52 protein-coding genes, 2 tRNA genes and 2 pseudogenes (2 of these 56 running past the window's edge) are annotated in these 57195 nt (G+C 55.7%); 33 read left to right on the forward strand and 23 right to left on the reverse strand.

The features are described from left to right. The 3 genes from AC0V61_RS15330 to lpdA form a co-directional block, all read left to right on the forward strand. Positions 1–102: the end of a hypothetical protein gene (locus AC0V61_RS15330; RefSeq protein WP_486158944.1), read on the forward strand. 405 nt of this gene lie to the left of the window's left edge; only the last 102 of its 507 coding nucleotides appear in the window; its start codon lies beyond the left edge, outside the window; its stop codon occupies positions 100–102. Between the two features lie 3 nt (positions 103–105). Then, complete coding sequence (locus AC0V61_RS15335) at positions 106–525, forward strand: hypothetical protein (protein ID WP_486158946.1); 420 nt, start codon at positions 106–108, stop codon at positions 523–525. Between the two features lie 173 nt (positions 526–698). Beyond that, entirely contained in the window at positions 699–2111 is a 1413-nt protein-coding gene (lpdA, locus tag AC0V61_RS15340) for a dihydrolipoyl dehydrogenase (RefSeq protein ID WP_486158948.1), read from the forward strand. A gap of 12 nt (positions 2112–2123) precedes the next feature. Here lpdA and AC0V61_RS15345 read toward each other — a convergent pair. Beyond that, a tRNA-Ser gene (locus AC0V61_RS15345) sits at positions 2124–2213 on the reverse strand. Positions 2214–2282: 69 nt separating this feature from the next. Between AC0V61_RS15345 and AC0V61_RS15350 the strand changes: the two genes are divergently transcribed. The 11 genes and pseudogenes from AC0V61_RS15350 to mazG all read left to right on the forward strand — a co-directional run bounded on the left by AC0V61_RS15350 (position 2283) and on the right by mazG (position 12051). Then, on the forward strand, positions 2283–3197 hold the full coding sequence (locus tag AC0V61_RS15350; RefSeq protein ID WP_486158950.1) for an aminotransferase class IV: 915 nt from the start codon (positions 2283–2285) through the stop codon (positions 3195–3197). Continuing rightward, the gene (locus AC0V61_RS15355) at positions 3194–3937 is read left to right on the forward strand and encodes a sulfotransferase-like domain-containing protein (protein WP_486158952.1); all 744 of its coding nucleotides are present in this window, start codon (positions 3194–3196) and stop codon (positions 3935–3937) included. Before AC0V61_RS15350 ends, AC0V61_RS15355 begins: the two co-directional genes overlap by 4 nt. Before the next feature lie 55 nt (positions 3938–3992). After that, positions 3993–5051, forward strand: coding sequence for a lytic murein transglycosylase (locus tag AC0V61_RS15360; protein ID WP_486159596.1), 1059 nt, complete (start codon positions 3993–3995; stop codon positions 5049–5051). Between the two features lie 38 nt (positions 5052–5089). Then, positions 5090–6280, forward strand: a complete 1191-nt coding sequence (locus AC0V61_RS15365) for a D-alanyl-D-alanine carboxypeptidase family protein (RefSeq protein ID WP_486158954.1) — start codon at positions 5090–5092, stop codon at positions 6278–6280. Continuing rightward, a complete protein-coding gene (gene tmk / locus AC0V61_RS15370) occupies positions 6277–6933 on the forward strand; it encodes a dTMP kinase (protein WP_486158955.1) in 657 nt (218 codons plus the stop codon). The genes AC0V61_RS15365 and tmk overlap by 4 nt, the downstream gene beginning before the upstream one ends. Further along, on the forward strand, positions 6930–7904 hold the full coding sequence (locus AC0V61_RS15375; protein WP_486158956.1) for a DNA polymerase III subunit delta': 975 nt from the start codon (positions 6930–6932) through the stop codon (positions 7902–7904). Before tmk ends, AC0V61_RS15375 begins: the two co-directional genes overlap by 4 nt. Then, positions 7897–9467 (forward strand): annotated as a pseudogene (gene metG, locus AC0V61_RS15380) (methionine--tRNA ligase). Before AC0V61_RS15375 ends, metG begins: the two are co-directional and overlap by 8 nt. Further along, positions 9467–10243 (forward strand): TatD family hydrolase, encoded by a 777-nt coding sequence (locus AC0V61_RS15385; protein WP_486158957.1) that lies wholly within the window; start codon positions 9467–9469, stop codon positions 10241–10243. Before metG ends, AC0V61_RS15385 begins: the two are co-directional and overlap by 1 nt. Next, entirely contained in the window at positions 10240–11022 is a 783-nt protein-coding gene (locus AC0V61_RS15390) for an MBL fold metallo-hydrolase (RefSeq protein WP_486158959.1), read from the forward strand. Before AC0V61_RS15385 ends, AC0V61_RS15390 begins: the two co-directional genes overlap by 4 nt. Beyond that, positions 11019–11201 (forward strand): hypothetical protein, encoded by a 183-nt coding sequence (locus AC0V61_RS15395; RefSeq protein WP_486158961.1) that lies wholly within the window; start codon positions 11019–11021, stop codon positions 11199–11201. Before AC0V61_RS15390 ends, AC0V61_RS15395 begins: the two co-directional genes overlap by 4 nt. A gap of 100 nt (positions 11202–11301) precedes the next feature. Beyond that, positions 11302–12051 carry a nucleoside triphosphate pyrophosphohydrolase gene (mazG, locus tag AC0V61_RS15400; protein WP_486159598.1) on the forward strand — a complete coding sequence of 250 codons (750 nt, stop codon included), beginning with the start codon at positions 11302–11304 and terminating at the stop codon, positions 12049–12051. 12 nt (positions 12052–12063) lie between these two features. On the opposite strand, the gene hflX is transcribed toward mazG, so the two are convergent. From hflX to dusB, 7 genes are all read right to left on the reverse strand, one after another. Further along, complete coding sequence (gene hflX, locus AC0V61_RS15405; protein WP_486158962.1) at positions 12064–13362, reverse strand: GTPase HflX; 1299 nt, start codon at positions 13360–13362, stop codon at positions 12064–12066. Positions 13363–13379: 17 nt separating this feature from the next. Then, positions 13380–13973 (reverse strand): RNA chaperone Hfq, encoded by a 594-nt coding sequence (hfq, locus tag AC0V61_RS15410; RefSeq protein WP_486158964.1) that lies wholly within the window; start codon positions 13971–13973, stop codon positions 13380–13382. 165 nt (positions 13974–14138) lie between these two features. Then, entirely contained in the window at positions 14139–15524 is a 1386-nt protein-coding gene (ntrX, locus tag AC0V61_RS15415) for a nitrogen assimilation response regulator NtrX (protein WP_486158966.1), read from the reverse strand. A gap of 69 nt (positions 15525–15593) precedes the next feature. Beyond that, a complete protein-coding gene (locus AC0V61_RS15420) occupies positions 15594–17756 on the reverse strand; it encodes a sensor histidine kinase (RefSeq protein WP_486159600.1) in 2163 nt (720 codons plus the stop codon). Positions 17757–17940: 184 nt separating this feature from the next. Beyond that, positions 17941–19374 (reverse strand): sigma-54-dependent transcriptional regulator, encoded by a 1434-nt coding sequence (locus tag AC0V61_RS15425; RefSeq protein WP_486158968.1) that lies wholly within the window; start codon positions 19372–19374, stop codon positions 17941–17943. Between the two features lie 36 nt (positions 19375–19410). After that, the gene (locus AC0V61_RS15430) at positions 19411–20514 is read right to left on the reverse strand and encodes a two-component system sensor histidine kinase NtrB (protein WP_486158970.1); all 1104 of its coding nucleotides are present in this window, start codon (positions 20512–20514) and stop codon (positions 19411–19413) included. Positions 20515–20531: 17 nt separating this feature from the next. Then, a complete protein-coding gene (gene dusB / locus AC0V61_RS15435; RefSeq protein ID WP_486158972.1) occupies positions 20532–21554 on the reverse strand; it encodes a tRNA dihydrouridine synthase DusB in 1023 nt (340 codons plus the stop codon). A 54-nt stretch (positions 21555–21608) separates the two neighbouring features. Here dusB and AC0V61_RS15440 point away from each other — a divergent pair, with 54 nt between their 5' ends. The 3 genes from AC0V61_RS15440 to AC0V61_RS15450 are packed head-to-tail and all read left to right on the forward strand — an operon-like array spanning position 21609 to position 23915. After that, positions 21609–22829, forward strand: coding sequence for a bifunctional 2-C-methyl-D-erythritol 4-phosphate cytidylyltransferase/2-C-methyl-D-erythritol 2,4-cyclodiphosphate synthase (locus tag AC0V61_RS15440; RefSeq protein WP_486158974.1), 1221 nt, complete (start codon positions 21609–21611; stop codon positions 22827–22829). Continuing rightward, positions 22826–23395 carry a hypothetical protein gene (locus tag AC0V61_RS15445; RefSeq protein ID WP_486158976.1) on the forward strand — a complete coding sequence of 190 codons (570 nt, stop codon included), beginning with the start codon at positions 22826–22828 and terminating at the stop codon, positions 23393–23395. The genes AC0V61_RS15440 and AC0V61_RS15445 overlap by 4 nt, the downstream gene beginning before the upstream one ends. A 7-nt stretch (positions 23396–23402) precedes the next feature. Further along, on the forward strand, positions 23403–23915 hold the full coding sequence (locus AC0V61_RS15450; protein WP_486158978.1) for a CinA family protein: 513 nt from the start codon (positions 23403–23405) through the stop codon (positions 23913–23915). Here the strand turns inward: AC0V61_RS15450 and AC0V61_RS15455 are convergent. After that, positions 23876–24337, reverse strand: coding sequence for a type II toxin-antitoxin system RatA family toxin (locus AC0V61_RS15455; RefSeq protein ID WP_486158980.1), 462 nt, complete (start codon positions 24335–24337; stop codon positions 23876–23878). The genes AC0V61_RS15450 and AC0V61_RS15455 overlap by 40 nt on opposite strands. Continuing rightward, a complete protein-coding gene (lipA, locus tag AC0V61_RS15460) occupies positions 24337–25281 on the reverse strand; it encodes a lipoyl synthase (RefSeq protein ID WP_486158982.1) in 945 nt (314 codons plus the stop codon). The genes AC0V61_RS15455 and lipA overlap by 1 nt, the downstream gene beginning before the upstream one ends. Positions 25282–25420: 139 nt before the next feature. Between lipA and AC0V61_RS15465 the strand changes: the two genes are divergently transcribed. Genes AC0V61_RS15465 through AC0V61_RS15475 form a run of 3 tightly spaced genes read left to right on the forward strand, consistent with a single transcriptional unit; the run spans position 25421 to position 27401 of the window. Next, a complete protein-coding gene (locus AC0V61_RS15465) occupies positions 25421–26416 on the forward strand; it encodes a sodium-dependent bicarbonate transport family permease (RefSeq protein ID WP_486158984.1) in 996 nt (331 codons plus the stop codon). Continuing rightward, positions 26413–26724, forward strand: a complete 312-nt coding sequence (locus AC0V61_RS15470; RefSeq protein WP_486158986.1) for a P-II family nitrogen regulator — start codon at positions 26413–26415, stop codon at positions 26722–26724. Before AC0V61_RS15465 ends, AC0V61_RS15470 begins: the two co-directional genes overlap by 4 nt. A 35-nt stretch (positions 26725–26759) precedes the next feature. Beyond that, on the forward strand, positions 26760–27401 hold the full coding sequence (locus tag AC0V61_RS15475) for a carbonic anhydrase (RefSeq protein ID WP_486158988.1): 642 nt from the start codon (positions 26760–26762) through the stop codon (positions 27399–27401). A 61-nt stretch (positions 27402–27462) separates the two neighbouring features. Here the strand turns inward: AC0V61_RS15475 and AC0V61_RS15480 are convergent, their stop codons facing one another. Continuing rightward, a complete protein-coding gene (locus AC0V61_RS15480; protein WP_486158990.1) occupies positions 27463–28830 on the reverse strand; it encodes a hypothetical protein in 1368 nt (455 codons plus the stop codon). Positions 28831–29182: 352 nt separating this feature from the next. On the opposite strand from AC0V61_RS15480, the gene gyrA reads away from it, so the two are divergent. After that, positions 29183–31969, forward strand: a complete 2787-nt coding sequence (gyrA, locus tag AC0V61_RS15485; protein ID WP_486158992.1) for a DNA gyrase subunit A — start codon at positions 29183–29185, stop codon at positions 31967–31969. Positions 31970–32020: 51 nt separating this feature from the next. After that, complete coding sequence (locus AC0V61_RS15490; RefSeq protein WP_486158994.1) at positions 32021–32848, forward strand: TauD/TfdA dioxygenase family protein; 828 nt, start codon at positions 32021–32023, stop codon at positions 32846–32848. Here AC0V61_RS15490 and AC0V61_RS15495 read toward each other — a convergent pair. Then, entirely contained in the window at positions 32845–33495 is a 651-nt protein-coding gene (locus AC0V61_RS15495; protein ID WP_486158996.1) for a lysoplasmalogenase family protein, read from the reverse strand. The two genes, AC0V61_RS15490 and AC0V61_RS15495, sit on opposite strands and share 4 nt — an antisense overlap. A gap of 61 nt (positions 33496–33556) precedes the next feature. Here AC0V61_RS15495 and trmFO point away from each other — a divergent pair, with 61 nt between their 5' ends. Beyond that, positions 33557–34942, forward strand: a complete 1386-nt coding sequence (gene trmFO, locus AC0V61_RS15500; RefSeq protein WP_486158998.1) for a methylenetetrahydrofolate--tRNA-(uracil(54)-C(5))-methyltransferase (FADH(2)-oxidizing) TrmFO — start codon at positions 33557–33559, stop codon at positions 34940–34942. Here the strand turns inward: trmFO and AC0V61_RS15505 are convergent. Next, the gene (locus AC0V61_RS15505; RefSeq protein ID WP_486159000.1) at positions 34939–35403 is read right to left on the reverse strand and encodes an EF-hand domain-containing protein; all 465 of its coding nucleotides are present in this window, start codon (positions 35401–35403) and stop codon (positions 34939–34941) included. The two genes, trmFO and AC0V61_RS15505, sit on opposite strands and share 4 nt — an antisense overlap. A 43-nt stretch (positions 35404–35446) precedes the next feature. After that, positions 35447–36130 (reverse strand): hypothetical protein, encoded by a 684-nt coding sequence (locus AC0V61_RS15510; RefSeq protein ID WP_486159002.1) that lies wholly within the window; start codon positions 36128–36130, stop codon positions 35447–35449. A gap of 194 nt (positions 36131–36324) precedes the next feature. Here AC0V61_RS15510 and AC0V61_RS15515 point away from each other — a divergent pair, with 194 nt between their 5' ends. The 3 genes from AC0V61_RS15515 to AC0V61_RS15525 are packed head-to-tail and all read left to right on the forward strand — an operon-like array spanning position 36325 to position 39571. Then, positions 36325–38277 (forward strand): pilus assembly protein TadG-related protein, encoded by a 1953-nt coding sequence (locus AC0V61_RS15515; protein ID WP_486159004.1) that lies wholly within the window; start codon positions 36325–36327, stop codon positions 38275–38277. Continuing rightward, a complete protein-coding gene (locus AC0V61_RS15520; protein WP_486159006.1) occupies positions 38277–38873 on the forward strand; it encodes a TadE/TadG family type IV pilus assembly protein in 597 nt (198 codons plus the stop codon). The genes AC0V61_RS15515 and AC0V61_RS15520 overlap by 1 nt, the downstream gene beginning before the upstream one ends. Then, on the forward strand, positions 38870–39571 hold the full coding sequence (locus AC0V61_RS15525; protein WP_486159008.1) for a TadE/TadG family type IV pilus assembly protein: 702 nt from the start codon (positions 38870–38872) through the stop codon (positions 39569–39571). The genes AC0V61_RS15520 and AC0V61_RS15525 overlap by 4 nt, the downstream gene beginning before the upstream one ends. 96 nt (positions 39572–39667) lie before the next feature. Here AC0V61_RS15525 and AC0V61_RS15530 read toward each other — a convergent pair whose 3' ends face one another. From AC0V61_RS15530 to AC0V61_RS15540, 3 genes are all read right to left on the reverse strand, one after another. Further along, positions 39668–41029, reverse strand: a complete 1362-nt coding sequence (locus tag AC0V61_RS15530) for a pyruvate dehydrogenase complex E1 component subunit beta (protein ID WP_486159010.1) — start codon at positions 41027–41029, stop codon at positions 39668–39670. Between the two features lie 3 nt (positions 41030–41032). Next, positions 41033–42124, reverse strand: coding sequence for a pyruvate dehydrogenase (acetyl-transferring) E1 component subunit alpha (gene pdhA / locus AC0V61_RS15535; protein ID WP_486159012.1), 1092 nt, complete (start codon positions 42122–42124; stop codon positions 41033–41035). Between the two features lie 171 nt (positions 42125–42295). Beyond that, positions 42296–42595, reverse strand: a complete 300-nt coding sequence (locus AC0V61_RS15540) for an FtsB family cell division protein (RefSeq protein ID WP_486159013.1) — start codon at positions 42593–42595, stop codon at positions 42296–42298. A gap of 247 nt (positions 42596–42842) precedes the next feature. On the opposite strand from AC0V61_RS15540, the gene AC0V61_RS15545 reads away from it, so the two are divergent. The 6 genes from AC0V61_RS15545 to ggt all read left to right on the forward strand — a co-directional run bounded on the left by AC0V61_RS15545 (position 42843) and on the right by ggt (position 52185). Continuing rightward, complete coding sequence (locus AC0V61_RS15545; RefSeq protein ID WP_486159015.1) at positions 42843–43706, forward strand: mechanosensitive ion channel family protein; 864 nt, start codon at positions 42843–42845, stop codon at positions 43704–43706. A gap of 49 nt (positions 43707–43755) precedes the next feature. Next, positions 43756–44667 (forward strand): haloalkane dehalogenase, encoded by a 912-nt coding sequence (locus AC0V61_RS15550; protein ID WP_486159017.1) that lies wholly within the window; start codon positions 43756–43758, stop codon positions 44665–44667. A 29-nt stretch (positions 44668–44696) separates the two neighbouring features. Beyond that, on the forward strand, positions 44697–45908 hold the full coding sequence (locus AC0V61_RS15555; RefSeq protein WP_486159602.1) for an MFS transporter: 1212 nt from the start codon (positions 44697–44699) through the stop codon (positions 45906–45908). A 553-nt stretch (positions 45909–46461) separates the two neighbouring features. Continuing rightward, entirely contained in the window at positions 46462–49743 is a 3282-nt protein-coding gene (locus AC0V61_RS15560) for a VPS10 domain-containing protein (RefSeq protein WP_486159018.1), read from the forward strand. A gap of 71 nt (positions 49744–49814) precedes the next feature. Continuing rightward, positions 49815–50384, forward strand: a complete 570-nt coding sequence (locus tag AC0V61_RS15565) for a PepSY domain-containing protein (protein ID WP_486159020.1) — start codon at positions 49815–49817, stop codon at positions 50382–50384. 10 nt (positions 50385–50394) lie between these two features. Beyond that, positions 50395–52185, forward strand: coding sequence for a gamma-glutamyltransferase (gene ggt / locus AC0V61_RS15570; protein WP_486159022.1), 1791 nt, complete (start codon positions 50395–50397; stop codon positions 52183–52185). A gap of 115 nt (positions 52186–52300) precedes the next feature. On the opposite strand, the gene AC0V61_RS15575 is transcribed toward ggt, so the two are convergent. The 4 genes from AC0V61_RS15575 to grxC form a co-directional block, all read right to left on the reverse strand. Beyond that, positions 52301–52377: transfer RNA gene (locus AC0V61_RS15575), tRNA-Arg, on the reverse strand. 35 nt (positions 52378–52412) lie between these two features. Then, complete coding sequence (locus AC0V61_RS15580) at positions 52413–52907, reverse strand: DUF1178 family protein (protein ID WP_486159024.1); 495 nt, start codon at positions 52905–52907, stop codon at positions 52413–52415. A 9-nt stretch (positions 52908–52916) separates the two neighbouring features. After that, positions 52917–53732, reverse strand: a complete 816-nt coding sequence (locus AC0V61_RS15585) for a carbon-nitrogen hydrolase family protein (protein WP_486159026.1) — start codon at positions 53730–53732, stop codon at positions 52917–52919. An 11-nt stretch (positions 53733–53743) separates the two neighbouring features. Beyond that, positions 53744–54007 carry a glutaredoxin 3 gene (grxC, locus tag AC0V61_RS15590; protein ID WP_486159028.1) on the reverse strand — a complete coding sequence of 88 codons (264 nt, stop codon included), beginning with the start codon at positions 54005–54007 and terminating at the stop codon, positions 53744–53746. Between the two features lie 173 nt (positions 54008–54180). On the opposite strand from grxC, the pseudogene AC0V61_RS15595 reads away from it, so the two are divergent. After that, positions 54181–54668 (forward strand): annotated as a pseudogene (locus AC0V61_RS15595) (Hsp20 family protein). Between the two features lie 401 nt (positions 54669–55069). On the opposite strand, the gene pyrG reads toward AC0V61_RS15595, so the two are convergent. Both pyrG and secG read right to left on the reverse strand, forming a co-directional pair. Then, on the reverse strand, positions 55070–56707 hold the full coding sequence (gene pyrG / locus AC0V61_RS15600; RefSeq protein ID WP_486159030.1) for a CTP synthase: 1638 nt from the start codon (positions 56705–56707) through the stop codon (positions 55070–55072). Between the two features lie 108 nt (positions 56708–56815). After that, positions 56816–57195 carry the 3' portion of a preprotein translocase subunit SecG gene (gene secG, locus AC0V61_RS15605; RefSeq protein WP_486159032.1) on the reverse strand. Its footprint extends 16 nt past the window's final position, so only the last 380 of its 396 coding nucleotides appear in the window; its start codon lies off the right edge, out of view — the gene reads right to left on this strand; the stop codon is at positions 56816–56818.

Genomic DNA, 57195 nt, shown 5'->3' on the forward strand with positions numbered 1-57195 from the left:
GATTGCGAAACGGGCTCCCCTGCACCCACAGTGGCCGACTACGCCGGGCCGTGTCGCTCTGGTTGGGTCAGCGAACGCTTCGTTGAACTGATCGCGGGGTAGGGGGTGCAAGCGGTCAATTGGCCCGGCATTGTGCTGAAATCGGTCGTTGTTGCCGTTTGTGCAGGGCTAGTGGCTTGGGGCTATGCTCTGACCTATGCGATTGTGCTTTTCGACGGTTGGAGTGGACACACTTTTCCGATCACCGCGCTTTCAGCATGTTTGATTGGCAGTTTCACAATAGGATTGCCGGTGGCACTTTTGACCTTGTGGCTATCCAAGGACCACCTAGTCCAATCGCCCACCACGCTTTGTCTGATTGTGGTCTTGTCAGGTGTCATGATGACCCTCGCGAGCTACGCGATTGGGGCCAGGGACGCAGCCATCGGATGGGGTATCCCTGCATTTCTGGCCGCGATCACTTATGGCGTGCTTGGCTGGTTTTGGATTTTGAAGCCTATGCAGGGGAAAGGTGATCGAGCATGACCGGGCCCTTTCCTACGCATGCCAAAAAATGCTTTGAGGGGGCGATGACATCGTGCCTTCTTTTTTCGAAATCACACGCAAAATGGCAAGCTGATGGGAGCGCAGATTTTCTGCCCCAGGACAGTGTGCCAAGTGTGCCAAACTACGAGACAAACAAGAAGGTTATCTAAGCAATGTCAGCAAGTTATGACGTAATCGTGTTGGGTTCAGGACCTGGTGGCTATGTGGCTGCGATCCGGTGCGCACAGCTTGGCCTTAAAACTGCCATCGTGGAGCGTGAGCTGCTTGGCGGGATCTGTCTCAACTGGGGCTGTATCCCCACCAAAGCGATGCTGCGTTCAGCCGAAGTCTTCCACCAGATGCAGCATGCTAGCGATTACGGACTGACGGTCGCAGGCGAGATTGAAGCTGACTTGGCGGCGATTGTGAAGCGGTCACGCGGCGTTGCAAAACAGCTCAATCAGGGCGTCACGCATCTGATGAAGAAGAACAAGATCACCGTTCACATGGGGGAGGGCTCACTGACCGGCCCGACCACTTTGACGGTGACAAGCGATAAGGGCTCAGAAGAGCTGAGCGCCAAACACATCATCGTTGCCACCGGTGCGCGGGCCCGTGACCTTCCCTTTGCGCCAGCAGATGGAAAGCGCGTTTGGACCTACCGCCATGCGATGACGCCGCCTGAAAAGCCAACCAAGCTGCTCGTGATTGGCTCAGGCGCAATTGGGATCGAGTTTGCAAGCTTTTACAATGACATCGGCGTTGATGTGACGGTCGTTGAGATGCTCGACCGGATTGTGCCGGTGGAAGACGCGGATGTCTCGACCTTCCTTGAAAAGAGCCTGTCAAAACAAGGCATCACAATCATGACCGGGGCAGGGGTCGAAGACCTGAAGGTGGGCGACAAAGGCGTAACGGCTACGATCAAAGACAAAGCTGGCATAGCCGAAACCACTGAGTTCAGTCACGTCATCACGGCTATCGGTATCGTACCCAATACAGAAGACATCGGTGTCGACGCATTGGCGGACATGGACCGTGGGTTCATCCAGATCGACCCCTATGGTCGCACGAAATCGGCGGGACTGTGGGCGATTGGCGATTGCACACCGGGCCCATGGCTGGCCCACAAAGCAAGCCACGAGGGCGTCACCGCGGCTGAAGCTATCGCACAGGAGCTTGGCAATACCGAGGTGCATCCGCACGCGCTCGACCGATCAAGCATACCGGGCTGCACCTATTGCCATCCACAAGTCGCCAGCGTCGGCATGACCGAGGCGGCGGCAAAGGATGCTGGTTACGAGCTCAAAGTCGGCAATTTCCCCTTCATCGGCAATGGCAAGGCGATTGCTCTGGGCGAGGCAGAAGGCTTCATCAAAACCGTCTTCGATGCGAAAACCGGGGAGCTATTGGGCGCGCATATGGTGGGGGCTGAAGTCACTGAGCTCATCCAAGGCTACACCGTGGGTAAGACACTCGAGACGACCGAGGCCGAACTGATGCAAACCGTGTTTGCACACCCTACGCTTTCAGAGATGATGCATGAGAGCGTTCTCGATGCCTATGGCAAGGCGCTTCATATTTAGAAGGGAGGTAAGTGGCGGACAGTCAGGGATTCGAACCCTGGAAGGGCTTGCACCCTTGCTGGTTTTCAAGACCAGTGCATTCAACCACTCTGCCAACTGTCCGCGGTCGGGAAGCTCGCTAGCGATGTGCGAGCGGCTTGTCACTACTGTATAGTGCGATAGAGTGAAAAAATGGCAAAAGGCACACATGATTTCGCCCCCGACCCGCGAAATGAAACCATCCTGATCAATGTAAATGGCACTCTGGTACCTCGCGCTGAGGCGAGCGTGTCGGTCTTTGATAGCGGATTTATGCTGGGTGACGGTGTGTGGGAGGGCCTTCGTCTTCATCGCGGCAGGGTCGCCTTCCTCGATGCGCATATGGACCGCCTTTATGAGGGAGCCAAAGCCATTGCGATGGACATCGGCCTTACTCGCGAAGAGCTAGCAGCGCGGATTGATGCGACGATTGATGGCAACACGATGCGGGCAGAGGAGGGCGTGCACATCCGCCTCATGGTCACGCGAGGAATCCGCTCAACGCCTTATCAGGACCCGCGCGTGGTCATCTCGCCTGCGACCATCGTGATCATCCCGGAGTATAAAACACCTCTACCCTCGACGATTGAAACAGGCATTCGTCTCTTCACAGTCCACGTGCGGCGTGGGGACCCTGCGGTGCAGGATCAAAAGCTCAATTCGCACTCTAAACTCAATTGCATTACTGCTTGCATCCAGGCGAGCGAGGCTGGCGCGGATGAGGCCTTGATGCTTGACCCCCATGGCTTTGTCGCGACGTGCAACTCCACTCACTTCTTTATCGTGCGCAAGGGCGAGGTTTGGACGTCCAGCGGGGACTACTGCCTTGGCGGGATCACCCGCAGCAATGTCATCCAAGTGTGCCGCGAGGCCGCAATTCCGGTGTTCGAGAAGAACTTCTCTCTTACCGATGTCTACGGCGCGGAAGAGGCGTTTGTGACGGGAACCTTCGCCGGCGTTGTCCCGGTGACCAATATTGACGGACGTGCAATGACCTCTGCTCGCGGCCCCATGGTTGAACGCCTCCAAGGCCTTTACCGTGAGCTGATGGAGCGGGACGTCGGATGAGCGATACGCCGACCGCAATCAGGATCGCCATGTGGTCCGGCCCCCGCAACATCTCGACCGCAATGATGCGCAGCTTTGGTGCACGGCCCGATTGTGCGGTGAGTGATGAGCCCTTCTATGGGGCGTTTCTCAAAGAGACGGGCGAGCCGCATCCGCTGGCGTCGGAGACCATCGCCGATATGGATTGTGATTGGGCCAGCGTGTTGGATACCCAGTCTGGCGCAGTCCCAGCAGATCGGCCCATCTGGTATCAAAAACACATGCCCCACCATATGGTGGGGCCGGTTTCTATTGCCGATATGCCAAAGCACACCCACGCTTTCCTGATCCGCGCGCCGGAACGTGTGGTCGCCAGCTACCGTGCGAAGAACGAGTTGCGTTCTGCCGAAATGCTAGGTTTTGCTCAGCTGCGACAGTATTTTGAGATTGAGGCTGAGCGCTCGGGAAAAGCCCCGGCGGTCATCGATTCCGATATGATACTGTCCAATCCTGCAAACGCGCTTGAGGCACTATGTGATCGCTTGGCAATTCCATGGGACACCGCCATGTTGTCTTGGGCGAAAGGGCCGCATTCCGACGACGGTATTTGGGGGGCTCACTGGTATGACAAGGTCAATGCCTCGACCGGCTTTGGCTCAGTGCCGGGCCCATTGCCCACGCTTGTCGGAGACTACTTAAAAACTGCGGATGCGTGCCGCGATGACTATGAGTTTATGCTAAACCATGCCATTATGCTGTAACGCATGGCCCTTGGTCATGAACCATTAAACCCCGCCCCAACATGGTATTGCTATGATGTTTCGAAAAGTTGCTTCATTCGCCTTTGTAGCCGCTGCTACTCTCAGTGTGGGAGCGTTCACACAAATTGTTCCTGCAAGCCCTGCAAATGCGCAAGTGGCCGCGCGAGATGGGATCGCTTTTGATGCCTATATTGAGCGTATCAAAGCCAAGGCGAGAGCAGAGGGCGTTTCTGAACGCACTATTCAGCGGATGACCTCAGGCCTGACGCCTAACGCTCGTGTTATCCGTCTCGACCAAGGGCAACCAGGAAGACCAACTCGGCGCGGCTATCCTGATTTAGCGCCGTACATCTCCAAACATGTGAACCCCACTCGCATCAATGGCGGGCGCAATGTGTATCGCAACAACACCGGCATCCTTAGAGCGGTCGAGCGCGACTATGGGGTCCCTGCAGAAATCATCGTTGCGATCTTTGGACATGAGACGAGCTATGGGCGTATCCGTGGCAATTTTGATCTCTCTCGCAGCCTTGCAACGCTTGCGTGGGAAGGGCGCAGGCGGGAGCTTTTTGAGGGGGAATGGATTGCTCTTATGAAAGTCGCTGACCGTGGCTTTGCTCGCTCTGAGCTTGTTGGCAGTTACGCAGGCGCTTTTGGCAATCCGCAGTTTCTGCCTTCTGTATACCTTCGGCTTGCGACAGACGGAGACGGCGATGGCCGCGCCAATATTTTCACTAATCGCGCCGATACATTTGCCTCGATTGCAAACTACTTTCGAGACGCAGGCTGGCGCACGGGCCAACCTTGGGGCGTTCGCGCGTACGTGCCTTCTGGCTTTAATGTGGACGCCTACAAAACCAAACTTGTCTCACCGGTCTGTTCGCGGGTTCATGAACGACACAGCCAATGGAAAACCGTTGCAGAATGGCGTGCGCTTGGGATTCAACCTCAGCGATCACTGCCGGACGATACGCTGACATCGCTTTTTCAGCCCGATGGTCCTGGTAAACCCGCTTGGCTCCTTACCGGCAATTACCGCGTGATCCTCGAGTATAATTGCTCAAACTACTACGCGATGAGTGTTGGGCTTTTGGCTGATGAAATCGTGAACTAAGCAACGCCTAGGTCTCGCTTCATCGCCGCTGAGGCGATATGGCTTCGCATGTGTTTGGCATTGGACCTTTGAACTTGGCGCGGCTTTTGAGCCTTGCAGCGACCACGGCACATCTCGTGACACCAAGCGTGGGCTCTGCCCAAGCAGCACCGCCGATCCCTGATGCAAGCGAAGTGCCCATTGCTTTGTTGGTTGATACCTCCAATGACCAAGTGCTGTTTGCGCGCGATGCGAAACGTCGGTTCGTGCCTGCTTCAATAACGAAAGTTATGACGCTTTATCACGCTTTTGAGTTGATTGATGAAGGACAGTTGGATCCCGCACAACGTTTCCAGATGGCTCCTGAAACTTGGGAAGAGTGGTATCGTCGGGGCTCAACCATGTTCATTGAGGCCGAAGACAATGTGCTGGTGGATGACCTCTTGATGGGCATTGCCAATGTCTCGGCCAATGATGGTTCGATTGCTCTTGCTGAAGGGCAAGCGGGCTCGCTTGAAGCATGGCTGACAGGCATGAATGCCCGTGCACGTGCTCTGGGCATGACCGATAGCCATTTTGGCACGCCCAATGGCTGGCCTGATGAAGGTCGCACATTTACCAATGCCTATGACCTCGTAAAGCTCGCAAGCGCGCTTACAAGCGAGCATCCAGAGCTATACAGGCGTTATGTTGGACAACCAGGCTTTCGCTATAACAACATAGCTCAGGATAACCGTGACCCGATGATCGGCCGGGTTGAGGGGGCGGATGGATTAAAGACAGGCTATACCAATGAGGCAGGTCTTGGATATCTGGGCTCTGCAAAAAGAGGGGCGCGCCGGTTAGTTGTTGTGGTCGCAGGGGCCAATCGGGTTGTCACACGCGCTGAGGCGGCAAAGGGTCTCATCGAATGGGGCTTTGGCGCATTCAGACAGGTCCAGGTGGCGTCCAACGGCCAAAGCGTAGGATATGCAAGGGTTCAGAATGGCAGTGCACGCAAAGTTGCACTGACAACGGCCAAAGCGGCCCTGATAAGTGTTCCAAATGAGCATGTTGGGGCTGTGCAGACCTCGATTGCTTATCAAGGGCCGCTCCATGCACCGATCACCGCCGGAACTGAGGTGGCGACCTTGCTGGTCAAGATACCTGGCGAAGAGCCTGCGCGTATCCCACTTATTGCTTCTGACAGTATCGAAAAGGCCGGGTTTTTCACTCGGATTTGGAACGGCATCGCCGGGTGGTTTTCATGAGTGCTGCAGCTCTCAATGGCATGTTCATCGCGCTTGAAGGCGGGGAGGGGACCGGAAAGTCCACTCAAGGTCGGATGCTCGCCGCGGCTTTACGCGAGGACTATGATTTCAACGTCATCATGACCCGTGAACCCGGAGGGACGCCTGGCGCAGAAGCCATTCGCCAATTGCTACTTGACCCTCCAGGAGAGGGCTGGGGCGCGCAGGCTGAAGCTCTTCTGTTTGCAGCAGCAAGAGCAGATCACGTCGCGCGTTTGATCAAGCCGGAATTGGCGCGCGGGTCATGGGTCATAAGCGATCGTTTTGTGGACTCTAGCCGGGCTTATCAGGGCGCAGCAGGGGGATTGGGCGATGAGGCTATCTGTGCACTGCATGGATTTGGTAGCCTGGGTATGCGTCCTGATTGCAGCGTTTTGCTGGAAGTTGATGAGACCACAAGGCTCCAACGCCTTCGAGAACGCGACGGCGATAGCAGCGATGCCATTGGTGGCCGCAGCGCCGAGTATCACAATGCTGTTGCCGCAAGTTTTCGCCAGCTTGCACAGCGCGATCCCAATGGCTTTGTGCTGATTGATGGCAATGGCTCTGCCCAAGAAGTGCACGCCCGTGTCATGCAAGCTCTTGCTTCGATGATCAAAGGCAGTCGGGCATGAACGCGACTGAGCTCCCCGCGTGGCCCAATCACAGTGAGGCTTGGCATGAGTGGCGCAGCGCATTGCAAAGCGCGCGCATGCACCATGGTTGGATTCTGGCAGGCAAAAAGGGGCTGGGTAAAAATGACTTTGCGCTTGCTGCGGCGCGCGAATTGGTTGCAGAAGATGGGGTGCCCCAACCTAAGGGTGATCACCCCGATATTCTATCCGTCACCTACGGCCCAAAGGACAAGAAGGCGCAATCCGCGCAGGAAGCGGGAAAGTCCTTTGAACTTGCACGAAGTATCCGGATTGCGCAGATTCGTGAAATGCAGCGCCGATTGACCGTCCGGCCAACGTTGGGGTCCCGGCGAGTGGTGATCATCAACCCTGCAGATGACATGGAACGCGCTTCATCCAATGCGCTTCTGAAAAGTCTTGAAGAGCCGCCCCAAGGCACTTTCTTTATTCTGGTCACTCATCGGCCCGCGCGGCTTCTGCCGACAATCCGCTCGCGCTGCCGAGTGCTGCGCTTTCCCCTGATTAATGACACCCAGCTAGAGACGATGCTGTCGGCTAGTGGAGCGGTGGGAAATCTGGACGCGGCAATACAAGCAGCAGATGGATCCTTTGGCGCAGCGCTTCAATTTGCTGAACAGGATTTGGAGCCTGTGGCTGCTCACATTGTGCGGCTGCTCACCCAAGGGGACCGCGATATGGCCGGAAGGGGAGAATTATCGCGCCTTATCGGCCCTCGTGCTGATCGAGAGCGTCTGATTGCCGTGTTCGAGCTGGCACAGTCCATTGTCAGCTCGCAGGCGCGCCAATCCGATAACTCACATCAGCGTGCTGCCCTTATCGATATCCATGGCGAACTCGTCACTCTTGCAAGCCAAGCCCCGAGCTACAATTTCGACAACGGGCTCCTCACACTTGAAATCGGCACCTTGCTCTGCCGCGCTCACGCCGCTAGCGAACGCGGCCATGCCTGAAGCAAACACCACTCCTTACTATATCACCACCGCGATCAACTATCCCAACGGCCGCCCGCACATCGGGCATGCTTATGAAGGGATCGCTGCCGATGTCATTGCCCGATTTCATCGTTTACAGGGCCGTGATGTGCGGTTCCAGACGGGGACTGACGAGCATGGCCTTAAAATGGCACGCAAAGCAGAAGAACAAGGGCGCACTCCGCGCGAGCTTGCTGATGAAATGGCGGGCTATTTCCAAGAGATGGATGCCGCACTTAACATCAGTTTTGATCGATTTATCCGAACCGTTGAACCCGATCATCACCGCGCAAGCCAAGCCATTTGGCAGCGTATGGAAGAAGCAGGTGACCTCTACCTTGACCGATACGAAGGTTGGTACTCGGTACGCGACGAGGCCTATTACGATGAAAGCGAGCTGAAAGAAGGCGAGGGGGTGAAAAGCTATCCCCGCAAGACACTCCAGTTGAATGGACCGTTGAGGAGAGCTGGTTCTTCCGCCTCTCTAAATATCAAGAGCCGCTGTTAGAGCTATTGAAAACGCCGGGCTTTCTCGAACCTGCAAGCCGACGCAACGAAATGATTGCGTTTGTTGAGGGCGGCCTACGCGATCTCTCGGTCAGTCGCACAAGTTTCGACTGGGGGGTAAAGGTTCCTGCATCCGACAATCACGTCATGTATGTGTGGGTCGATGCGCTTACCAACTATCTCACGGGATTAGGCTTTCCGGATGAGACCAAGAACATGGCGAAATTCTGGCCCGCAGACTTGCATTTGATCGGGAAGGACATTGTCCGTTTCCACACGGTCTATTGGCCCGCTTTTCTGATGAGCGCAAAGCTGCCTCTGCCCAAAAAAGTGTTTGGGCACGGGTTCCTGCTTAACAAAGGTCAGAAGGAATCGAAGTCTCTTGGCAATGTCACAGATCCGTTAGATTTAGCCAAACAATACGGCGTCGATACCTTGCGCTATTTCCTCATGCGCGAAGTCGCATTTGGAAAGGATGGTTCGTATTCGGCAGAGGCAATCGTCGAGCGTTCCAATGGCGAACTCGGTAATGCCTTTGGAAATCTGGCTCAGCGCACGCTTGGCTTTATTGCCAAGAACTTGGACGGCCGCTTGCCTGCAATTCATGGCCACGCAGATGCAGATAATGATCTGCTTGCGATTGTGGATAAAGCGATTGCGAAGAATATCCCGCAAGCCTTTGAAGATTTGGCACTTCAACAAGCGGTCGAACAATGGTTACAGGCAGTATTTGCATGCAACGCCTATATCGATGCAGAGGCGCCTTGGGCCCTTCGCAAGACCGATCCTGAGCGGATGGAAACCGTGCTCGCGACGCTTTACATTTGTATTGGGCAATTGGCGGTGGCGATCCAGCCTGTTATACCCGAAAGTGCCGAAAAACTGCTTGATATGCTTGGTGTTTCTGCGCAGCTGCGGACCTATGAGGGCATCCGATCCCACTGGTACTCACCTCTTTGCGAAAGCGGTTTTCAGATTGAGAAGCCCACCCCGCTGTTCCCGCGGCTCGAATTGCCGGATGGGGAGGGGGCATAATGCTGGTCGATAGCCACTGCCACCTCGAGTACAAAGGCCTCGTCGAGGATCAAGCGGGTGTTCTAAGCCGCGCGCGCGAGGCAGGGGTGGGGGCGTTTCTTAACATTTCGACCAAACAATCTGAATGGAAACAGGTTGTCGCCACAGCCAACCGCGAGAATGATGTCTTTGCAAGCGTAGGCATTCATCCGCACGAGGCCGATGGACACGAAGATTTAGGACGCGCAGTATTGCGGGAAGCAACCGAAAACCCGCGGGTAATCGGCATTGGCGAAACCGGCCTCGACTATTTCTACGAATATTCTGACCGCGAGGTTCAGGCAAAGCTCTTTCGCATGCATATCGATGTTGCGCGCGAGACGGGGCTTCCGGTGATTATTCATACGCGCGATGCAGAGGATGACACTTTCGAAATCCTTGCAGAAGAGATGGAAAAGGGAGCGTTTCCGGCGCTGATCCATTGCTTCACAGCTTCGGCAGATTTTGGCCAAAAGGTTCTTGATCTTGGTCTCACTATCTCTCTTTCAGGGATTGTAACTTTCAAGAATGCCAAAGCATTGCAAGCGGTAGCTATGGAAGTGCCTGAAGATCGTCTCTTGGTTGAAACAGACAGCCCGTTTCTCGCGCCAGTGCCGCACCGCGGGAAATCATGCGAGCCGGCATTTGTCGCCGATACGGCACGATTTGTGGCGCAATTGCGCGGCACGGATGCACAGACCTTAGCGGAACAAACCACACGCAATTTCACAAAGCTGTTCTCAAAGGCGGGCTTATGAAGGTCATAATGCTCGGGTCTGGCACGTCGACCGGTGTGCCGCGCGTGGGCGGAGCAGATGGGACGGGTGACTGGGGCGCATGCGACCCCAATGAGCCACGCAACCGGCGCTCGCGCGTTTCGATTGCGATTGAAAGCGATGATGGCTCGCGCATTCTTATTGATACAAGCTCTGACTGTAGAGCGCAGCTCTTAGCCAATAAGATCAATCATTTGGATGCCGTCTTTTGGACGCATGATCACGCCGATCACTGCCATGGTATCGATGACCTTCGCGTTCTTCGATATGGGCGGGGTGGACCTATTCCAAGTTATGCCCATACCGAAACGGTTCGCCGCCTAAGACAGCGGTTTGGTTATGTCTTTGCAGGCCAAGAAGGTTATCCAACCATGTGCACCATAGAGACGCTTGACCGGCTGCGGATGGTTGCCGGTTTTGGGGTAGAATGGTGCCAGATGGAGCATGGTCCCGGTGAAACAACCGGGTATCGCTTTGAAGCAGATGGCAAGTCGATCGCATATACAACTGATTTTTCGGCAATTTCTGATGAGATGATCGACCTTTGTGAAGACGTCGATATTCTTGTGAGTGATTGCCTCCGGCGCGATCCTCATCCAACGCATGCGCATTTGGCAATGGCAATCGAGCTTGCTGAACGATCTAATGCCAAGAGATTGGTTCTCAGCCATCTCGACAAAAGCATGGATTATCGGACATTATGCGATGAAGTTCCGGATTTTGTGACGGTTGGCTACGACGGATTGGAAATGGTGGCATGAACGAGGGCGCGATTATCTCGATCGTTGCGATGGTGGGTTGGCTCATTTTGATGGGCAGCGCTATGGCGAGCTTTAAGCTTGGCTGGGGAAAGATGGTGCAATTGGCGCTGATCTGGTTGGCCATTTTTGTCGGGCTTTTCCTAATCGCAGATTTGTTGGGGGCGAGCCTGCCGACATAAGTGGCCTCGCATCGGCCTATATTTAACATAATATATATTATCATTCTCAAGATACTGGCGCAAGGCAACCAAAGTGGCAACTTCTAAAAGCCCCTCTCAGATGGAGCGCTTACTCAAAATCATGGCTCGTTTGCGCGACCCTGAGCATGGCTGTGAATGGGACACCGCGCAAACCTTCAAAACAATCGCGCCATATACCATCGAAGAAGCATATGAGGTCGCCGACGCAATTGATCGCGGCGACATGGCAGACCTGCGATCAGAGCTTGGTGACCTTCTCTTCCAAGTCGTGTTTCACTCTCAAATGGCGGATGAAGAAGGACATTTCACGTTCGAGGATGTCGTGCGCTCGATCAGTGACAAGATGGAAAGCCGCCACCCGCATATCTTTGGCGACGAAGGTGGCTCTATGACGCCTGCACGTTGGGAAGACATGAAGGCGGCGGAACGCCAGAAATCTGGTGAGACCAGCGCGCTTGATGGCGTGGCAAAATCATTGCCGGCGCTGATGAGGTCAGAGAAACTTCAAAAACGCGCCGCAAGGGTTGGTTTTGAATGGGATGATCTCAACGGCCCAAAGGCCAAACTTGCCGAAGAACTTCAAGAACTGGACGAGGCAAGCGACGATGAAAGGCTGATGGAGGCCGGAGATGTTTTGTTTGTCGCGGTCAATATTGTGCGACGCTACGGCGTCGATCCCGAAGAAGCGCTTCGCGCATCGAACGCAAAGTTTGAGAAGCGGTTTCACGCAATGGAAGCTTTGGCAAAAAGCGAAGCACACGAGTTCGCTGAGCTTTCCCTCGAAGCTCAGGAGGAATATTGGCAGCGCGTGAAAGCCTCTGAAAAATAGCGATTTTCGGCGTTAAAGCGTTGAGTATTGACCCAATTCCTTCGGGTTCAATCGAACCGTTAAACGTCGCAAGGGGCCCTCATCCCCTTCCCCAGCTTCCTCGTTTGCTATCACCTCGCCATGGGCATGCAGCCACGCAATGCGTTTGCCATCAGAGGCAGGAAGCGTCACTGTCACCTCGCTTGCGCCCTGTGTAAGCATAGCGGCAATCTGGTCTTCGAAAGCATCAAGGCCCAGCCCCTGTGCGGCAGAAACAAGAACCGCATCGTGCCCCGCGGCCGTTTCGCTAAGTTCCGCAATCCGCTCTTTGGGTAAAAGATCGGCCTTGTTCCAAACCTCAAGGATTGGAATGTCGCTGTGACCCGTTTCAGCGTCCACAACGCCAAGGTCTGCCAGCACCTCCATCACCTGTTTCTTTTGTGCAGCATGCGCGGGATTGGCCATGTCGCGGACATGGCAAATGATGTCGGCCGCAGTGACCTCTTCAAGGGTCGCACGAAACGCTGCCACCAGTTGGGTCGGGAGATCCGAGATGAAGCCAACGGTGTCAGACAAGATCGCTTTTTCGACACCTGGCAGGCTGATGGCCCGCATGGTTGGGTCGAGCGTTGCGAACAGTAGGTCTTCGGCCATAACCTGTGCGCCCGTTAGGTGATTGAAGAGAGTGGATTTTCCGGCATTGGTGTATCCCACTAAGGCAATTACCGGCCAGGGCGCCCTTCCCCGCCGCGCACGGTGCAATTGACGCGTTTTTCGAACCTGCTCAAGCTCGCGCCGTAAGCGACCCATCCGTTGACGGATCATGCGGCGGTCAGCCTCGATCTGAGTTTCGCCCGGGCCACCAAGGAAGCCAAATCCACCTCGTTGCCGCTCAAGGTGGGTCCATGAGCGGACAAGACGGCTTTGCTGATAATCGAGGTGAGCCAGTTCCACCTGCAGACGTCCCTCAGCAGTAGCCGCTCGCTCCCCGAAGATTTCCAGGATTAATCCCGTGCGATCAATGACTTTGCGCCCGAGTTTGTCTTCGAGATTACGTTGCTGAATGGGTGTCAGCGCGCCATCGACAATGACGAGCTCGCATTCATACTGCTCGCACCACGTGCTGATATTGGTGACTTGGCCTGAACCAAAAAGCGTGTTTGGTTGCATCTGGCGCACGGGCAAGATGGCTGTGTGCGCGATGATCACGCCAATGGCGAGCGCCAAGCCTTCCGCCTCTGCAAGCCTCTCTTTTGAATCAAGGTCATAAGAGAAGGTCTTGATATCCGGACACAGCACAAGGCAGCGCGCACCGCGCGTTACCTCTTCCATCAAGGTGTCATCGAAACTCAGTACTCGCCCTCATAATCATCGTCGTCCTCATCCTCACCATCATAGTCAGGATCATCAGACAGATCGACAGGGCTCGCAGGCTGGATCGTCGACACAGCGTGCTTATACGCAAGCTGCACAGCGCCATCACGCTCAAGCAACATGCAGAATAGGTCAAATGCAGCAATACGGCCCTGAAGCATGACGCCATTTACCAAGAACATCGTCACTTGCACGCCCGCCTCGCTCACACGGCTGAGGAAAACGTCTTGCAAAAGGCGTTGCTTGCCTGATCCATTGCGACTGCCAAACTGGTCTACATCGACGCTAGCGCCTGGCATAATCGTTGAGATGGCGTGTTTATAGACAAGTTGTGATTGCCCATCACGGCGCAAGAGGATCGAGAAATTGTCGAACCAAGTGACAATTCCCTGAAGCTTCACCCCTTTCACAAGAAACATCGTCACCGGGGTTTTGTTCTTACGAAGTAGGTTGAGAAAGGCATCTTGAAGATTGCCCTGCTGTTTTCCACCACCCCCGGATGAGCGGGAAGGTGCCCCTTCGGTGCTTGCAGGACGAGGGCGTGGAGAGAGAGTTCGCCCACTGGACATAGATTGCTCCTATTTTTGGCAGCCGTCTTTACGGTCCGCATTCTCATCACTCCCTCATGATGAAAAGGAGCAACTCGTCTTTATAATGGGGCTTGCACGCCAAAGCTGCAATGGCTGATTTGATTAATGGTGATTAAGGCTACAACTTGATGATATCATGCAAGATTACTTGCGTTCGACTTCGCGCCGGTCTGCCATCCCCAAAAGCTTTAGCTTTCTATGCAGCGCGGACCTTTCCATCCCGATGAATGTGGCAGTTTTTGAGATATTTCCTGAGAAACGCCGGATTTGAATGGTGAGATATTCCCGCTCGAAGCTTTCGCGCGCTTCGCGTAAAGGGACGCCCATCATCGCGGTCAGTCCGTCACCTGAATTCATCAGCCGGCCGCCGGTGATTTCGCCTGGCAACATGTCGGTCTCAACCGTTGTGAGGCGATCGCGCGGGGTCATAATGATCGTTCGCTCCACCACATTACGCAGTTGGCGGACGTTACCGGGCCAATCATACGCCTGAAGTGCGGCCATCGCCTCTTCGCTGATTTCTGGAGCTGCAATCCCTTGATCGCTTGAATAGCGAGTGAAGAAATGATCGGCGAGCACCGGGATATCGTCACGGCGGTCCGCGAGTGATGGTATGGTCACGGGCACAACATTGAGCCTGTAAAACAAGTCCTCGCGGAAACGTCTTTCTTCCATTTCGAGGGCAAGATCGCGCGAAGTGGAGGAAACCACTCTAACATCGACCCCGATTTGCCGCGTGCCCCCTACCCTTACGAAGCTTTGTTCGGTCAGAACCCGCAATATGCGCGCCTGTGTTGAAAGGGGCATGTCAGCCACTTCATCAAGATACAAAGTACCACCATCTGCCAGCTCCAAGAGCCCTGGCTTGATCTGGCGGCCATCGGCTTCCTCGCCAAACAGCTCTTGTTCAAACCGTTCAGGGGTAATGCGCGCAGAATTCACCAGAACAAAGGCGGCATCGGCGCGGTTGCTCCAAGCGTGCAGCATGCGCGCGGCGACCTCTTTGCCGGCGCCTGCAGGCCCCGTGATCATCACACGGCTTCCTGTGTTGGCAACACGTTTGAGCGTCGCGCGTACAGTGTTTATCGCTGGCGAATTACCGGTGAAGTCGGGATTGCCCCAATTGGATTCGCGCAGTTGCGTATTCTCACGTCGCAGTCGCTCTGTCTCGGTTGCGCGCTCCACCAAAAGCAAAAGACGCTCAGCTTCGAAGGGCTTCTCAATGAAGTCCATCGCGCCCCGCCCCACCGCAGATACTGCCGTGTCAATGTTACCATGCCCAGAGAAGATGATCACTGGCAAATCAGGTTCGCGCGCTTTGATGGCATCGAGCGTTTCCAGGCCATCCATCTCGCTGCCGTGAAGCCACACATCAAGCAACACGAGGCTGGGACGGCGTTCATCGACAGCAGCAAGAGCGCCTGTAGAGTTGGCAGCCGTACGGCATTCGTAGCCCTCGTCTCCGAGGACGCCGGCAACAAGCTCGCGAATATCACGTTCGTCATCAACAATGAGAATATCAAGCGCCATACGCGCCTCCGTCAGAGAAATTGTTTGTGAATTGCATAATGATGATTTGGCTCAAGGGGCGAGATTGGATCATGCGCCAGCCTCTTCGTTGGACGAGCCTGGGGCACGTGCAAACCGCAAGGTGACGCGGGTGCCCCCATCAGCAGCGCTGGCGAAACTCATGTCGCCGCCATGTTCGTCAACAATCTTATTTACGATCGCCAGGCCCAGCCCTGTGCCCTTCTCGCGCGTTGTTACATACGGTTCCACAATACGATCGCGGTCTGTGGGCAGGCCGATCCCATTGTCTTCCACTTGGATGGCAATGCGGTCGGCCTCGTCGGCCACCGTCACTGTCACAGAAGCGCGGTAGTCAGGCTCCGCCTCGCTGGCTTTTGTCTCGACCGCTTCGACGGCATTCTTCAGCACATTGGTCATGGCTTGGCCAAGCTGGTGCCGGTCACAGCGTATCTCGCGCTCTGACAAGCCTGATGCATCAAGATTAAATGACACTTGGGAGTGCGCGACTTCTTGTAAGAAGACGGCCTGCCGAATGAGATCGAGCGAATCCTCTGGACGAAAGACCGGCTTGGGGAGGCGCGCAAAGGATGAGAACTCGTCCACCATTTTGCGCAGATCCCCGACCTGGCGGACGATTGTGCTGGTGAGTTCGTCGAACAGCTCGCCTTCATCCGAGCTCACTTGCTTGCGATATCGGCGTTTCAAACGCTCTGTCGCCAATTGGATGGGGGTCAAAGGGTTCTTGATTTCGTGGGCAATCCGCCGCGCGACATCTGACCAAGCGGCTTGGCGTTGATCAAGCAATTGCCGAGTGATGTCTTCGAAGGTGATTACAAAGCCATTTGATCCCGGAGCCACAGTGACAGCAAGGGTGAAGAGTTCACCCTTATTATCATGGCTGATGATGGAGCGTTCTTTGCCTTCGCTGATCATCTGAGCGATCTCGTTGGAAAGATTGCTCAGGAGTTGGCCTTCCATTTGGGCGTCTGCGTCGCCTGCAAAAAGGTTATGCGCGGTCCCGTTCATAAGAAGGACGCGCATATCCTCATCAACCGAAATCACACCGGCCGTCACTGATTGAAGCACGGCCTCCATAAAGGCGCGCCGATCATCAATTTGTCGGTTGGCACTCACAAGCGCATCTGTTTGCTTTTCAAGCTGGGATGTCATGCGATTGAATGCGCGGTTCAAAAGGCCGATTTCGTCTGCTCCTGTTCGCCCTTCAACCCGCAAAGCAAAATTGCCCTGCCCCACCTTGTTTGCGGCACCAATCAGTTCAGTGAGTGGTTCGACCTGCCGGTCTGCAAAACGAAGTGCAAACCACACAGCGAGGCCTACGAGCAATAGGCTCATAGCCACCAATGCGATATTGAACCGCAATTGGAGCGTCCGCGCTTCGCTGGTCAGAGTTTCATATGCCGTACCAATCGCTTGTGCGCGCTCCCATGAATTGAACATGGTTTCTTCTGTGGTTCGCGCATTGTAGAGGTAAATCCCACTTTGCCGGTCGATAGGCGCGATGGCAGCAATGCGGTCAGCGCTCCCTTCGACAACCACAAGTTCTCCCCCGTCGAGGCGAGAAAGGGCGCTTTCACTAAACGGGATCGGGTCATTGCCCTCTGTTAAATTCATGATCACTGCGCTGCGCAATGTGTCATCCTCAATCCGCTGAAGGATGGCACTTTCAGAAATTTCGCGGGCCTGCGCTTGATAGAGATAAAGGTCTGGGAAATCTGTGTCAGTGATAGGGACCCGGAGGAGGATCTCTCGCATGTCCACCGCCATAATGACGGTGTTTTGTTCAAGATTGCGCTGATTGGAATCGTAGTAATCCTGCGCCAATGCGTTGGCATTTTCCAACAGGCCGCGCGATTCATCAGAGAACCAGAAGGCAACGCCTGTCTGAAACAAGAAGGCGGCAAAACCAGCGACCAGCAATGTCGGCACAGCTGCAACCATCGAGAAAAAGAAAACCAGCCTCACATGCAATCGTGCAGTTGAGCCTGCCGCCCGGCTTAGCGCCATCCTTCTGCCGATCAGGACAAGGATAGCCATCGCAGGCACCAGAACTGCCACCAAAAGAAGCGACACCTGAAGGGATGGAAGCGCGCCTGCATCTTCGGGCGTGTTCATGTAGGCGAGGTAATTTGCGATCACCGCAACTGTAAGCGCGACCACAGAAAGCCACTCAAGGACACGGAACAAGTTGGTTCGTCGGGACGTAACAACCATCTCGCGCCACCAGCGCGGTGACTTATTGGGCTTTTCACGCGAGCCATAAACCGGCGCGCCATCCACCAGCGATCTCTCGCTACCGCCAGTATCTGTCGCTGTTACACCGTCCATAGTGGCGTTCTTACAACGCCGCTGTTGCATTTAAGCAAGTCAAAAGTGACATTTTTGCCGCAATTCTGCGCTAGAGCGGTCTCGAGAAGCGGTCGGGCTCAATCATAAGCTCGGTTACCCTTTTGCGAAGGGTGTTGCGATTGATGCCCAAAAGCTTTGCGGCGCGCAATTGGTTGCCACCTGTTTGTCTCAACGCATATTCGATGAGTGGTTTTTCAAAGGCTGCAAGCGCGCTGCCGTACATCGTGCCATGAGGCGGGTCTTGCCGCATGAGCCATTGTTCAAGCGCCGATCCAATCGCTGCATCAGGATGATCAGAATTATGGTCGGCCGCAAAAACCACTCGCTCGGTGCCCAGAGTATCGGTCAAGACCTCTTCATCGATCTCATCCTTGCGGCTCATCACCGCGAGACGATATATTGCGTTGCGAAGCTCGCGCACGTTCCCGCGCCAGTGCCTGCGTGCAAGACCCTCTGCTGCTTCCGCTGTGAGATGGCGCTGTGGCAATCCTTCTTCAACAGCCTGTGCAAGGAAGTGTTGCGCTAGCACTTCGATATCTTCGCGTCTTTCGCGCAAAGGAGGAAGCTCGATTGGCACGACATTGAGACGATAGAAAAGGTCCTCACGAAATCTGCCTGCCTCGATAAGTGGCATAAGGTCCCGATTGGTGGCGGCGATGATACGAACATCAACGGCAATTTCCTGGCGCCCTCCGACGCGGCGCACTCTGCCTGATTGCAATGCACGCAGAAGCCGCGTCTGTGCCTCGGGCGGCATATCGCCTATCTCATCGAGGAAGAGAGTCCCGCCATTTGCCTGTTCGAATTTACCGATGGCCTGCGCAACAGCGCCCGTAAAAGCGCCCTTTTCATGGCCAAACAGCTCGCTTTCAACCAGGTCATGCGGAATGGCCGCAGTGTTTACTGCTACAAAAGGGCCCGTCCGACGGTCACCCAACTGGTGAATTGCCTCTGCTACAAGTTCTTTGCCGGTCCCACTCTCGCCTGTGACCAGAACCGTCAGATCATTGCGCAAAACCCGCGTGATCATCCTGTAGACGCTCTGCATCGCTTGGCTGCGCCCGACCAAAGGCATGCCGTCGCCCTCGGTATCGATGGGCAGCGCATTGCCACTTTCCTGCCTGCTTTGCGCAGCCTGCTTGACCGCTCGGATCAGCTCATCAAGATCAAAGGGTTTGGGGAAGTATTCAAAGGCGTCGTTATCGCTTGCCCGGACCGCTGTATCGAGCGTGTTTTGCGCAGATAAGACGATAATGGGCATATCAGGCGCTGCGCTGCGAACTTCGGGTAAGCTTACAAGACCGTCCCCATCTTCAAGCATGACATCGGTGAGCATGACGTCAAATTCACCTTCGGACAGGTAATGGTCGCGCATTGCGAGCGTCGAACAGCGCGTGATGTCAAAGCCCTCATCCTCAAGAGCGGCCGTAATCACGATGGCTATCGCGCTGTCGTCTTCAACAAGGAGGATGGATCGCGGCATTGGTTGGTCTCGCTCTTTCTTACTTTACGAGCCGGTTTAAACGCCGGTTTTTGCGTCTTCTTTGGCAATGGGTAAATGAACGCGAAACTTGGTTAGACCTCGTTTCGCGTCGCGCTCGTGGCTAATCGAACCGTTCATATCCCGCACAAGCTTGCGTACGAGAGCAAGGCCAAGACCTTGTCCTGACTGTTTGCTGGAGACGAAAGGTTCAAAGATGTGATCACGCATTCCGATATCGACGCCGGGGCCATTGTCACTCACGGTGATTTCAATCGGCAAGCGAACGGCGCGGCCAAAGCGGATTGCACTAAATGCGAGCCCGCTTACAAAGCGCGTGCGAACAGCAACTTCGCCTTGCCCCGTTGATTTGACTGCATCGCATGCGTTGGAAATAAGGTTGATAAGCACCTGTTCTAACGCGTCTCTATTGGCCCAAACTGGAGGAAGTGACGGGTCAAACTCTTCCCGAATATCAACTTTCCCTTTGCCGGCCGCCCTGACTGTTGCAATCGCCGAGCGCACCGCCTCGTGCGGATTGCATGCCTCAGCGCTTTCCGTGCTGCGTGCACCCAAAGCTTGCATGCGGTCGATGAGCCTGACGATGCGGTCGACTTCATCGGTGATCATGGTCGCCAGCTTCGTGTCTCCGCCTTTAAGCTTGCGCGCGGCAAGTTGAGCTGCGCCGCGGATGGCAGCAAGCGGGTTTTTAATTTCATGCGCGAGGATTGAAGGCGCGCCCATAGAAGAGGCCAATTCCTCGTCGCTGCCGCTCTCTTCATGCCCCATCTCTGACAAGGTCACCACGCGCCAGCCTGGATGGCTGATCAAAGGAGATGCCGTGAGGTTTACTCGTCTTTCCGCCTCGCCAGTCACGATAGTAATCTCGCGCGCGACCAAAGGAGCATCGCTTGACGAGAGGCGGTGTTCAACACGCGGATCAAGCGGGCCAATAACTTCGATCAAGTTTTTGCCTGCCAAACGCTTTGCGCTTCGCCCGAGCATGGTTTCAGCCGCCTGGTTAAGCTCAGCCACCCGAAGGTCAGGATCAATCAGGACAAGCGCAAAAAGAAGTCCTGCAATCTGCTCACCAGCATCGGGCCGACCCGAGAAAAGGTTCGATCGGTCAGACGGAGCGGACATGGGTTGTTTTGGCTTTGTCACGCAGCCTTGGCCGTGCGGCCGAGGAAAGGCTCATAGAACCGCTCGATTTCGCCAAGAACTTCATCGGGGTTATCGATAAAATTTGCCTTGTTCCGAAAGTCGGCTGAGCCGTGCATCCCTTTGGTGTACCAACCAAGGTGCTTGCGAGCGATTTTGGTGCCTACATCGCGCCCGTAATGATCGAGCATACGTTGGTAATGCTCTGTCAGCGTCGCATATTGTTCATCAAAATTGGGGGTCGGGATCGTTTGACCCGTGCGCCACCAATGCATCACTTGGCCAAGAAGCCAGGGCTTACCATAAGCGCCCCTCCCGATCATAAGACCGTCTGCACCCGATTGCTCAAGCGCCTGAGACGCGTCCTCAATCGTACAGATATCGCCATTGACGATCACGGGAATGGACACCGCCTCTTTGACGCGGCGGACAAACGACCAATCGGCGCTGCCCTTGTACATCTGGTTGCGAGTGCGGCCGTGGACAGTGATCATCTTCACGCCCAAATCTTCGGCTATCCGGGCCATTTCAGGTGCATTCAGGCTAAGGTGGTCCCAGCCCATACGCATTTTGACAGTAACCGGCACATCGACCGCCTTGACCGTCGCCTCCATCAACTTTGTGGCAAGCGGCACTTCTTTCATCAATGCTGAGCCTGCGAGCTGGCCTACGACCTTGCGCACCGGACAGCCGAAATTGATGTCGATAATTGCAGCGCCATTGCCTTCCTGCAGCTTGGCCGCTTCACCCATAGAACCCGGATCACACCCGACAAGCTGCATCGACACAGGCTCTTCGGTTTTGTCCCATTCTGCTTTTTGAACCGATTGACGCGTCTCGCGAATGGCTGCCTCGCTTGCAATCATCTCGGTGACATTGAGGCCCGAACCATAACGCCGGACCAATGTGCGAAACGGCATGTCTGTGACGCCCGTCATAGGCGCAAGCAGCACTGGCTCGTCGATTGTGACGGGGCCGATCTGAATCGGCTTTAGGGGAGGAGGCTTTGGAATGTCTGACATGAACTTTTGGGACACTGCTGAATAAGAGAGTGCTTAAAATTTGTGCAGCGCATAGTGGATTGCCAAGTATGCGTCCAGACCTTAAGCGCAAAGCCGCATGTCGGATGCTGCCCCCTCCCCTCATTCGCCGCCCTTATTGTGGCCGCTGGCAAGGGTTTGCGCGTGGGCGGAGAAACCCCAAAACAGTTCCGAGAATATCGAGGAAAACCGGTTATCCGCCATTCGGTTGAGACGCTGCTTGATGCAGGCGCTGACCCCTTGGTTATCGTGATCGCGAAAGGGGCTGAGAGTGATGCTAGGAAGGCACTCTCGGGGCTTTCTGGTTTTGAATTTTCCTTAGGCGGTGCATCTCGGCAGGATTCGGTAAGAGCCGGGCTTGAAGCGATGGAAGAGAATGCGCCTGACCGGGTCCTGATCCACGATGCCGCGCGTCCTGACCTGCCGTTTGACGTTATTGAGGGTTTGATCAATGCTCTGGACGTTCACCCTGGCGCAATTCCTGTGCTCCCGGTGGTAGACAGTCTAGCGATTGCGGGTGATCACAACACGATGGCAGGTTCCGCCAAACGCGAAACCTTGCGGCGCGTTCAGACCCCACAAGCTTTTCGTTATCACGATATCCTTGGCGCTCACCGTGCTTGGAATGGCAGCACAGATGCAGGCGATGATGCGCAAGTCTTGGCAGCGAACGCTAAAGACAGCGCCCGTTCAGTTGCTCTGGTGAAGGGTGATGAAAAGCTGAAGAAGATCACTTTTGCAGAGGATTTTGCTGGCACGATGATGCCCCCATTTCGGATTGGTCAAGGTTATGATGTTCACCGTCTTGAGGCGGGTGAGGAATTGTGGCTTGGCGGGATTAAGATTGAGCACACACACGGGCTTGCAGGGCATTCTGATGCTGATGTTGCTCTTCACGCGATAACTGATGCTGTTCTTGGTGGAATTGGCGATGGCGATATCGGCACTCATTTCCCGCCCAGTGATCCAAAATGGAAAGGCGCGCGCTCCGGTCAGTTTCTTGAGCACGCCGTAAAACTCGCAGCCCAGCAGGGATATCTTGTTGGCAATATTGACCTCACAATTATCTGCGAGGCGCCAAAAATAGGCCCACACCGACCCGCTATGCGTGCTGAAGTGGCCCGGCTCGCTGGCCTCGATGAAGGCGCGGTTAGCATCAAAGCAACCACTACGGAAAAGCTTGGGTTTACCGGCCGCGGCGAAGGTATCGCTGCACAGGCCATTGTATCGCTGTTTGCACAGGAGACATCTGCATGAAGACCAAATTCGCAAGTGCCGCATTGGCTCTCACCGCCCTCACCTGTGCACAAGTCGCCTCTTCACAGGGCGCGGCAGCTCAGCAAGCCTGCGTGTCGGCAGACGACCTTGCTGACACAGTGACTTATGCCATGCCGATGCTTTATGAAACGGTCCAAGGCCCGTGCTCTTCGGTCTTTGCGAAAAGCGCGTTTATGACCAACGAGGCAAGCGCCTTTGTGGACCAGTTTCGCGCACGGCAGGAAGCAAGTTGGCCTGGCACCCTGCGCCTCTTGAAAGTCTTTATGACCGCGCGAAGTGGCGAGGACAATTCGATGGGCGAGGCTCTTGCGCAAATGCCCGATGAAGCGCTGCGTCCTCTTGCTGACGTGGTCATTGGACAAATGCTGGATGACCGGATTGCGCGCGATATCAAGGTGAGCACTTGCAGTGATATCGCAGAAGCGATGGAGCTTCTCGCTCCCCTTCCCCCTGAAAACATCGCAGGCCTTGCCTCTTTCCTTGCACGACAAGCGGATCTTAAAAACCCACCTATCTGCGGCAGCGAGCCTAAGGGCGCGGAGTAAGCGTATTATGAGCGACTATTTGCTGCCGGATGATATCACTGAGCTCGCGCTTCGTGTGATAGAAGAGAATGCAAAACTGGGCCGTAAGGTTGCAACTGCTGAGAGCTGCACGGGCGGTTTGGTGGCTGGTGCGCTTACGGAGATCGCCGGGTCATCATCTGTTCTCGACCGGGGCTTTGTCACCTATTCGAACGAGGCCAAGATGGAATCCCTTGGCGTTGCGCAGGATATTATTGAGACTTTCGGCGCAGTGTCGGTCGCCTGTGTTTGGGCTATGGCACAAGGCGCATTGGACCGCTCTAATGCCGATGTTGCCGTGGCGATCAGCGGTGTGGCAGGCCCGGGCGGTGGGACCCAGTTAAAACCAGTGGGTACGGTGGTCTTTGCCCGCGCCACGCGCAATCAGGAGGGCGAGCCTGAGGGCGAGCTCAAACATTTTGAAGGTGGTGATGGCCCAGGAGGGCGCGCGGCTATCCGGCGTCAGGCGACACTGACTGCGCTTGAGTTGTTGTTGCCGTAAAGCTCGCCTGCGCGGGTCTCGAAAGCTGCAACCATCTTGCGAAAGGCGCGGTCGAAATATTGACCTGCTAAAGCTTGAAAAACGCGGTTTTTGAATTCGAAATCAACAAGGAAGTCTATCTCGCATGTGTTCTCATCGACCGCGCGGAAGGTCCAGACGTTATCAAGGTCTGATAGCGGCCCATCGACATATTTGACCGCTATTTCAAGCGGGCGCGTTTTCAGCACGCGCGAGGTAAAGGTCTCTCGAATGGATTTAAAACCCACAACCATATCCGCGAGCATTTCTGTTTCGCTATCAGAGCGGACCCGCGTGGCAATTACCCAGGGCAAAAACTCACGATACCGTGAGACATCTGCCACAAGGTCAAACATCTGCTCTGCGCTATACGGCAGTCTGCGGGTTTCTCTTATACCAACCATCAGATGCTAAGGCGGTCTTTCTTGCGCAATTTTTCCTCTCGCGCTTTTTTCATCACGGCAAAGTCATCGCCAGCATGATAGCTGGAACGCGTGAGCGGACTAGAGGCGACTTGGAGGAAACCCTTCGCACGGCCAATCGAGCCATAGGCTTTGAATGCCTTGGGTGTCACAAATTCTTCAACCTTCGCGTGCTTTGGCGTTGGCTGAAGATATTGCCCCATTGTGATGAAATCGACTTCGGCAGACCGCATGTCGTCCATCACCTGGTGCACCTCTAAGCGCTCTTCGCCAAGGCCCAGCATAATGCCCGACTTGGTAAAGATCAGCGGATTGTGCGACTTCACCTCTTCGAGCAAACGAAGCGAGGCATAATAACGCGCGCCAGGCCTAATCGTGGGATAAAGACGCGGCACTGTTTCAAGGTTGTGGTTGTAGACATCCGGGCCTGCTTCACAGATCGCTTCGACCGCGGGGCGCATTTTGCCGCGAAAGTCTGGTGTGAGGATCTCAATCGTTGTGTCAGGCGTGTTTCGGCGCAGCGCCTCGATCACTTTGACAAACTGGCCTGCTCCGCCATCGGGCAGGTCGTCCCGGTCAACGCTGGTGATAACGATGTGCTCAAGACCCATTTTGGCAGCGGCAACTGCGGTGTTCTCGGGCTCCATCGGGTCAACTGCCCTTGGCATACCGGTCTTCACGTTGCAAAACGCACACGCCCGCGTACACACATCGCCAAGGATCATGACTGTGGCATGCTTCTTGGACCAGCATTCGCCAATATTGGGACAGGCCGCTTCCTCACACACCGTATTGAGGTTAAGTTCGCGCATCAATTTGCGCGTCTCATGGTAGCCCTTGCTCACTGGCGCGCGGACCCTGATCCAGTCAGGCTTGCGCTGACGCATGGGGCGCTCAGCTTCTGGCGTATTCGAAAGGTCGTTCATGGTCGCCCATTTAGGCGTGATGAGCGCCCGCCGCAAGCGAAGCGATGCATCCGCTGGTTGGCTTAGGCCAAGTTCGGGGAACACTCCGCCGCAAGAATGATTAATGGGATGCAACACATCCACCGATTCGGGACAGTTAATGCTAGAAACTGCAATCCAAACCTTCACATCACCGGTGGTCTTGTTCTTTGTCCTCGGCCTATTTGCAGCCGTCGTTCGATCAGACCTTGCGATCCCTGAACCCATTGCAAAGGCCATGTCTTTATACCTTATGGCGGCAATCGGCCTGAAAGGAGGGGTTGCCGTTTCAAAGTCTGGCATCGATGCAACGGTTGTTTCGGCTCTGGGAGCAGGAATTGTTGCGGGCTTTTTGTTGCCCTTCTTTGCTTTTGGCGTGCTTAAAACCTTTGGCAGGCTCGACAAAATCAACTCTGGCGCTGTTGCAGCTCACTACGGATCTATCAGTGTCGTAACCTTTGTGACCGCCACTGAAATCTTAACCGGACAGGCGCGCGAACCCGCTGGCTATATGGTGGCCGTCATGGCAGCGATGGAAGCGCCTGCAATCTTGAGCGGCCTTGTTCTTGCGCGCGGTCTTGGGAGTAAAGGTGGCACGCAAAGCACAAGCGAAATGCTGCATGAGGTTTTTACCAACTCATCGATCATGCTCCTGTTGGGTGCATTTGTGATTGGAATGGCGGGCGGCGCTCAAGGTTTTGACCCCGTCAGCCCGTTCTTTGAAGCTGGCTTCAAGGGCGTATTGTGCTTTTTCCTTTTGGACATGGGACTTATCGCGGCTCGGCGGATGATCGATGCGCGAGCGGTCACTTGGCGACTTGGTCTAATCGCGATTTTCTTGCCTATCGTAAATGGAGCTGTGGGAACGGCTTTGGGTGTGGGAATTGGCCTTGATGCAGGATCATCAGCAGCGCTGGGGGTTCTGTGTGCAAGCGCCAGTTATATCGCAGTCCCCGCTGCGATGCGGCTTGCCCTGCCCGAAGCAGATCCGGGGATTTATCTGACGATGTCACTCAGCATCACCTTCCCTTTCAACGTGCTTATCAATATCGGTTTGATAAGCGCTTTTGCTGCCTTTTTGACTGGGCTATCTGGCGTTGATGGAGGGATCCCGTGATTGAGACAGTTACCCGCAAACGCATTGAAATCTTGACAGATAAGGCGCTGCAAAAACGCGTGACCGATGCAATTGAAGCAGCTGGGATCGTTGGCTGGACGATTTTGCCTGTGAGCAGCGGAAAGGGCCGCGAGGGCATTTGGCGCGAGGAAAGCGTTATGGGCACCGATAAGGTGTTTGTCCTCACAATTGCCTCGCAAGAAAATGCAGAGGCCCTTGCAGAGGCCCTTGCACCTATGCTTACAAACTTTGGCTTCCTGTACAGTATGTGGGATGTCCAAGTTATCCGGGGTGAGCGGTTCGAGTGAAGGCTGCCTCCCTTTCCTGGGGAGGAATAAACGAAGTGCCCGAATATGCTGAGCTGCTCAAAGGCTATCGCCGTTTTCGCGAGGACACATACCCGCGGCAAAAAGCGCGCTTTGATGAGACAATCGCCGATGGGCAACATCCCAAGCTCTTGATCATCGGGTGTTCGGACAGCCGCGTTGACCCGGCCCAGATTTTTGATGTCGATCCGGGCGATATCTTTGTTGTGCGCAACGTTGCCGCTCTTGTTCCTCCGTTTGAGGTGACCGGCGGTCAGCAAGGCGTTTCAGCAGCGGTCGAATACGCTGTTCAAATGCTCGAAGTGGCCCAAATCGTGGTCATGGGACATGGCCGGTGTGGAGGGTGTCAAGCTGCCCTCACCAAAGCGTTCGAAAGCGCTGACCCTGGCGAGGGTGCGTTCATCGCAAACTGGGTAGGCCTTCTTGATGAGGCCCGCGATAATGTGGCTCGCAAATATGGCACTCAGGGACGCAAGGCTGAGTTGGCGATGGAATTTGCAGCAGTGCGCCAAAGTCTCGACAATTTGAGGACATTTCCATGGCTTGCGCAAAAAGAGGCCTCAGGTACGCTAAAACTGCGCGGCGCACATTTCTCAATCGCGGAAGGGGTCCTGTACTCACTCGACGAAGAAACAGGTGCATTTTTGCCTGAGCTTTGATCTTACAAAAAAGGCGCCAAGGTTACCCCTGGCGCCTTTTTAAAGAGAATATCCGGATCGCTTATCCAGCGGTTGCAGGAGCAGCCGATGGCATGACTGCCGGGGCAGCGTTTGATGCGCCTTCAAGCTGGTTCGCATATGCGGTCCAAAGACGGGCAATTGGCAGACGCTTGCCCGATACTTTGCTCAGAGTGCTGCGCGCAGTAGCGTAGTCACCTGTTCCGATTTGAGAAATGCCGAGGCGGGTCAGAACCTCGTCAGTGTTCACACCTGGCATGCTCAAAGACTTTTCATAGAACCGTGCAGCCTTTGAATAATCATTGTAGCTCAAGAAGGCATCGCCAGCGGCCACAACCGTGCGCATTCTGGCAGTTGGCGCCATTGCGTCTTTCTCAAGTGCGGGCAAATCGGCTCGGTCAGAGGCAATACGATTGTTTGCAATGCCAAGCGCTTCAACCATAAACAGATTGCTTTGAACAAGAGCGCCAGCCGCTTTGCCTTCTTCGATGACTTCAATCACTTCATTTGGAAGCCGGCGTGGGTCTGCCACTTCGACGTAATAGTCATAGTCTGATGCATCGCTAAGCGCGTTTGCGCGGCGTGACAGGCGGAAAAGGTCAAGCAATTCACCACTCTCGAACTCGTTCAGATTTCGAGAGATATTGATCGCATCGCGCCAGTTGGATTCTGTTGGAAAGTCGCTTAGCCACATCGTCACGATGTCGTAAATCGCTGGCGAAAGTTCGTTTTCGTAAGCGACGGTTACACCGCGGCGATACCAGGTTTGATCCACCTGAAGTCCTTGCGATTTCTGCGTGTTGATCGCATCGCGAAGGTAGGTGAAGCCTTGGTCATATTCGCCGCCCGCAAAGAAGCTTTCCATCATTGCAAGCCGCAAGCTTGAGGCCGTGATGTCTGCGGTTGTAAAATTGCTGTCGATCGCACCCTGAAGATAGGTGCGTGCCAGCCCCTGTTTGCCCAATTGGTTGGCAGTTTGATACGCAATGAAGTTAAACCGTCCCACGTTCTCAGCGGGAGCCTGGCCGCTTTCAAGAACCGCCTGCATTCCGCGAAGCTGAAGCTCACGGTCTTGCAATTTGATGCCAGAGTTGAACAACACAAAGCCGCCAGCATACTTCTCATCAGAAGTGTTCAAAAGCCCGCTAAGCGCGTCAATTTGTCCGCGCGCGCTTGCGAGGTCCCCGCCTTCTTGCTTCAACAGCTCATCAAGCGGGGTGTAAAGCTCGCGGAACTCTTTTGAATAGCCGCCGCCATCACTTTCTTGTTCCTTTTCGCGGTCCTTCTTTTTGCTGCGCTGTGCGCTTGCCTCAGTTGGAAAAACGGCTGTGGCAACGACCGCGCTGCCGGTCGCCAAGGCGATTGCGAGTGCGAGCGAAGAGGTGCTCTTGCGAGAGAAAAATGTGATCATCTTGTTATGCCCTCCAGCATGAATTTATTTGGTCCGCACTCTTGTCCATACAGGCGCGGTTTGGGGGTGAATCTGCGCGGCTCAATGAACGAGCGCGAGTGTGATTGCAATTTCGTTCTAGATCAACCGGGCTGAATGGCGTTTGAATGGAGTGATTGTTTGGTTCTCAACCGCGCAACAATCGTGCGCCTTCCCTCTTCGTTCGGCGTCATTCTCGAAGCCATTGTCACTCGACCGTCATCATTGTGGAAAAAGCCCATAATGAACCGGTATCTTAGCCTGTCCGAGTGGCACTAATGGCTCCGAAGCCCTAGATTGGTGTCATCCAAGAATTATAAAAACAGGCTGTCCTTTGAGCGACGACAACGACATTCTCGAACCCACCGCCTCGGCCCCTGTGCCAAGCGAATATGATCGCATCGATATCGTCGATGAGATGAAGACGAGCTATCTCGATTACGCGATGAGCGTGATTGTGAGCCGCGCCCTTCCCGATGTGCGCGATGGGTTGAAACCGGTGCACCGCCGCATTCTCTACGCCTCCAAGCTCGGCAATTTTGTCGCTGGGCGTCCTTACGTGAAGAGCGCGAAGATTGTCGGTGATGTGATGGGTGATTTCCACCCTCACGGTGACAGCGCGATTTATGACGCCCTCGCCCGCTTGACCCAAGATTGGTCGATGCGTGTGCCTCTTATCGATGGTCAGGGCAATTTCGGCTCAATGGACCCCGATCCTCCCGCCTCCATGCGTTACACTGAGGCGCGCCTTGCGCGGGTCACGGATACGCTGCTGGATGATCTGGATAAGGATACGATTGATTTCGTTCCGAACTATGATGGCCGTAAGAAAGAGCCGTCGGTTCTGCCCGCCCGCTTTCCCAATCTGCTCGTCAATGGCGCAGGGGGAATTGCGGTGGGTATGGCGACCAATGTGCCGCCGCATAACCTTGGCGAGGTGATAGACGGCTGCTTTGCCTTTATGGACAACCCTGCGATCACTTCGGAAGAATTGATCGAGTATATTCCGGGGCCCGATTTTCCGACGGCTCCGCTGATCCTCGGCACAAGTGGGGCGAAGTCAGCCTACACCACTGGCCGGGGTTCGATCCTGATGCGTTGCCGCCATGAGATCGAGACGCGTAAGGGCGACCGGGAAAGCATCGTCTTCAAGTCTATCCCTTATCAGGTAGGCAAGGCCGGGTTGGTGGAGAAGATCGCCGATGCCGCGAAGGAAAAGCGGATCGAGGGTATCTCGGACATTCGCGACGAAAGCTCGCGCACCGGTGTTCGGGTTGTCATCGATCTAAAGCGCGATGCGACAGCAGAGGTGGTGCTCAACCAGATCTGGCGTCACACGCCTGCGCAATCCAGCTTCCCTGCAAACATGCTGGCGATCCGCGGCGGGCGTCCTGAAACGCTCATGCTGCGCGACTTTATTCAGGCCTTTATCCAATTTCGCGAAGAAGTCATCACCCGGCGTACCAAGTTTGAACTGAACCGTGCGCGTGAACGTGCGCATATTTTGCTCGGCCTGGTGGTCGCGGTCTCCAATCTTGATGAGATTGTGGCGATCATTCGCGGTGCGCCGAACCCTGCGACCGCGCGCGAACGCTTGCTCGCCAAAGAATGGCCGATTGGCGATATCGCGCAATATATCCGCCTGGTTGAGGCGATTGAGCCGTCCGCTGACCAAGAGGGCGGCACATACAAGCTGTCCGTGCGTCAGGTGAAAGCGATCCTCGATCTGCGCCTCCACCGCCTCACCGCGCTTGGCCGCGATGAGATTGGTGATGAGCTTAAAGAGCTCGCCGATCAGATTGAGGAATATCTCTCAATCCTTGCCGACCGGGTGAAGCTCTATGCCGTGATGCGCGAAGAGCTTGAGGTGATCCGCGCGACTTACGCAACGCCGCGTGTCTCTGAGATTGCGCCTGCTTGGGATGGTCTGGACGATGAAGACCTGATCGAGCGCGATGATATGGTCGTGACGGTGACGTTGGACGGCTACATCAAGCGCACTCCGCTCAGCACGTTCCGCGCGCAAAATCGCGGCGGTAAGGGACGCGCTGGCATGTCGACCAAGGACGAGGATGCCATCGCCGAAATGTTCGTGACTTCCACGCACAATCCGGTGCTGTTCTTCTCAACCGCTGGCAAAGTGTACCGGATCAAAGTGTGGAAGCTGCCCGAAGGCGGCCCAACCACGCGCGGTCGTCCGATCATCAACCTGCTTCCCGCATTGGATGATGGCGAGACGATCCAAACCGTTCTGCCGCTGCCCGAAGATGAGGACACTTGGGGCGCGCTCTCGGTCGTGTTCGCCACCGCAAAGGGCAATGTCCGCCGCAACTCCATGGATGCGTTCAGCAACATTCCATCAAACGGCAAATTCGCCATGCGCTTCGACGAGGACAGCGATGATCATCTGATCGGAGTGCGTTTGGTCGAAGCAGGTGACGACGTCATGCTCGCCTCCAAGACTGGTAAGGCAATCCGGTTCGCCGCAGAGGACGTGCGCGAGTTCACCTCTCGCACCTCAACCGGTGTTCGGGGCATGAAGCTTGCCGATGACAATGAAGTCGTCTCGCTGTCTACGCTCAGCGCCACCGGCACCACTGCCGAGGAGCGCGAGCAGTACCTCAAATTCGCACCATACAAAGCGGACCGCGAAGGCGAGCCCGATATGACGCCGGAGCGCTTTGAAGAGATCACCGGCAAAGAGCAGTTTATCCTCACCGTATGCGCCAATGGATACGGCAAAGTGTCGAGCTCCTACGAATACCGGAAAACCGGGCGCGGCGGACAAGGCGTGGTCAACATCGACAATATCGAGCGCAATGGCCCTGTTGTCGCAAGCTTTGTCGTTGGCACGGGTGATCAGCTGATGCTCGTCACCGATCAGGCAAAGCTTATCCGCATCGGGCTTGAAAGCTTGCGCGTCCTTGGCCGCAACACCGCCGGTGTGCGCCTGTTCAACGTGGGCAAGAACGAGCATGTCGTCTCAGCCGTAAAAATCGACGAAACCGAAGAGCCTGAAAACGAAGGCGAAGAGGCAGTGGTCGAGGAAATGGTGAACCGGCGCGGCGGCGGTGATGAGACGTCTCCTGAGGGGCCAGACGACACGACCGAGACCGAGTGAGCTTGCGCTAAATTCCCCCTCCCCCTAGCCTGACGGTTAAGGGAGAGGGACATGATTATCGAACCTTCGGGGCAAGCGTGCGGCGCGACCGTTCGTGGCGTCGATTTGGCAGGCAATCTTAGCCCTGAGCTCATGACTGCCATCCAAAAGGCTTGGCTTGAACACAAGGTTATCGCTTTTGCGGACCAGCGTATGGACGACGATGCGCTTGAACGCTTCAGCATGGCGATGGGCGAATTTGGCGACGATCCCTTCTTCGACCCCATTGAAGGCCGAAAGAACATCGCCGCTATTCAGCGCGAGGCCGATGAGACCAGCCCGCTTTTCGCCGAGCAATGGCATTCTGACTGGAGCTTTATGGCGCAGCCTCCCAAGGCCACATGCCTGATGGCGGTCGAGATTCCTCCTATCGGCGGTGACACTATGTTCTGCGATCAGGCCGCCGCATTTGCCGCCCTCCCCGATGCTCGCAAAAAGGAACTACGGCAGATTAAAGCGGTGCATTCCGCAAGGCGCGGTTATGCGCCCGATGGTCTTTATGGCGACAAAGACAAAGGCCGAAGCATGGCCATCCGTCCCGGCGAAGCGGCAATGGCGACTTACACCCATCCGCTCATCAAACCGCATCCCGAAACGGGCGAAGAGGTGCTGTTCTTCTCGATCAGCTACACCATCGGTTTCGAAGGATATTCAGACGAAAAGGCGATGGCCTTGACCATGGAGCTCCACCAATGGTGCGAGCAGGAACGGTTTCATTACACCCACAAATGGGAGCCCAATATGTTGGTCATGTGGGACAATCGCTGTCTCAACCACAAGGCAACGGGAGGCTATGAGGGCCACCGGCGTGAATTGCACCGCACGACTATCGCCGCTTAGCGTACGGGCGATTCCCCTCGCAGGGTTTGCACAACGCCCGTTGCGATCATCAATTGGCCTGCGAAATATAGTGGCCAGACCAGCAGGTCCGGCAAGGGTGCGAAATCGTAGGGGCCTAAGCGGCTAAAGATCAACCAATCGCTGACCACAAACAGCAATGCCCCGATACCCACACGGTAACGCGGGAAGCGGCTCGTCCAAGCGGCTGCGGCCATCACGCCAAGGGTAAGCGCATAGGCGGCAATATCCACACGCCCGCTCAGGACATAAGAGAATGCCGGCACCGCGACCAATAATGCAAGTCCAAGCAAGCGCTGGCTAAGCGAGGGGCTTTCCCTGCGATTGCGCAAATAGAGCACCACTGCGACAAGGTGCGAAGCGGCAAAGAGCGCCCCGCCCACTTCGAACCAAAGCTCCAACGCCATGTCAGCAGCCGCTGATAACGCCAGAGCGATTGTGAGGATCATGCCGTCGGTGCCCGGAGCGCGGCGCAGCGCATAAATGGCAAGAAAACCAACGCCTGCGCCTTTGAGCGCAATCTCTATCGGCTCAACTTTGATGCTGTCTTGCAAGACATAATACGCCACCGCCGCGATCACTCCGGCAAGCAACCATGGACGGTGCTCCATAAGCGCGCGATTGGCCATTGCTGCGTCTACCTCTCTTCTTGCCTTGAATGCGGATTAGCACGCGGCTACCTCGCCCACCATGACAACTCCTTCAAACACTCACGATGTCCACATAATCGGCGGCGGGCTCGCCGGTAGTGAAGCCGCTTGGCAGCTTGCAAACCGAGGCGTGAAAGTGCGCCTTTCGGAGATGCGCGGATCGGGAGAGATGACCCCTGCACACCAAACTGATGGGCTCGCTGAGCTGGTCTGCTCAAATAGTTTCCGCTCCGACGATGACACGAAGAACGCGGTCGGCCTGCTCCACCACGAAATGCGCGAGCTGAATTCTATCGTGATGCGCGCTGGCGAAGTTGCACGTGTGCCTGCTGGAAGCGCCATGGCTGTGGACCGCGATGTGTTTTCTGCCGAGGTGGAAAAGGCTCTTCATGACCATTCCAATGTGGAAGTCGTGCGCGAGCGGGTCGATCAGTTGCCCGACTCAGGCCTTACTATCGTTGCGACTGGCCCGCTGACTGCGCAATCGCTCGCTCAGAGCATTATCGGGACCACGGGCCAAGAACGCCTCGCCTTCTTTGACGCCATCGCCCCTATCGTCCACCGTGACAGCATCGATATGTCAAAATGCTGGATCCAATCGCGCTGGAATAAGACCACGGCGGCCTCCAATGAGGATGGCGATTATATCAATTGCCCGATGACTAAGGAGCAATATCTCGCCTTTCATCAAGGGTTGATGGATGGCGAGAAGGGAGAGTTTCAGGATTGGGAAAAAGACACGCCCTATTTTGATGGCTGTATGCCGATTGAGGTGATGGCCGAACGCGGGGTGGAGACGCTGCGTTATGGTCCCATGAAGGGCGTAGGGCTCGACAACCCGTTCGATACCAATGAGGAATTTCCGCAAGGCCGCTGGCCCTATGCTGTGGTGCAGCTGCGCCAAGACAACAAGCTTGGCACGCTATGGAACATGGTGGGTTTTCAGACCAAGCTTAAATACGGCGCACAGGTTGAACTGTTCCGTACCATTCCGGGTCTTGAAAACGCAGAGTTTGCAAGGCTAGGCGGGCTCCACCGCAACACCTTCCTTAATTCCCCCGAAGTGCTCGACCGGCAACTGCGGTTGAAAGCCGCGCCACATATCCGCTTTGCCGGGCAAGTCACGGGGTGTGAGGGTTATGTGGAGAGCTCCTCTATCGGTCTGGTGGCAGGGATGATGGCGGCGTGTGAGCTCGCCGGTGAGGAATGGACACCCCTTCCCGCAACAACCGCGCTTGGCGCTCTGCTCAGCCACATTACGGGCGATGCAGATGCGGCGACGTTCCAACCAATGAATGTGAACTTTGGCCTGTTCCCACCGCTCCACGAGGTGAAGAAAAAACAACGCAAAGAGGCATACACCTCGCGCGCCAAAGCGGATATGGCCGAGTGGATCAGTAGTATGCGCGAGCCAGTCCCGGCTTAACAGCGGCAGGCTGGCTTGCGCGTCCGCTTGGGGGCAGAGGTCGCAAATTCAGCCGCGGTGAGTTCTGCATCGCCATTGCCATCCATCTCGGCAAAGCGATCAGATGTGCGAACCGCCCACTCCTCAAAGGTCAACAGATTGTTGCCGTCCTTATCCAGTTTGCGAAACGCGTCTGCGCGGGTGGAAAGCATTTCGTTGCGCGTAATCTTGCGGTCGCGGTTGCGGTCATAGCGGAAGAAACGCCGCTCTTCGCGCGTTAACTCTGAGGCTTCGGGCGGTGCGGGGCCAACCATTTCGCCCGGATCACCTTCTGGCAAGGCGTTTGGATCGACTTCTACAATTTCTTCGGGCTCTGGCGGAGGCGGAGCATTCTCCTCGACCTGTGCGCGGCCTTGCCACCAAAACACCCCAACACCTGCAAAGATAAGTCCTAAGAACACCCCAAGTACTGTTTGACGCATGGTGATACCCTTTCGTGGTTCCCATGGGTAAGAATACATAGGATCAGCGTCCGAAGAAAGTCGCTCTTAATACTGTCACCGAAGCGCCGCGTCCCTCCATCAGCGGGCGGCCACCTTTCTTCAATGATCTCAATGCCAAAGCGCCGATGACGGCGACACCTTTAAATGGCGAACGCAAAGCTGGCGCAGAAAATTGTTCCTTCGCTAAGCTCACCAACATCTCGCGTTCTTCGCCTGCGGATACATTCGCTGCAAGGTCTGCAAGGGCCCAATACCACGCCATCATGCTCGCGCCTGATTTCTCCCAATTTTGTGCCTCATCAACGAACACGCCCCCCATTGCATCCGCGCGCGCCTTTGCAAAATCACGTGCATGGTGTTCTCCAAGTGGAGGTTCAGCCAAGAGGTTTTCCCACCCATCGACCAGTTTGAGCAGATATTCTTCTCGCCCACTCCAGTGGTGAGAGATGCCATCAAGAATAATGTCACCACTCGGACGCTCTAAAACCGGTTTGGCCAAAATCTCGCGCCACCAAGCGAGGCGCATTTGACCAAGCATGGGCTCATTCGTTGCCGCCAATATGCGGGAAAAACGCAAATCAAGCTCAAAGAAAATCCTTAACGCATCACGGTAATCCAACCTCGTATGGGCCAAAGCCAGCTCCAATTCTGGCGGTAATTTTTCACGGTCAGATAGGGTCATAATCGGGCTTGCATAGGCGGCCAAAGCGCCTCTTTGTCAAGCAGTGAGCCACGTAGGTTTGCAGCTCATCAAAAGAGTTAAGACGCAGTTCCTAAGGAAAGGTCCTGTTAACCACCTTGTTTGGCAATCCGCTTACCCGCTCTGCGCTAAAGCCCGGTCTAATAGAAAAAATAACGCGACAATTCAGGCGTGGATCAAAGACTGAGGACAAGGGCACTATGAGCCAGGACATGACAATAGGCATGGGTTTCTTTCGCAAACTCGCAAAGGATTCCACCGCAAATACTCTAGCTATTTCTGCAGCGGCGCTTGTGCCGTTGATGGCGATGGTGGGTGGCGGCGTGGATGCCAGTCGTTACTATATGGCCGAAGCGCGCTTGCAGGCGGCCTGTGATGCCGGGGCACTTGCTGCTCGCCGGGCAATGTCCGAAAATGACTTCAACGAGAAGATCGGCAACACGGAAAAAACGCCAAAGGATATTGGCAACGCCTTTTTTGATCAGAACTTTTCTGACGGCCTTTTTGGCATTGATGGCCTCTCGAAGACTTACAGCGCAACCGAAGACGATGAAGTCAACGGCGTTGCATCGGGCACTATGCCTACCAGCATCATGGCCGCGTTCGGCTTCAATGAGGTGTCGTTGAGCGTTACGTGCCAAGCCGATATCAACATCGCGAACACCGATATTGTTTTAGCTCTGGATACGACAGGTTCGATGAGCGGCCAGCCAATCGCAGACCTTAGAGCAGCAACGCTCTCGTTCTATGACACTGTGGAATCTGCAACCTCAACGACGGCGCAAGTGCGCTATGGCATCGTACCTTACTCAAACCAGATCAATGTGGGCGACCTTCTTCAGGCAAACTGGATGAAGGACACTCATACTTACCAATCGCGCGAGACAATCCGGACCAACGGCACTCCGCAGCTGGAAAGCATTGATGTTGTGAGAACCGGCGATGCGTACAATTTCCAGAGCCTTCCGAACCAGGAATATTACAGCGAAATTTTGTACAGCTATAACGATTGTGTCGACATTGCTTTCACCAATCAGCCGAATAACAACACCTATATTTCGCATGATTTGAACAACTTCACACTGGTATCCCAATCTTCAGGTACGCCGCGCGTCTCTGTATATGAGGGGCCTGCGACGTTCCTGAGCCTGAGCTTGAGCAGCGGTACTTGGTACGGTTCGACCAGTTCAACAAACCGCGAATGCCGTTTGTACTTTGACCGTCAGTCTTACCTGGCTGATTCAACGATCACTATCGTCGAAGATGTCCCCTACACTTGGGATTGGGAATATAAGCCTGTCAGCTACAACGTCTCAGGCGTCTTTGGCTCCAACGCCTTGGTCGCACCGACCGGCGCCGATATGGTCAACGAGACCCATACTTGGAACGGCTGCATCGAAGAAGCCGACACGGTCAACACGACAGTTTGGGATCCTGTTCCTGCCGGTGCATTCGACCTCGATATTGATCTTGTGCCAAGCACCAATGCAGAAAAGTGGGCGCCGATGCTGCCGACGCTTGTAAAGCCGCGATATGTAGACGGTACCTCTAAATACAGTTCGAGCAATTACGTTCTTGGGAACATGCGCTCACTCGAGGACAAAGAACCCATCTGGACGATCTGTCCAGCTGCAGCCCGGCAATTGAATGAGATGCCAAACCGCGATGAGCTTGTGAGCTTTCTCGACCCGGCCAATGGCTTTGTTGCAGATGGCGCGACCTATCACGATCTTGGAATGGTGTGGGCCGGACGGATGATTTCGCCTGATGGTATCTTCGCCTCGCGCAATGCAACAGCACCAAACGGTGACGCTATTTCGCGCCACGTGGTATTCATGACCGATGGCGTGATGTTCGGAAACAACGCCGTTTATTCGCCTTATGGTTATGAATGGTGGGATCGCCGGATCACGACCGATGGTCAAACCTCGACCAACACCACAGTCCATGCAGCCCGCTTCCAAGCAGCCTGCCGTGCGGTGCGCAATAAGAACGTCACAGTATGGGTAGTGGCGTTCGGCACCTCGCTCAGCCAGAACCTAATTGATTGTGCAACTCCAGGCCGTGCCTACCAGGCAAGCGATGGTGCCGCTCTTAATGAAGCGTTCAAAGACATTGCTGAGAAAATCGCAGACCTAAGGTTGACCCAATAATGCAAAGCGCAATTCTCAAGACCTTTCGAAGGGACGAAGAGGGTGCGACACTGGTGGAATTCGCCATTGTCTCCCCGGTCCTGATCCTCATGATCATGGGCATCTTCGACATGGCACATTCGCAGTACACTTCTGCACTGATGAACGGTGCCATGCAGAAAGCGGGCCGCGACCTTACTTTGCAAAGCGCACCTTCGAGCCAGGGGGCGATTGACGCCGCAGTGCAGGCACAAATCCGCTCGGTTGTTCCATCGACCGCAACCATTGAGCTTGAGAAATTGTCTCACGCAGACTTCACCGACATTGGCGAAGAAGAAGAATACACCGACGGGAACAGTGATGGCATTTGCAACAATGGCGAACCGTTCATTGATACCAACAACAATGGGCAGTGGGATCCCAATCGCGGCGAAGAAGGCATTGGCGGCGCGAAAGACGCGGTGCTCTACACCGTTAAGGTGAGCTACGACCGGCTCTTCCCGATGGCGGGGCTCGCAGGCCTTCCTGAAAAGGTTGAGCTTTCCGCTTCAACCGTTCTTCGTAACCAGCCCTACGACCTTAAAATCGATAGTTTTTCACAAGGAAATTGCACGTGATCGCCCCTAAAGTCACAACCTTTCCTCGTCTGCGTAAAGCAGCTGCAAAGCTTCGGGGGCTTGCCCGAGACAACTCCGCACTCGCCCTGGTGGAGTTTGCCTTTGCCGCGCCGCTTGTTCTTGGCATGGGAATGATGGGCACTGAAACCGCCTATTATTCGATTACTCACATGCAGATCAGCCAGCTTGCCATGCAGGTTGCTGATAACGCATCGCGTGTGGGTGAGAGCGACCTTGCCGCTCAAGTCGTCACAGAAGCCGATATCAATGGTGTTCTCGTCGGCGCGGAAAAACTCGGTCAGCGCTTCGGGATTTTTGAGAACGGGCGCGTGATTATATCAAGCCTGCAACAGAACGGCGATGGCGGCCAATGGATCGCTTGGCAGCGTTGCCGAGGGGCCAAGACCAAGCAGTCGACCTATGGCCTACAAGGGACTGGCGCGAGTGGCACAAGCTTCGCTGGCATGGGCGATCCTACCCAACCAATCGTTGCAAGCCCGGGAACAGCGGTGATCTTTGTAGAAGTCTTTTACGACTATGATGCGATCACACCGTTTGAGTTTTTCGGTGGCACGACGCTGAACTACACCGCTGCGTTTAACATTCGCGACGTGCGGGACCTTACAGGCCTGCGCCAAACGACACCGGCTAGCCCTGTTGCCAATTGCAACGTCTATTCAGCAAACCGTCCAACCTAAGCGGCCACCCAACATAAACGGGTCGCCCGACACGGGCGGGACGTCGAACACAAGTGCAACCGGGCGGCCTACTCAGCCGCCCAGCCCGCTTGACCACTATACGTAGCAGACCTTTTTCACCGCCTCGACAATGCGCGGTGCATCGATCAGCGCGAGTTTTTCAAGATTGTCTGCATAAGGCAAAGGCACGTCCTCGTTGCACACCCGTGTGACGGGCGCATCAAGGTCGTCAAAGCCCTCTTCCATACAGATCGAAATGATCTCCGAGGCGATAGAGCAGGTCGGCCAGCCTTCCTCCGCGATCACCAAGCGATTGGTCTTCGCAAGGCTTTTGAGCACAGTTTCCTTATCCAGAGGGCGCAGCGTGCGAAGGTCGATAACCTCAGCCTCAATACCCTCGCCTGCAAGCGTTTCCGCCGCCTCAAGCGCGAGGCCCACCCCGATGGAATAGCTAATGATCGTGACGTCTTTGCCCTCTTGCATGATACGCGCCTTGCCGATGGGCAGGACGTGATCGTCAAGATCGGGCACATCAAAGCTCCGGCCATAGACAAGCTCGTTTTCAAGGAAGACAACAGGGTCCTGTGACCGAATTGCCGCCTTCATCAAGCCTTTCGCATCCGAGCTGTCGTAGGGTGCGATTACGATCAGACCAGGTACACTTGCGTACCACGGGCCGTAGTTTTGGCTGTGCTGAGCCCCGACGCGGCTAGCGGCACCATTGGGTCCGCGAAACACAATCGGACAGCGCATCTGGCCACCGGACATATAATTGGTTTTGGCGGCTGAGTTGATGATGTGGTCAATCGCCTGCATCGCGAAGTTGAACGTCATAAACTCAACGATTGGACGAAGGCCGCCCATCGCAGCGCCTGTCCCGATACCTGCAAAGCCATATTCGGTGATCGGTGTGTCGATCACGCGCTTGGGCCCAAACTCATCAAGCAGGCCCTGAGTGACCTTATAAGCGCCCTGATATTCGGCGACCTCTTCACCCATCACGAAGACACGCGGATCAGCGCGCATCTCTTCGGCCATGCCATCACGCAGCGCTTCGCGAACAGTTGTCGACGTGAAGCTTGTGCCTGCCGGGATAGCTGGGTCACTGGTGCGCACGCTAGGCGCTGGAGCCGGCGCTGCTGGGGTTGGCGCTGATGCTGGAACAGGGGCCGCAGAGGGTTCAGGCGTTGGAGCAGGTGCTGGTGCAGCCTCTTCACCCTCGCCTTCCATGTGCGCGATCACAGTTCCGACCGCGACGTTTTCTGTGCCTTCAGCAACGAGGATCTTTGACAGCACACCCTCATCAATGGCCTCAAACTCCATCGTGGCTTTGTCGGTTTCAATTTCCGCAATGATATCGCCCGGCTCAATCGTATCGCCTTCTGATTTGAGCCACTTCGCAAGAGTGCCTTCTTCCATGGTTGGAGAAAGCGCGGGCATCTTAAGTTCAATAGCCATCGATCAATACTCCTCCACCAGGACATCGGTGTAGAGTTCGTTCGGGCTCGGTTCTGGTGAGCTTTCGGAAAAGTCCGCTGCTTCGGTCACCACTTTACGAATGTCTTTATCGATCGCTTTGAGGTCAGCCTCGTCGTGACCGCCCTCGATCAGACTGCGTTTGAGGCGCTCGATGGGATCGTGGTTCTCACGCTGTTCCTGAACCTCATCGCGGGTGCGATATTTGGCAGGGTCAGACATGGAGTGACCACGATAACGGTAGGTGTTCAATTCCATCAGAACTGGGCCCTTGCCATCACGAACGTGCTTGAAAGCGACTTCGGCAGCGGCGCGTACTTCGAGAACGTCCATGCCGTTTACGTCCATGCCCGGAATGCGGAAAGCTGTGCCGCGGCGGTGGAAGCGGGTTTCAGCTGATGAACGCGAGCTAGACGTGCCCATAGCGTATTGGTTGTCTTCCACCACGAACACGATGGGTAAATTCCAAAGCGCCGCCATGTTGAAAGTCTCATAGACTTGGCCCTGGTTGGCCGCACCGTCACCGAAATATGCAAGACAGAGCCCGCCATCGTCATTGTATTGATGAGCCAGCGCCAGACCCCCGCCCAGCGCAACTTGCGCGCCAACAATGCCGTGGCCGCCATAAAATTTGTGTTCGGTCGAGAACATATGCATCGACCCACCTTTGCCTTTGGAAATCCCGGCTTCGCGGCCCGTTAGCTCAGCCATGATGACCTTTGGATCGATGCCATAGGCGAGCATGTGGCCATGATCGCGGTAACCCGTGATTACGCTGTCCTTATCGTTATCGAGCGCCGATTGAAGCCCAATCGCAACCGCTTCCTGGCCGATGTACAGGTGACAAAAACCACCGATCAAGCCGAGACCATAAAGCTGGCCTGCTTTCTCTTCGAAGCGACGGATAAGCAGCATCTGCTTATAGAATTCCAGCATCTGCTCATCGCTTGCGGCAAACCTTTTTGCCTTTTCAAACTCGTCTTGGAGCGAGTGCAGGATGAAGTCTGTATCATCCGATGGCGCTGGTGTTGCTGCCTTTGTGGCAGCATGTGTTTTGGATTTGGGTTTTTGGGCCAAGTGAGGATCCCTTCTCTCGTCATTACCGTTTTGGCTTTTCACCAAAACGCCCGTCTCCCCACCGCTATAGGCACGCCAACCAAGATGACGCAACGTCAACACGGGTGCATAGCTATTAAATTACCAGAGCGGTGAAAATTGGAAAAAGGGCAAACCAGAAAGGCCCTAAAATCACTCGTCCTCGAGTGTAATTACAATCTCATCGGGGTGAATCACGCCCAAGTCTTTGCGCACCAATTCACCAACAAGGTCAGGATCAGCGCCATTGGGATCAAGCAGATCAACGCGGTTCTTCAATGCGTCACGCTTATCTGTAAGCATCGCAATCTGTGCTTCGCGCTCCGAAAGCACTTCAGAATTTTCAGCCCAAGCAAGAAGTCCGGTAGGACCCGCAATCGCGCCAACCGTAAGCACAACCAAAAGCACAAGCGCAAAACTTTGCTTTAGATGCTCTCTTGGTTGTTTGCGCATTGGTAGCCCCGTCCCTCGACTGTCACTCTCACAGAATCATAGTTAACCACCCCATGCAAGCAAAATACGCTGGCCTGCGCATTTTCGGGATTAACTGAGTCCGTTTTCGATCAAGCGAGCGTCAGCCCGGTTCAGGCGTTCTTAGTGGGTTGAACTGCCTCGGCTTATGCTGCACCTGCGAAGAACGTCGGAACCAATGGGCGGTAAAGCCTGTTAGTCTATCGCCCAAAGGAGACACATCACTTTTATGTTACAACCACTTTTTGATCAGATTAATGCAATGGCCACCGGCGCGGTGGCATCAATTCCCTCGCTTTTGATCGCCGCAATCATCCTCACTGTCACATGGATATTTGCCAAGTTTGCGAGCAAGATAAGCCATCGCATCATTGGCAAAACCGACCTGCGCCCCTCGCTGCGTGCGCTGATTGAAACCGCGGTGCGGCTCGGCATGTGGCTGACCGGCGCAATGCTCGCTGCATTGGTAGTCTTCCCCAATTTCAGCCCGTCCGGCCTTTTAGCAGGGCTTGGTATTGGCGCAGTCGCCATTGGCTTTGCGTTTCAGGACTTCTTTGAGAACTTTCTTGCAGGCGTAATGATTATGCTGCGCGAGAAGATGGAGATTGGCGACGTCGTTAAGACGGGCGATATCCACGGTAAAATCGAGTATATCTCTCTTCGTGAAACCCACATTCGCGCATTCTCAGGCGAGCTTCACGTTCTTCCCAACGCCATCCTGTTCAAAGACCCGCTCGAAGTTGTCACTGACCTTGAGGAACGCCGCTTTGAAGTGATGATCGGCGTTTCCTATGACACCGACCTCGAGCATGCGAGCCGCGTTCTCCACAATGCAGTCGAAAGCGTCGACCTTGTTAACAAGGACAAAGATATCCAGGTGCTCGCTGACAACTTTGGCTCCAGTTCGGTCGATTTTCGCGTCCGTTGGTGGGCTGCATCATCCGGGACTGATGCGGTGATGAACCGCGACCAGGTTGTGCGCGCTATTAAACGCGAGCTTGATAAAGCCGAGATCGAAATCCCCTTCCCCTACATCACGCATACGTTCAAAGAGGCTGTGCCTATGCGGGAAGGATTGCGCGAGGCGGCTTAAAGGTCGCCACCGTGATCTCTTACCGGCACGAGAGAGGGAGAGATCACCGATGCAAATTTTGAAACACGACCCCGCCCGGTTCGACGCCATTCCCGATTATCCGTTTGCGGACAATTGGCAGGACATCGATCTGGGCGAGGGTTTTTCTGGCCGTATGCATTATGTCGACGAGGGGCCGCGTGACGGTCCCACCGTCCTGCTCTTTCACGGCGAGCCCAGCTGGAGCTTCCTCTACCGCAAAATGATCCCAGTGTTGGTCGATGCTGGTTTCCGGTGCCTTGCGCCTGACCTCATTGGATTTGGCAAAAGCGATAAGCCTGATGACATCGGCTTTTACACCTACGATCGCCACATCTCGTGGCTAGGCCAGTGGCGTGATGCAGTTGCACGGGAGGCGGCTGGGCTATTCTGTCAGGACTGGGGCGGGCTTCTGGGCCTTCGTATGGTGGGTGAGGCGCCTGATCGCTTCCAATATGTGGTGGCGTCGAACACCTTCCTTCCCACTGGCGGCACGCCCTCCCCCGCATTCCTAGCTTGGCGTCAGTTTGCTAGGACATCTCCCGAATTTGAGATCGGAGAACTGCTCCAACGCGCCACCGCTACCGAGCGGACCGCCGAAGAGGTTGCGGCTTATGACGCGCCCTTCCCCGATGAGCCCAGTAAAGCAGGTGCCCGAGCGTTCCCTGCGCTTGTGCCGGTAGAGGATGGCATGGACGGGATTGAGCAAAACAAAGCGGCTTGGAAAGGTCTTGCCGGGTTCGATAAACCGTTCCTGACCCTTTTTGGTGAAGATGACCCTGTCACCGGTGGTCTGGCACAACCCTTGATCGACAAGATCGCGGGCGCGGCGGAGCAACCCCATGGCATGCTCTCGTCCTGCGGTCATTTTTGCCAAGAAGATCGCCCGGCCGAGCTGGCGCAAGGCGTGATCGACACGGCCAGGAAAGCAGGTGTGCTCTGAGCGAGACGGCGAACGCTGACCCAGCTGAACTGAGCAGCGTCACTCCTCAATACCTAAGTAGGCGGCAAGAATTTGGTCTTGCCGTCACGGTTTCGGTCGTCTGCGCCAATGCTTATTACATCCACCCCATTATCAGCGAGGTGGCTGAGGCTTTTGGGGTGGGTAAGGCGCAAATCGGCATTGTGCCTGCGCTCAACCAGTTGGCGCTTGCATTGGGCATTTTCCTGCTTCTTCCGCTGGGTGATCGCTATTCGAATAGGCGGCTTTCGATCCTTTTCGTCACCGCACAAACGGTGTTTCTCCTCGGGATGGCGCTGTCAGACAGTTTCGCGCTGTTCACACTTGCCTCAACCCTCCTCGGGTTTGTGACCATAGCTCCCTATATTATCCCGGCCTTTGCCTCGAAGCGGGTCGCGCCGGAAAGGCTGGGCCAAGTTACAGCGCTCCTGACGGCTGGCCTTGTGTTTGGGGTTCTCTTCTCGCGCGTTGGTGCAGGAATAGTGGCTGAGCATTTTGGCTGGCGCACGGTGTATTGGGTGGCCGTCGTGCTTATGATCAGTGTGAGCCTTTTCCTGCCCATTGTTATGCGCGACGAGAGCGGACCCGAAACGCGGCGAAAGAGCGAGACTAGCAAAACCTATGGCGCGCTCCTCGCATCGGTTTTCACCCTCGCAAAATCCAACCACGATATGCTCACCTCGGGTGTTATTCAGGGGCTCAATTTCGGAAGCTTTATCGCATTGTGGTTAGGCATGGCGCTCCACCTAACAAGCGACACCATGGGATACGGTGTCGACACGGTAGGATATCTGGCAGGGATCGCGTTGGTCAGCGTCTTTATGACGCCGCGCCTTGGCCAATGGGCGGACAAAGTGGGCGCAAAGCGGGCAAGGCTGGCGGTCAGCTTTGTCCAGCTTGTAGGCATTATATTCCTTTATCCGCTTGGTTGGAATGTTTGGGCTCTCATCGTGCCGCTTGTCATTATCAATGCTGTTGGTCCTTCGGTCGATGTGACGGGCCGCATGACATTCTTAAATCTCGAGCCGGAAATCCGCACGCGGCTTAGCACCTCCTATGTCGTGCTGATGTTCATCGGCGGCGCTTTAGGGAGTATTCTTGGCACGAGTGTTTATGACTGGGGCGGCTGGGAGGGCACCTGCGCCTTGGTATTGCTCATGTCGCTCTTCAATGTGGCGCTTTGCTATGCGTCGCGCCGAAACGAAAAGCGCGGCGAAAAATAAGGGCGAAACAGAGGGGCTACGTAGCAGTCCCTAGGTAATTGGTAGTGCTCTTTAGCAACCATGTGCCTAAAGAGGTAAAGAGCTCGCTACGGAACTCGCCGAAAGAGGAAAACCCCTAACCTTTCCTTTCTCAGGCTTCCACCGAACGATCTCAAAAAGCCACCCCGGTTTGCTCGTAAGAGCAGCCGACATACGAAGGGCGCTACGGCATCCATTTCCGAACGGCACGGTGCACCCCGGGCCGCTTACTCCGGAAATTGCCGAGCGCCCTTCTGTTTTGGCGCTTTCATCTGAGACCCCACTCAATGCAGCCCCCCACCCAATGCAGCTTGTCCGACAGCCTTTGCGCTTGGTCGGAATTTCCTTGCGCCTATGGGACGGAAAAATGCGTTCATCTATCCACGATTAGGCGTGAGGCAAATCGGCTTGGCAGTTGATGCAGAGCTTATGAAAGCCTAGCCATGTTACATCTCGGGGCGGACGCTTGAGTCTTTACCCCGTTGTCGATCACAATCCTCGCGGCAGTTTCAGGGCTTCGCGAACGGGGGGCTGAATGTCGCTACAAAAACTTTTCCTCGCAATCCTTGCCGCTTTTGGTTTGGCACTTACCGGCCTCGGCACCACCGCCCTGGCCCAGGATGACAAAGAGAAACCTGCTCTTTCAAGCGGTACGTTCAACGCGTTTAAACTGCGCGGCATTGGCCCGGCGTTTATGTCGGGTCGCATCGCTGACATCGCAATTGTACAAGACGATCCTGCGACGTGGTACGTGGCAGTGGGCTCTGGCGGCGTTTGGAAGACGGAGAATGCGGGCACCACTTGGAAAAGCCTGTTCGATGGCCAAACCTCCTATTCGATCGGCTCGCTTGGCCTAGACCCAAGCGACCCTAGCCGCATCTGGGTTGGTACAGGTGAGAACCATGGTGGCCGCCACTTGGCCTATGGCGATGGCATCTATCTTTCCGAAGACGGCGGTCAAACCTGGAAGAAGAAAGGTCTCGAGGCCTCAGAACGCATCGGCAAGATCATCGTTCACCCTGAAGATTCAAACACCGTCTGGGTAGCAGCCCAAGGCCCAATCTGGAGCGCTGGCGGCGAACGCGGCGTTTACAAGACCACCGATGGCGGTGAGACGTGGACCCAAGTTCTCTCCTCGGACAACGGCCACACGGGCGCAGGCGATTTGATGATCGACCCAAGCAATCCTGACCGCCTCTATGCCACCACATGGCAGCGTCACCGCACAGTTGCCGCCTATGTTGGCGGCGGCCCTGAAAGCGGCATCTGGCGCTCAGAAGACGGCGGCGAGACTTGGACTGAGCTGAAAACCGGCCTTCCCAAAGGCAATATGGGCAAGATCGGGATCGCGATTTCGCCGATCCAACCTGACGTTGTTTACGCAGCGATTGAACTTGATCGACGCGAGGGTGGCATTTGGCGCTCTGATGATCGCGGTTCGAGCTGGACCAAAATGTCTGACACCGTCTCAGGCGGCACCGGCCCGCACTATTATCAAGAGCTCTATGCAAGCCCGCACTATTTCGACCGCATCTATCTGATGTCGAACACATCTCAGATTTCAAACGATGGCGGCAAGACCTTCAGCAACCTCAACAACGAATTGAAGCACGTTGACGATCACGCCCTCGCCTTCCGGCCGGATGATCCGGAATATGTGCTATTTGGATCAGATGGCGGTCTTTACGAAAGCTATGACCACACGAAAACCTGGCGCTTCATCAACAATCTGCCAGTGACCCAGTTCTACAAGGTCGCGGTCGATGATGCTGAGCCATTCTATTACGTTTATGGCGGGACACAGGACAACAACTCGCAGGGCGGCCCATCGCGCACCGATAACCGTCACGGCATTCGCAATGATGACTGGTTCATCACGCTGTTTGCCGATGGTCACCAATCTGCGACAGAGCCCGGCAACCCAAACATTATGTATGCGCAGTGGCAGCAGGGGAACTTGGCGCGCGTTGACCGTATCACTGGTGAGGTCGTGCACATCCAACCGCAAGCTGCTCCCGGTGAGCCAATCATGCGCTGGAACTGGGATGCGCCTATTCTGGTTAGCCAGCATGAGCCGACCCGCATTTATCACGCGTCGCAAAAGCTGTGGCGTTCGGATGATCGCGGCGACACTTGGCGCGCGATTTCACCTGACCTCACCCGCGATGAAAACCGTCTGCGTCTGCCCGTTCAGGGCCGCCAGCACAGCTGGGATGCGGGCTGGGATCTTCTCGCCATGTCGCAGTACAACACTATTGCGAATGTGGGTGAGAGCCCGCTCGATGAGAACCTGCTTTATGTGGGCACTGATGATGGCCTGATCCAAGTCACAGAAGACGGCGGCAACACATGGCGGCGTTTGGAAGTGGGCACTATGCCTGGCGTACCTGACACAGCCTATGTGAACGACATCCGCGCCGATCTGTTCGATGTGAACACGGTCTATGTCGCGCTCGACAACCACAAATATGGCGATTTCAAACCGTATTTGCTCAAGAGCACCAACCGCGGCCGCACTTGGACCTCGATCAAGTCGAACATCCCTGATCGTCACCTCGTGTGGCGCATCGTTCAGGATCACAAGAACCCCAACCTGCTCTTTACCGCGACCGAATTTGCGCTGTTCTTCAGCGTCGATGGCGGGGCGAAGTGGGTAAAGATGACCGGCGATGCTCCAACAATTGCGTTCCGCGATCTCACGATTCAGCGCCGCGAAGATGACCTTGTGGCGGCAAGCTTTGGCCGGGGTTTCTTCATCGTCGATGATATCTCGCCTCTGCGCGAAGTGACCGAGGCGAGCCTTCGCTCCGAAGCAATGCTCTTCCCAGGCCGCAAAGCGTGGTGGTACATTGAACAGCACCCGCTGGCCTTTTCTGAAGGCGGGTCGCAAGGTCACGGTTACTATCGTGCGCCCAACCCAGAATTTGGGGCGAATTTCACCTATTATCTGGCAGACGATATTCAGTCGCTGAAAGACATTCGCCAAGAGCGCGAGAAGCCGATTGCCAAAGAAGGCGGCAACAACCCCTTCCCGAGCTTTGACAGCCTTACGCAAGAAATCCTGGAAGAGAAGCCAGCGATCTACCTCACCGTTCGTGATAGCGATGGCAATGTGGTGCGCCGGATCAAAGGACCGACCAAGAAGGGCTTCCACCGTGTGAACTGGGACCTTCGTTTTCCAAGCCAATCGGCAGTGACGCGTAAGCCGGGACCAAACTCGGATGGCAGCGGGTTTCTTGTGAGCCCCGGCCAATACACCGTCTCGCTGTCTAAGCGGGTTCGCGGCGTGACGACTGAGCTGGTTTCGGGTCAGCCGTTCAACGTCGAACGCCTTCGCGAAGGTGCGCTTCCAGCTCAAGCGGATGCGGCCGGTTTCTGGGCCGAAATCTCGGCCTTTGACCGGACGGTTTCGGCGGCCAATGCGACGCTTGATAACGCCAAGCGGCGCATTGATCTGATGAAGGTTGCGGTAAGCCGTGCTGGCGGGGACGTCACAGCGCTCGATAACCGCCTTTCCGCGCTTCGCAGTGAGGCCAATACGCTCGATGCGATGATGAACGGGAACCAAGCGCGCAATGCCATCGCAGAGCGCACTCAGCCCACCGTTCGCAGCCGTCTTGGCATGGTCATGTTTGGGGTCAGCGCCTCGACCTATGGCCCAACCAATACGCACCGTGACCAGCTCGGCTATGCCGTCGCGGAATTCACCGACGTCAAAAATCGCCTGCGCACTCTCACAGAAAGCAGCCTTCCTGCTTTCGAACGTGAGCTTGAGGCAGCTGGTGCACCTTGGGTCGCTGGAAGCGCGCTTCCATAAATTCAAATGACCCTGTTGAAGTAACAGGCGGGGGCTTGCCTTAGGGCGGCCCCCGCTTCATGTGAGAGACAATGAACGCAAAACGCTTGTTTCGCCAGATTCACTACTGGCTTTCGGTCGCCGTCTTCATCCCTGCCGCGATCATGTTTGTCGCTGGCGGCATGCTGATGCTCAAAAAAGAGATTGAGTGGATACAACCCGGCACTGAGCGCGGGGTGGTTGAGGACACGATCCCAACCATCTCCTACGATCAAATGGTCGAGGCTGCGCGCGCGCATCCCGAGGCTGGGATTGAGGAATGGACCGACATCGACCGCATCGACCTTCGTGTGGACCGCGGCGTGGCGAAACTTCGGGCAAATTCTGGCTGGGAAGTGCAGATCGACACCAGCACAGCTGAGGTCTTGAAGGTCGCCTACCGCCGGTCCGACACGATCGAGGCGATCCATGACGGATCGTGGTTTGCCGATTGGGTGAAGCTCTATGTCTTCCTCCCCATCGGCGTCATCCTCATCATCATGTGGGGAACCGGCGGCTATTTGTTTTTGTTGCCCTATTTAGCGAAGTCGAAAAAGAAGCGCGCCAAAAAAGTCGCCCCAAAAACCGGTACGCCGACCGGTACTCCGCCCGCCACCAATTGAGGGAAATCTCATGAGAATTCTTGCCACAGCAGCCTCACTGTTCGCCCTTGTAGCAACGCCCATTTTAGCGCAGGAAGCGCGCCCCGTTGAGGAGCAAATCGGTGCTGGCGGGCGTCCGGTTGGCGCCAATTGGTCGCGCAGTCCGGTTTATGCTGAAAACGGCATGGCAGCGACCGCTCACCCCTTGGCAACCCAGATCGCGCTCCAAGTCCTACGAGAGGGCGGCAATGCGGTGGATGCAGCAATTGCGGCCAATGCAGCGCTCGGCCTGATGGAGCCGACGGGTAACGGTATTGGCGGTGATCTGTTTGCAATCATCTACGACCCCAATACCGATCAATTATACGGCCTCAATGGTTCTGGACGCTCGCCGGCGGGCCAGTCACTCGATCAACTGCTCGCCAAGTTGGACGGAGCCGATGCACTGCCAGCTGTGGGCCCCCTCCCCGTCACCATTCCCGGAACGGTCGATGGATGGTTTGAAATGCACGAACGCTTTGGCTCCATGCCCATGAACGAGGTGCTGGCACCAACTGTCGAGTACGCGCGCAAAGGACACCCGGTTGCCCCAGTCATTGCGATGTATCTGGACCGTTCCTTGCGATCCTACACGCGGCGGCTTGAGACCACGGCGTTTGAGTTCGACAATGCCCGCGCCACCTATTTTGCCGACGGAGCGCCAGAAGCTGGCGACATCTTCAAGAACCCTGATCTGGCGAACACGCTTGAGACAATCGGGCGCGACGGGCGCGAGGCGTTCTATAAGGGCGATTTGGCCAAGGTCATGGTCGACTATCTCCAGCGCCAAGGTTCAGCTTTCACTATAGAAGACTTTGCCGCGCATGAGAGCGAGTGGGTCGATGTGGCCTGCGCAGGCTACCGCGACGGGTTCGAGTTGTGCGAGCTTCCACCAAACTCACAAGGCTTTGCCGCCTTGCAGATGGTCAACATCCTCAAAAATGTGGACCTGCGCCAATGGGAACGCGGCAGCCCGGAGGTCATTCACTACATCACCGAGGCAAAACGGCTCGCTTATGCCGATGTTGCGCGGTTTTATGCAGACCCTTCGTTCTCCGCTTTGCCTGAAGAATTGCTGAGCGAAGATTACGGCAAGCAGCGTTTTGCGCTGATTGACCCTGCCAAAGCGACGCCTGAGTTCGCTCCGGGAGAACCGGTACCTGAGCCAAAGTTAGAGGGCGAAGGCGACACAACCTACCTCACCGTGACCGACAAAGACGGCATGATGGTGAGCCTCATCCAATCCAACTATCGCGGTATGGGCGGCGGTTTGGTGCCAGATGGCCTTGGTTTCATGCTGCAAGATCGCGGCGAACTTTTCAGCCTCGATCCCGAGCACCCCAATGCCTACGAACCGGCCAAACGGCCCTTCCACACTATCATTCCTGCCTTTGTTAAGAAGGACGGAAAGCCCTTCATGACGCTTGGCCTGATGGGCGGCGGGATGCAGCCTCAGGGGCATGTGCAGGTGCTCATCAATATGGTCGATTATGGCATGAATGTTCAAGAAGCGGGGGATGCCGCGCGCATCAACCACGACGGCGGTCGGCAGCCGACTGATAGCCTCAACGGCCCGATTCAGGATGAACTTGGGACGCTCAATGTCGAACCCGGTATCCCGGCTGAAACCGTCGAGGCTTTGCGCGCCATGGGTCACAATGTGCGGGTCGTCTCCAACGGCATCATGTTCGGAGGCTATCAGGCAATCGTGCGCGACGCGGAAACCGGCGTTTATGCCGGCGCGACCGAGATGCGCAAGGATGGACAAGCGAGCGGGTATTAAGGCCGAACGGACCCAGAGGGTCCGCAAGGGCGACCGCCCGCCCGCAGCGGGGGCAGCTTGCCTGCCCGTCCAGCGAGGACGCGCGCCCGGATGGGCGTGCGGAAAACAAAAACGCTGGTGATCCCGACAGGATTCGAACCTGTGGCCTTTGGATTAGGAATCCAACGCTCTATCCACCTGAGCTACGGGACCGACCATGTGCTCCCATAGCATTATGGCGCACGCGATCAATTGAGCTTTTCTGGCGGGGCCACAGGAAGCGGCAGCGGCGCGACGGCCACGCCCTCTTCGACAAGCTCTTTGGCCTCTTCAAGGCTCGCTTGTCCGTGGATCACCTCAGCATCGCGCTCACCATAGTGCATCTCGCGGGCCTGTTTAGAGAACTCTTTGCCCACATATGTGCTGTTTTCGAGCGCCTTAGCCTGCGCTTTTGCGAGAGCTTCGATGGCCTTCTTGACCTCAGCAGGCGGCTCAGCATTGGAGACCGCTTGTCCTTCACTTACATTCGGTTGAACCGACTGCTGGGGGACTGGCGCAAGGTCTGGCTTGGTGTTGCCTTTGGCTGGCACGGCAGGTGCCATGGGCGCTTTGCTCACCGCGGCCGTTTCACACTCAGGGCACGTCACAAGGCCGCGCGCCTGTTGCTCCTCAAAGGCAGAGGAAGACTTGAACCACCCTTCAAAGCGGTGGCCGTGTTCGCAAGTAAGGTCGAATACGATCATTGTGCGGGACTAATTGGGGATTTTGCGGCGGTTGGCAAGGCTGGGGATTTGTGAACGAACTTCAGCGATACGGCCAAGGTCGATGTCGCAGAAGCCGAGGCCCGGCCCATCCCCGCCCATATCGAGCAGCACTTCCCCCCATGGGTCCACCACAAGAGAGTGCCCATAGGTTTCGCGCCCATCCTCGTGTTTGCCGACCTGGGCCGCTGCAATGACAAATGCGCTGGCTTCAATGGCGCGGGCTCGCAGCAGAACGTGCCAATGCGCTTCGCCTGTGGGCTTTGTAAAGGCGGCAGGCACCGAGATGGCGTCGCATTCCCGGCGGCCAAGTTCTTCGAAAAGAGCAGGGAAACGCATGTCGTAACAGATCGCGAGACCGAGCCTTCCCAAAGGCGTCTGATCAATGCTCACGACCTGTTCGCCCGGGGCATAGGCGTTGCTCTCACGCCATGTTTCACCGGTTGAAAGCTCAACATCGAACATGTGGATTTTGTCATAGGAGACGGGTGGACCGCCGTTGGGCCCAAACACCCATTGGCGATTGGACAGCCTCTCGCTCCCACGGCGCAGCGGCGCTCCGACGGCGAGATACAGGCCAGCTTCCGCCGCTAAGCTGGCGAGGCGCTGCGCCATGTGGCTATCGCTTGCATCTTCGATATGTTGGGCAGCGCGTTTGCGGTCGCGGTCCAGATGCAGCGACATTTCGGGGGTGAACAGCATTTGCGCCCCCTCGAGGCTAGCGTCGAGAACCGCACGAGCGATCGTCTGAAAATTCGCCTCAGGATCAATCCCCGACGTCATTTGATGGACGGCAATCTTTGGCACTTTGCCGTGTCCTACTGTGCCAAAAGCGTGTCGAGCTCGCCCTTGCTCTCAAGCGCGGCCAGTTCGTCTGAGCCGCCCACGTATGTCTCACCAATGAAAATCTGCGGCACGGTGCGCGCATTTGGTGCACGAGCGATCATTTCATCACGCTTTTCACCGCCCATGGTGATGTCAAATTCGTTGTAGGCTGCACCCTTTTTGTCGAGCAAGTGTTTGGCACGCACGCAGAAGGGGCAGCCGAATTTGGTGTAGATGTCGATTACTGGTGTGGTCATAATTTTCCGATCCCAAAAGCCTCTTGAAAGGCATATCTGGAACCCTAACTAATGTGTGTCGCCGCATTTCGCCAGTCTTGGGAGATGCAACAGCGGCATAACACCAGCAGGCGCCACATGAGGTGGGTCTGCGAATACAACCAAATTGCTCAAACAAGAGGATTTGCAAATTTATGTCACGTCTTGATTTTACCCCATATCGCCGCAGCACCGTTGGCTTTGATCGTCTCTTCGACATGTTAGAGAGCCAGGCGCGCGCGAGTTCAGGGGACAATTACCCCCTTTCAACATCGCTAAAAATGGTGAGGACACCTACCGCATCACGCTGGCGGTAGCCGGTTTCCGTCCGCAGGATATTGAAATCACTGCGCAAGCGAACCTGCTCACCGTCCAAGGCCGCAAACGCGAAGATGCTGATGAAGGCGCAGAAATGCTCCATATCGGTATCGCGAACCGCGGGTTTGAGCGCCGGTTTGAGCTTGCTGATTATGTGCGCGTTGACAATGCAGCGCTCGCCGATGGCTTGTTGGTCATCGACCTTGTCCGCGAGATCCCTGAGGCGATGAAGCCAAAGAAAATCGCGGTAAACGGCGCGGCGACATTAACCGCCGTTCCGACAGAGAAACCCGGCGATGATGTTTCGGATGCCGACGCTGCTTAAGCGTGAGCTAACACGCTCAAATACTTAACGACTAAACACAAAAAAGGGGCGGTTCCCGAAGGAGCCGCCCCGCGACTGTTGTCGCCCCGACCAAGTATAACCGTCCGGGTCGCAGTAGACGGTCATTCCCCAGTTCGAGCCCTTCGCAGCAGTGAGCATTTGTGCTCACGGGTCCTAACCTTGCTGCATAACTTTTTAAGGCGCCGAGCAAAAAGCGCGCCCTTCCCGCGCACACGCGGTAGTCCGGCTTAGAAACCCATACTGTGCTGTGCATCACAATCTAGCCACACACACAATTAACAATCTTGTAACTTCACGACAAAAGCCATGCGTCCAATAATCCGGCGAATGGGCCGGAATGGCGCGACCCATCTTAGACCGTCATTGGCCTCAGCCCATCACTAGACGAGGCGCGATTGTTCCAGCGCTGCTTCGATGAAGCCAGCGAAGAGCGGATGGGGATCAAATGGCCTGGATTTAAGCTCCGGGTGGAATTGCACGCCAACAAACCACGGGTGGTCTGGGCGCTCAACGATCTCGGGCAAAAGGCCGTCGGGCGACATGCCAGCGAACACCAACCCGCCGCTTTCGAGTGGCTCGATGTAAGCGCTGTTCACCTCATAGCGATGGCGGTGGCGTTCTGAGATTGTTTCAGCCCCGCCATAAATGCGCGAGGTGTGGCTGTTTGCGCCAAGTTTCGCCTCATAAGCCCCAAGGCGCATGGTCCCGCCAAGATCCCCGCCCTCTTCGCGGCTTTGCAAGCCCTCTTCGGTCATCCACTCGGTGATGATGCCGACCACCGGCTCTTTGGTTTCGCCAAATTCGGTCGACGAGGCCTCTGCAATCCCGGCGGTGCGTGCGCCCTCGATACAGGCCATTTGCATGCCAAGGCAGATGCCGAAAAACGGAACCTTGCGTTCACGGGCAAATCGTACGCTTGAAATTTTACCTTCGCTGCCCCGTTCGCCAAATCCACCTGGGACCAAAATGCCGTGCATCGGCTCAAGCGCTGCGACGATATCGCTTTGATCCTCGCCTTCGAAGATTTCAGCGTCGATCCACTTGATGTTGACCTTGACCCGGTTGGCAAGCCCGCCATGGACGAGCGCTTCATTGAGACTTTTGTAAGCGTCGGGAAGACCGACATATTTCCCAACCACCCCAATGGTGACTTCGCCTTCGGGGTTGAAATAGCGATCTGTCACATCATCCCAGGCCGTAAGGTCGGGCGCAGGTGCATCGGTGATGCCAAAGCCGCGCAAAACCTCTTCGTCGAGGCCCTCTTGGTGGTATTGCAGCGGCACTGAATAAATCGAAGGTGCATCAAGCGCCGGGATCACCGCTTCTTTGCGAACATTGCAGAAATTGGCAATTTTTTGGCGCTCACCATCGGGAATGGGGTGTTCCGCGCGGCAGAGCAACACATCGGGCTTGATCCCCAAGGATGCCAGTTCACGCACAGAGTGCTGTGTGGGCTTGGTTTTAAGCTCCCCTGCGGCCGCAATATAGGGCACAAGGGTTACGTGGACGCTTAGCGTTTGAAACGGCTCAAGTTCGTTACGGATTTGCCGAATGGCCTCCATAAACGGAAGCGATTCGATATCGCCAACTGTGCCGCCAATTTCGCACAAGATAAAATCATGATCATCCTGATCAGCAAGCGCAAACTGTTTGATCGCATCTGTCACGTGAGGGATCACTTGGACTGTTGCGCCCAGATAATCGCCGCGCCGCTCCTTTGCGATGATATCGCGGTAGACCCGCCCCGAGGTGATATTGTCGCTCTGGCGCGCTGACACGCCGGTGAAGCGTTCATAGTGCCCCAGATCAAGGTCGGTCTCAGCCCCGTCGTCGGTCACATAGACCTCGCCGTGCTGATACGGGCTCATCGTGCCCGGATCGACGTTGAGATAGGGATCAAATTTTCGGATGCGGACCTTGTACCCGCGTGCCTGTAGGAGGGCAGCAAGACTTGCTGCCATGAGACCTTTGCCGAGCGAGGAGACCACGCCGCCGGTGATAAATATGTACCGCGCCATGGGAGGCAAGCCTTAAGCGTTCGAGGGGATTCGGGGCAAGCGAATTGGCGTGCTTGTTAAGCGCCAATCCACAGCTGTTGCATTTGGGCCGAGGGTTCGACCGGATTTTTATTCGCTAAGAAGGTCATCAACCTCGGCAGGGCTGGCTTCTTCTTCAGAAGCTTCGCCCTCACCAGAAGCCGCCCCATCCTCGCCATTGTCTTCACTCAGAAGATCAGCGGCACTGGGTGCGCTTGCATCGCGGTCGAGGGTTGAGGTTACATCGCCAACGCTCGATTCGCTCACGGCAATTGCCGCCAAAGTGATCGACATGGTGACAAATGCCACTGCAAGCCATTTGGTTGATCGGGTCAGAAAATCCGCCGCCCCTCGCGCACCAAGTGCACCATTGGGGTTGCCGCCAATTCCAAGGCCCCCGCCTTCCGAACGTTGCATGAGCACCACAGCCACGAGTGCAGCGGCAATCATGGCCTGAATGACGGTTAGGA

The sequence above is a fragment of the Erythrobacter sp. JB1-4 genome, from assembly GCF_057365025.1.

Bases quoted from the DNA above. Each gene is read 5' to 3' on its own strand.
- lpdA (WP_486158948.1), top strand. From the start codon at position 699: ATGTCAGCAAGTTATGACGTAATCGTGTTGGGTTCAGGACCTGGTGGC.
- AC0V61_RS15350 (WP_486158950.1), top strand. From the start codon at position 2,283: ATGGCAAAAGGCACACATGATTTCGCCCCCGACCCGCGAAATGAAACC.
- AC0V61_RS15355 (WP_486158952.1), top strand. From the start codon at position 3,194: ATGAGCGATACGCCGACCGCAATCAGGATCGCCATGTGGTCCGGCCCC.
- AC0V61_RS15360 (WP_486159596.1), top strand. From the start codon at position 3,993: ATGTTTCGAAAAGTTGCTTCATTCGCCTTTGTAGCCGCTGCTACTCTC.
- AC0V61_RS15365 (WP_486158954.1), top strand. From the start codon at position 5,090: ATGGCTTCGCATGTGTTTGGCATTGGACCTTTGAACTTGGCGCGGCTT.
- tmk (WP_486158955.1), top strand. From the start codon at position 6,277: ATGAGTGCTGCAGCTCTCAATGGCATGTTCATCGCGCTTGAAGGCGGG.
- AC0V61_RS15375 (WP_486158956.1), top strand. From the start codon at position 6,930: ATGAACGCGACTGAGCTCCCCGCGTGGCCCAATCACAGTGAGGCTTGG.
- AC0V61_RS15385 (WP_486158957.1), top strand. From the start codon at position 9,467: ATGCTGGTCGATAGCCACTGCCACCTCGAGTACAAAGGCCTCGTCGAG.
- AC0V61_RS15390 (WP_486158959.1), top strand. From the start codon at position 10,240: ATGAAGGTCATAATGCTCGGGTCTGGCACGTCGACCGGTGTGCCGCGC.
- AC0V61_RS15395 (WP_486158961.1), top strand. From the start codon at position 11,019: ATGAACGAGGGCGCGATTATCTCGATCGTTGCGATGGTGGGTTGGCTC.
- mazG (WP_486159598.1), top strand. From the start codon at position 11,302: ATGGAGCGCTTACTCAAAATCATGGCTCGTTTGCGCGACCCTGAGCAT.
- hflX (WP_486158962.1), bottom strand. From the start codon at position 13,362: ATGGAAGAGGTAACGCGCGGTGCGCGCTGCCTTGTGCTGTGTCCGGAT.
- hfq (WP_486158964.1), bottom strand. From the start codon at position 13,973: ATGTCCAGTGGGCGAACTCTCTCTCCACGCCCTCGTCCTGCAAGCACC.
- ntrX (WP_486158966.1), bottom strand. From the start codon at position 15,524: ATGGCGCTTGATATTCTCATTGTTGATGACGAACGTGATATTCGCGAG.
- AC0V61_RS15420 (WP_486159600.1), bottom strand. From the start codon at position 17,756: ATGGTTGTTACGTCCCGACGAACCAACTTGTTCCGTGTCCTTGAGTGG.
- AC0V61_RS15425 (WP_486158968.1), bottom strand. From the start codon at position 19,374: ATGCCGCGATCCATCCTCCTTGTTGAAGACGACAGCGCGATAGCCATC.
- AC0V61_RS15430 (WP_486158970.1), bottom strand. From the start codon at position 20,514: ATGTCCGCTCCGTCTGACCGATCGAACCTTTTCTCGGGTCGGCCCGAT.
- dusB (WP_486158972.1), bottom strand. From the start codon at position 21,554: ATGTCAGACATTCCAAAGCCTCCTCCCCTAAAGCCGATTCAGATCGGC.
- AC0V61_RS15445 (WP_486158976.1), top strand. From the start codon at position 22,826: ATGAAGACCAAATTCGCAAGTGCCGCATTGGCTCTCACCGCCCTCACC.
- AC0V61_RS15450 (WP_486158978.1), top strand. From the start codon at position 23,403: ATGAGCGACTATTTGCTGCCGGATGATATCACTGAGCTCGCGCTTCGT.
- AC0V61_RS15455 (WP_486158980.1), bottom strand. From the start codon at position 24,337: ATGGTTGGTATAAGAGAAACCCGCAGACTGCCGTATAGCGCAGAGCAG.
- lipA (WP_486158982.1), bottom strand. From the start codon at position 25,281: ATGAACGACCTTTCGAATACGCCAGAAGCTGAGCGCCCCATGCGTCAG.
- AC0V61_RS15465 (WP_486158984.1), top strand. From the start codon at position 25,421: ATGCTAGAAACTGCAATCCAAACCTTCACATCACCGGTGGTCTTGTTC.
- AC0V61_RS15480 (WP_486158990.1), bottom strand. From the start codon at position 28,830: ATGATCACATTTTTCTCTCGCAAGAGCACCTCTTCGCTCGCACTCGCA.
- AC0V61_RS15490 (WP_486158994.1), top strand. From the start codon at position 32,021: ATGATTATCGAACCTTCGGGGCAAGCGTGCGGCGCGACCGTTCGTGGC.
- AC0V61_RS15495 (WP_486158996.1), bottom strand. From the start codon at position 33,495: ATGGCCAATCGCGCGCTTATGGAGCACCGTCCATGGTTGCTTGCCGGA.
- trmFO (WP_486158998.1), top strand. From the start codon at position 33,557: ATGACAACTCCTTCAAACACTCACGATGTCCACATAATCGGCGGCGGG.
- AC0V61_RS15505 (WP_486159000.1), bottom strand. From the start codon at position 35,403: ATGCGTCAAACAGTACTTGGGGTGTTCTTAGGACTTATCTTTGCAGGT.
- AC0V61_RS15515 (WP_486159004.1), top strand. From the start codon at position 36,325: ATGAGCCAGGACATGACAATAGGCATGGGTTTCTTTCGCAAACTCGCA.
- AC0V61_RS15520 (WP_486159006.1), top strand. From the start codon at position 38,277: ATGCAAAGCGCAATTCTCAAGACCTTTCGAAGGGACGAAGAGGGTGCG.
- AC0V61_RS15530 (WP_486159010.1), bottom strand. From the start codon at position 41,029: ATGGCTATTGAACTTAAGATGCCCGCGCTTTCTCCAACCATGGAAGAA.
- AC0V61_RS15540 (WP_486159013.1), bottom strand. From the start codon at position 42,595: ATGCGCAAACAACCAAGAGAGCATCTAAAGCAAAGTTTTGCGCTTGTG.
- AC0V61_RS15545 (WP_486159015.1), top strand. From the start codon at position 42,843: ATGTTACAACCACTTTTTGATCAGATTAATGCAATGGCCACCGGCGCG.
- AC0V61_RS15550 (WP_486159017.1), top strand. From the start codon at position 43,756: ATGCAAATTTTGAAACACGACCCCGCCCGGTTCGACGCCATTCCCGAT.
- AC0V61_RS15560 (WP_486159018.1), top strand. From the start codon at position 46,462: ATGTCGCTACAAAAACTTTTCCTCGCAATCCTTGCCGCTTTTGGTTTG.
- AC0V61_RS15565 (WP_486159020.1), top strand. From the start codon at position 49,815: ATGAACGCAAAACGCTTGTTTCGCCAGATTCACTACTGGCTTTCGGTC.
- ggt (WP_486159022.1), top strand. From the start codon at position 50,395: ATGAGAATTCTTGCCACAGCAGCCTCACTGTTCGCCCTTGTAGCAACG.
- AC0V61_RS15580 (WP_486159024.1), bottom strand. From the start codon at position 52,907: ATGATCGTATTCGACCTTACTTGCGAACACGGCCACCGCTTTGAAGGG.
- grxC (WP_486159028.1), bottom strand. From the start codon at position 54,007: ATGACCACACCAGTAATCGACATCTACACCAAATTCGGCTGCCCCTTC.
- pyrG (WP_486159030.1), bottom strand. From the start codon at position 56,707: ATGGCGCGGTACATATTTATCACCGGCGGCGTGGTCTCCTCGCTCGGC.